This window comes from Streptosporangium sp. DT93 (assembly GCF_049844535.1).
In the GTDB taxonomy this organism is placed as follows: Bacteria; Actinomycetota; Actinomycetes; order Streptosporangiales; family Streptosporangiaceae; genus Streptosporangium.
The window spans coordinates 578,823-636,493 of the sequence record NZ_JBNCLF010000001.1 but is presented as its reverse complement, the minus strand read 5'-3'; the positions used below and the strand labels follow the sequence as shown (position 1 = coordinate 636,493).

47 protein-coding genes, 1 tRNA gene and 2 pseudogenes (2 of these 50 cut by a window edge) are annotated in these 57,671 nt (G+C 67.1%); 17 read left to right on the top strand and 33 right to left on the bottom strand.

The features are described from left to right. Positions 1–496, top strand: the final stretch of a protein-coding gene (locus ACLQ2R_RS02930) for a pyruvate, phosphate dikinase (protein ID WP_425957686.1). Its footprint begins 1,295 nt before the window's first position; the window shows 496 of its 1,791 coding nt (coding positions 1,296–1,791); the start codon falls outside the window, past its left edge; the stop codon is at positions 494–496. A gap of 63 nt (positions 497–559) precedes the next feature. Then, entirely contained in the window at positions 560–1,087 is a 528-nt protein-coding gene (locus tag ACLQ2R_RS02925; RefSeq protein WP_425957685.1) for a DinB family protein, read from the top strand. Positions 1,088–1,284: 197 nt separating this feature from the next. Here the strand turns inward: ACLQ2R_RS02925 and ACLQ2R_RS02920 are convergent, their stop codons facing one another. The 3 genes and pseudogenes from ACLQ2R_RS02920 to ACLQ2R_RS02910 all read right to left on the bottom strand — a co-directional run bounded on the left by ACLQ2R_RS02920 (position 1,285) and on the right by ACLQ2R_RS02910 (position 5,030). Beyond that, positions 1,285–1,689 carry a hypothetical protein gene (locus ACLQ2R_RS02920; protein ID WP_425957684.1) on the bottom strand — a complete coding sequence of 135 codons (405 nt, stop codon included), beginning with the start codon at positions 1,687–1,689 and terminating at the stop codon, positions 1,285–1,287. 1,291 nt (positions 1,690–2,980) lie between these two features. Continuing rightward, on the bottom strand, positions 2,981–3,448 hold the full coding sequence (locus tag ACLQ2R_RS02915; protein WP_425957683.1) for a hypothetical protein: 468 nt from the start codon (positions 3,446–3,448) through the stop codon (positions 2,981–2,983). A 376-nt stretch (positions 3,449–3,824) separates the two neighbouring features. Beyond that, positions 3,825–5,030: pseudogene (locus ACLQ2R_RS02910) on the bottom strand (esterase-like activity of phytase family protein). 365 nt (positions 5,031–5,395) lie between these two features. Here ACLQ2R_RS02910 and ACLQ2R_RS02905 point away from each other — a divergent pair. Then, positions 5,396–5,860, top strand: a complete 465-nt coding sequence (locus ACLQ2R_RS02905) for a MaoC family dehydratase (RefSeq protein ID WP_425957682.1) — start codon at positions 5,396–5,398, stop codon at positions 5,858–5,860. Positions 5,861–6,123: 263 nt separating this feature from the next. Here ACLQ2R_RS02905 and ACLQ2R_RS02900 read toward each other — a convergent pair whose 3' ends face one another. Both ACLQ2R_RS02900 and ACLQ2R_RS02895 read right to left on the bottom strand, forming a co-directional pair. Continuing rightward, entirely contained in the window at positions 6,124–6,759 is a 636-nt protein-coding gene (locus ACLQ2R_RS02900) for a response regulator (protein WP_386240145.1), read from the bottom strand. After that, the gene (locus ACLQ2R_RS02895) at positions 6,756–7,886 is read right to left on the bottom strand and encodes a sensor histidine kinase (protein WP_425957681.1); all 1,131 of its coding nucleotides are present in this window, start codon (positions 7,884–7,886) and stop codon (positions 6,756–6,758) included. The genes ACLQ2R_RS02900 and ACLQ2R_RS02895 overlap by 4 nt, the downstream gene beginning before the upstream one ends. Before the next feature lie 369 nt (positions 7,887–8,255). On the opposite strand from ACLQ2R_RS02895, the gene ACLQ2R_RS02890 reads away from it, so the two are divergent. Beyond that, positions 8,256–8,328, top strand: a tRNA-Arg gene (locus ACLQ2R_RS02890). 61 nt (positions 8,329–8,389) lie between these two features. On the opposite strand, the gene ACLQ2R_RS02885 is transcribed toward ACLQ2R_RS02890, so the two are convergent. The 8 genes from ACLQ2R_RS02885 to ACLQ2R_RS02850 form a co-directional block, all read right to left on the bottom strand. Beyond that, positions 8,390–9,601: a tyrosine-type recombinase/integrase gene (locus tag ACLQ2R_RS02885; protein ID WP_425957680.1), complete on the bottom strand. Its 1,212-nt coding sequence runs from the start codon at positions 9,599–9,601 to the stop codon at positions 8,390–8,392. Beyond that, positions 9,598–9,792: a helix-turn-helix domain-containing protein gene (locus ACLQ2R_RS02880; protein ID WP_425957679.1), complete on the bottom strand. Its 195-nt coding sequence runs from the start codon at positions 9,790–9,792 to the stop codon at positions 9,598–9,600. Before ACLQ2R_RS02880 ends, ACLQ2R_RS02885 begins: the two co-directional genes overlap by 4 nt. Then, the gene (locus tag ACLQ2R_RS02875) at positions 9,789–11,453 is read right to left on the bottom strand and encodes a replication initiator (RefSeq protein WP_425957678.1); all 1,665 of its coding nucleotides are present in this window, start codon (positions 11,451–11,453) and stop codon (positions 9,789–9,791) included. Before ACLQ2R_RS02875 ends, ACLQ2R_RS02880 begins: the two co-directional genes overlap by 4 nt. Next, the gene (locus tag ACLQ2R_RS02870; RefSeq protein WP_389921938.1) at positions 11,450–11,602 is read right to left on the bottom strand and encodes a hypothetical protein; all 153 of its coding nucleotides are present in this window, start codon (positions 11,600–11,602) and stop codon (positions 11,450–11,452) included. Before ACLQ2R_RS02870 ends, ACLQ2R_RS02875 begins: the two co-directional genes overlap by 4 nt. Continuing rightward, positions 11,595–11,798: a hypothetical protein gene (locus ACLQ2R_RS02865; protein WP_425957677.1), complete on the bottom strand. Its 204-nt coding sequence runs from the start codon at positions 11,796–11,798 to the stop codon at positions 11,595–11,597. Before ACLQ2R_RS02865 ends, ACLQ2R_RS02870 begins: the two co-directional genes overlap by 8 nt. Beyond that, positions 11,795–13,207 carry an FtsK/SpoIIIE domain-containing protein gene (locus ACLQ2R_RS02860; RefSeq protein ID WP_425957676.1) on the bottom strand — a complete coding sequence of 471 codons (1,413 nt, stop codon included), beginning with the start codon at positions 13,205–13,207 and terminating at the stop codon, positions 11,795–11,797. The genes ACLQ2R_RS02865 and ACLQ2R_RS02860 overlap by 4 nt, the downstream gene beginning before the upstream one ends. Positions 13,208–13,294: 87 nt before the next feature. Then, a complete protein-coding gene (locus ACLQ2R_RS02855) occupies positions 13,295–13,621 on the bottom strand; it encodes a hypothetical protein (RefSeq protein WP_425957675.1) in 327 nt (108 codons plus the stop codon). Next, a complete protein-coding gene (locus tag ACLQ2R_RS02850; protein WP_425957674.1) occupies positions 13,618–14,067 on the bottom strand; it encodes a plasmid replication, integration and excision activator in 450 nt (149 codons plus the stop codon). The genes ACLQ2R_RS02855 and ACLQ2R_RS02850 overlap by 4 nt, the downstream gene beginning before the upstream one ends. Before the next feature lie 188 nt (positions 14,068–14,255). Between ACLQ2R_RS02850 and ACLQ2R_RS02845 the strand changes: the two genes are divergently transcribed. After that, positions 14,256–14,768 carry a DUF4265 domain-containing protein gene (locus ACLQ2R_RS02845; protein WP_425957673.1) on the top strand — a complete coding sequence of 171 codons (513 nt, stop codon included), beginning with the start codon at positions 14,256–14,258 and terminating at the stop codon, positions 14,766–14,768. Here ACLQ2R_RS02845 and ACLQ2R_RS02840 read toward each other — a convergent pair whose 3' ends face one another. Both ACLQ2R_RS02840 and ACLQ2R_RS02835 read right to left on the bottom strand, forming a co-directional pair. Further along, a complete protein-coding gene (locus ACLQ2R_RS02840) occupies positions 14,769–15,485 on the bottom strand; it encodes a GntR family transcriptional regulator (RefSeq protein ID WP_425957672.1) in 717 nt (238 codons plus the stop codon). It lies immediately after the preceding gene. 389 nt (positions 15,486–15,874) lie between these two features. Then, positions 15,875–16,132: a hypothetical protein gene (locus ACLQ2R_RS02835; protein WP_425957671.1), complete on the bottom strand. Its 258-nt coding sequence runs from the start codon at positions 16,130–16,132 to the stop codon at positions 15,875–15,877. 405 nt (positions 16,133–16,537) lie between these two features. Here ACLQ2R_RS02835 and ACLQ2R_RS02830 point away from each other — a divergent pair, with 405 nt between their 5' ends. Further along, on the top strand, positions 16,538–17,620 hold the full coding sequence (locus tag ACLQ2R_RS02830) for an XRE family transcriptional regulator (RefSeq protein ID WP_425957670.1): 1,083 nt from the start codon (positions 16,538–16,540) through the stop codon (positions 17,618–17,620). On the opposite strand, the gene ACLQ2R_RS02825 is transcribed toward ACLQ2R_RS02830, so the two are convergent. From ACLQ2R_RS02825 to ACLQ2R_RS02805, 5 genes are all read right to left on the bottom strand, one after another. Next, complete coding sequence (locus ACLQ2R_RS02825) at positions 17,601–18,161, bottom strand: NUDIX hydrolase (RefSeq protein ID WP_425957669.1); 561 nt, start codon at positions 18,159–18,161, stop codon at positions 17,601–17,603. The two genes, ACLQ2R_RS02830 and ACLQ2R_RS02825, sit on opposite strands and share 20 nt — an antisense overlap. A 1,220-nt stretch (positions 18,162–19,381) precedes the next feature. Then, positions 19,382–20,200, bottom strand: a complete 819-nt coding sequence (locus ACLQ2R_RS02820; RefSeq protein WP_425957668.1) for a phospholipase D-like domain-containing protein — start codon at positions 20,198–20,200, stop codon at positions 19,382–19,384. Continuing rightward, complete coding sequence (locus ACLQ2R_RS02815) at positions 20,176–22,032, bottom strand: hypothetical protein (protein ID WP_425957667.1); 1,857 nt, start codon at positions 22,030–22,032, stop codon at positions 20,176–20,178. Before ACLQ2R_RS02815 ends, ACLQ2R_RS02820 begins: the two co-directional genes overlap by 25 nt. 59 nt (positions 22,033–22,091) lie before the next feature. Next, positions 22,092–25,388, bottom strand: a complete 3,297-nt coding sequence (locus tag ACLQ2R_RS02810) for a hypothetical protein (protein ID WP_425957666.1) — start codon at positions 25,386–25,388, stop codon at positions 22,092–22,094. A gap of 525 nt (positions 25,389–25,913) precedes the next feature. Next, entirely contained in the window at positions 25,914–26,651 is a 738-nt protein-coding gene (locus tag ACLQ2R_RS02805; protein WP_425957665.1) for a hypothetical protein, read from the bottom strand. A gap of 334 nt (positions 26,652–26,985) precedes the next feature. Here ACLQ2R_RS02805 and ACLQ2R_RS02800 point away from each other — a divergent pair, with 334 nt between their 5' ends. The 3 genes and pseudogenes from ACLQ2R_RS02800 to ACLQ2R_RS02790 all read left to right on the top strand — a co-directional run bounded on the left by ACLQ2R_RS02800 (position 26,986) and on the right by ACLQ2R_RS02790 (position 30,175). Then, positions 26,986–28,257 carry a DNA cytosine methyltransferase gene (locus ACLQ2R_RS02800; protein WP_425957664.1) on the top strand — a complete coding sequence of 424 codons (1,272 nt, stop codon included), beginning with the start codon at positions 26,986–26,988 and terminating at the stop codon, positions 28,255–28,257. Then, complete coding sequence (locus ACLQ2R_RS02795) at positions 28,254–29,075, top strand: very short patch repair endonuclease (RefSeq protein WP_425957663.1); 822 nt, start codon at positions 28,254–28,256, stop codon at positions 29,073–29,075. Before ACLQ2R_RS02800 ends, ACLQ2R_RS02795 begins: the two co-directional genes overlap by 4 nt. Positions 29,076–29,945: 870 nt before the next feature. After that, a pseudogene (locus tag ACLQ2R_RS02790) lies at positions 29,946–30,175 on the top strand (helix-turn-helix domain-containing protein). On the opposite strand, the gene ACLQ2R_RS02785 reads toward ACLQ2R_RS02790, so the two are convergent. The 4 genes from ACLQ2R_RS02785 to ACLQ2R_RS02770 all read right to left on the bottom strand — a co-directional run bounded on the left by ACLQ2R_RS02785 (position 30,150) and on the right by ACLQ2R_RS02770 (position 34,710). Next, positions 30,150–30,632, bottom strand: coding sequence for a hypothetical protein (locus tag ACLQ2R_RS02785; RefSeq protein WP_425957662.1), 483 nt, complete (start codon positions 30,630–30,632; stop codon positions 30,150–30,152). The pseudogene ACLQ2R_RS02790 and the gene ACLQ2R_RS02785 sit on opposite strands and share 26 nt — an antisense overlap. Positions 30,633–31,482: 850 nt before the next feature. Then, a complete protein-coding gene (locus ACLQ2R_RS02780) occupies positions 31,483–31,695 on the bottom strand; it encodes a transposase (protein ID WP_425958158.1) in 213 nt (70 codons plus the stop codon). Positions 31,696–31,792: 97 nt separating this feature from the next. Next, positions 31,793–34,135 carry an aminotransferase class I/II-fold pyridoxal phosphate-dependent enzyme gene (locus ACLQ2R_RS02775; protein WP_425957661.1) on the bottom strand — a complete coding sequence of 781 codons (2,343 nt, stop codon included), beginning with the start codon at positions 34,133–34,135 and terminating at the stop codon, positions 31,793–31,795. Positions 34,136–34,311: 176 nt separating this feature from the next. After that, complete coding sequence (locus ACLQ2R_RS02770; RefSeq protein ID WP_425957660.1) at positions 34,312–34,710, bottom strand: hypothetical protein; 399 nt, start codon at positions 34,708–34,710, stop codon at positions 34,312–34,314. A gap of 351 nt (positions 34,711–35,061) precedes the next feature. On the opposite strand from ACLQ2R_RS02770, the gene ACLQ2R_RS02765 reads away from it, so the two are divergent. After that, positions 35,062–36,942 (top strand): LicD family protein, encoded by a 1,881-nt coding sequence (locus ACLQ2R_RS02765; protein ID WP_425957659.1) that lies wholly within the window; start codon positions 35,062–35,064, stop codon positions 36,940–36,942. A 740-nt stretch (positions 36,943–37,682) separates the two neighbouring features. Here ACLQ2R_RS02765 and ACLQ2R_RS02760 read toward each other — a convergent pair. From ACLQ2R_RS02760 to ACLQ2R_RS02740, 5 genes are all read right to left on the bottom strand, one after another. Beyond that, positions 37,683–39,533 carry an RICIN domain-containing protein gene (locus tag ACLQ2R_RS02760; RefSeq protein WP_425957658.1) on the bottom strand — a complete coding sequence of 617 codons (1,851 nt, stop codon included), beginning with the start codon at positions 39,531–39,533 and terminating at the stop codon, positions 37,683–37,685. 533 nt (positions 39,534–40,066) lie between these two features. Beyond that, on the bottom strand, positions 40,067–40,663 hold the full coding sequence (locus tag ACLQ2R_RS02755) for a hypothetical protein (protein WP_425957657.1): 597 nt from the start codon (positions 40,661–40,663) through the stop codon (positions 40,067–40,069). A gap of 492 nt (positions 40,664–41,155) precedes the next feature. Further along, a complete protein-coding gene (locus ACLQ2R_RS02750; RefSeq protein ID WP_425957656.1) occupies positions 41,156–42,352 on the bottom strand; it encodes a hypothetical protein in 1,197 nt (398 codons plus the stop codon). 225 nt (positions 42,353–42,577) lie between these two features. Beyond that, the gene (locus ACLQ2R_RS02745) at positions 42,578–43,804 is read right to left on the bottom strand and encodes a hypothetical protein (RefSeq protein WP_425957655.1); all 1,227 of its coding nucleotides are present in this window, start codon (positions 43,802–43,804) and stop codon (positions 42,578–42,580) included. A 1,053-nt stretch (positions 43,805–44,857) separates the two neighbouring features. Then, the gene (locus ACLQ2R_RS02740; protein WP_425957654.1) at positions 44,858–45,691 is read right to left on the bottom strand and encodes a permease-like cell division protein FtsX; all 834 of its coding nucleotides are present in this window, start codon (positions 45,689–45,691) and stop codon (positions 44,858–44,860) included. A gap of 529 nt (positions 45,692–46,220) precedes the next feature. On the opposite strand from ACLQ2R_RS02740, the gene ACLQ2R_RS02735 reads away from it, so the two are divergent. The 3 genes from ACLQ2R_RS02735 to ACLQ2R_RS02725 all read left to right on the top strand — a co-directional run bounded on the left by ACLQ2R_RS02735 (position 46,221) and on the right by ACLQ2R_RS02725 (position 49,165). Beyond that, complete coding sequence (locus tag ACLQ2R_RS02735) at positions 46,221–46,346, top strand: hypothetical protein (protein ID WP_425957653.1); 126 nt, start codon at positions 46,221–46,223, stop codon at positions 46,344–46,346. 1,070 nt (positions 46,347–47,416) lie between these two features. Then, complete coding sequence (locus ACLQ2R_RS02730; RefSeq protein WP_425957652.1) at positions 47,417–48,157, top strand: SDR family oxidoreductase; 741 nt, start codon at positions 47,417–47,419, stop codon at positions 48,155–48,157. A gap of 45 nt (positions 48,158–48,202) precedes the next feature. After that, entirely contained in the window at positions 48,203–49,165 is a 963-nt protein-coding gene (locus ACLQ2R_RS02725) for a sigma-70 family RNA polymerase sigma factor (protein ID WP_425957651.1), read from the top strand. A 188-nt stretch (positions 49,166–49,353) separates the two neighbouring features. On the opposite strand, the gene ACLQ2R_RS02720 is transcribed toward ACLQ2R_RS02725, so the two are convergent. Next, on the bottom strand, positions 49,354–50,289 hold the full coding sequence (locus ACLQ2R_RS02720; protein WP_425957650.1) for an isopenicillin N synthase family dioxygenase: 936 nt from the start codon (positions 50,287–50,289) through the stop codon (positions 49,354–49,356). A 146-nt stretch (positions 50,290–50,435) separates the two neighbouring features. Between ACLQ2R_RS02720 and ACLQ2R_RS02715 the strand changes: the two genes are divergently transcribed. After that, positions 50,436–50,939, top strand: a complete 504-nt coding sequence (locus tag ACLQ2R_RS02715) for a hypothetical protein (protein WP_425957649.1) — start codon at positions 50,436–50,438, stop codon at positions 50,937–50,939. Positions 50,940–51,169: 230 nt separating this feature from the next. On the opposite strand, the gene ACLQ2R_RS02710 is transcribed toward ACLQ2R_RS02715, so the two are convergent. Further along, positions 51,170–53,263 (bottom strand): MMPL family transporter, encoded by a 2,094-nt coding sequence (locus ACLQ2R_RS02710; RefSeq protein ID WP_425957648.1) that lies wholly within the window; start codon positions 53,261–53,263, stop codon positions 51,170–51,172. Positions 53,264–53,338: 75 nt separating this feature from the next. On the opposite strand from ACLQ2R_RS02710, the gene ACLQ2R_RS02705 reads away from it, so the two are divergent. From ACLQ2R_RS02705 to ACLQ2R_RS02695, 3 genes are all read left to right on the top strand, one after another. Beyond that, on the top strand, positions 53,339–54,007 hold the full coding sequence (locus ACLQ2R_RS02705) for a response regulator transcription factor (protein WP_425957647.1): 669 nt from the start codon (positions 53,339–53,341) through the stop codon (positions 54,005–54,007). Then, a complete protein-coding gene (locus ACLQ2R_RS02700) occupies positions 54,004–55,455 on the top strand; it encodes a sensor histidine kinase (protein WP_425957646.1) in 1,452 nt (483 codons plus the stop codon). Before ACLQ2R_RS02705 ends, ACLQ2R_RS02700 begins: the two co-directional genes overlap by 4 nt. Positions 55,456–55,633: 178 nt before the next feature. Beyond that, complete coding sequence (locus ACLQ2R_RS02695; protein WP_425957645.1) at positions 55,634–56,344, top strand: alpha/beta fold hydrolase; 711 nt, start codon at positions 55,634–55,636, stop codon at positions 56,342–56,344. Positions 56,345–56,850: 506 nt separating this feature from the next. Here ACLQ2R_RS02695 and ACLQ2R_RS02690 read toward each other — a convergent pair. Together ACLQ2R_RS02690 and ACLQ2R_RS02685 are read right to left on the bottom strand one after the other, a co-directional pair. Further along, a complete protein-coding gene (locus ACLQ2R_RS02690) occupies positions 56,851–57,432 on the bottom strand; it encodes a dihydrofolate reductase family protein (RefSeq protein ID WP_425957644.1) in 582 nt (193 codons plus the stop codon). A gap of 65 nt (positions 57,433–57,497) precedes the next feature. Beyond that, positions 57,498–57,671 carry the final stretch of a helix-turn-helix domain-containing protein gene (locus tag ACLQ2R_RS02685; RefSeq protein ID WP_425957643.1) on the bottom strand. Its footprint extends 666 nt past the window's final position, so 174 of the gene's 840 nt are visible here — the last part of the coding sequence; its start codon lies beyond the right edge, outside the window; it ends in the stop codon at positions 57,498–57,500.

The window sequence follows — 57,671 nt, the reverse complement described above, 5'->3', positions numbered from 1 at the left end:
CCCGGTCATCCTGGTACGTCCGTACACCTCCCCGCTCGACATGCACGGCCTGGCCGCGGCGGCGGGGGTCGTCACCGCCGTGGGCGGTCCGGCCAGTCACGCCGCCGTCGTCGCGCGGGCGATGGGGAAACCCGCCGTCGTGGGGGCCGCGGGCCTCACGGTCGACGTCGCCGCGGGCTGCGTGCGAGCCGGTGGGCGTACCGTCCCGGAGGGCACGATCGTCACCATCGACGGGACCGGCGGGGAGGTCGTCGTCGGCAGCCCTCGCGTCGTGACGGCCGCGACCGACCCTCACCTGCGCCGCCTGCTGGAGTGGGCCGACGAGGTGTCGGGCGAGGGGGCGGACGACGGCTCCGACGGCGCACCGCGCGGTGGTCCCGACGGCGGCCCGTACGGCGGTTCGGGTGGCGCGCCGACCGGTGGTTCCGACGGCGGTTCGGAGGGCGACGAGGTGGAACGTCTCACGGCGGCCCAGGCGGCCCTCCGCCGCGCCTGACCGTCGGCGATCCGGCCGAAAACCGGTTGCCGGGGTGGAGGGGACCTGTGGCAGGGTCACCCGATGCCTGTTTCTCGCCGTGACCTGTCGCGCTGGCAGTTCGATCTGACCTGGTCGCTGTTCGAGTTCCATCTGGAACGACTGACCGCGGACGATTTCCTCTGGGAGCCCGCCCCCCTCTGCTGGACGGTGCGCCGGGGCACCGACGGGGTGTGGCGGCCGGACTGGGAGGAGACCGAACCCGACCCCGTTCCCGTCCCCACGATCGGCTGGGTCTTCTGGCATGCCGGCTGGTGGTGGTCGGTGGCCATCGACCATGCCCGCGGGCGGTCACCGCGCCGGAGGGAGGAGATCGGATGGCCCGGTGACGGGCAGGCGGCGATCGAATGGTTGCGCGGTCTCCGTACGGAGTGGTCGGCGGTGCTGGACGGGTTCACCGACGCCGACCTGGACGCCACCGCGCCGTTCCCGTGGCAGGACGCCCCCGAGCTGACCGTCGCGCACATGCTCGCCTGGGTGAACGCCGAACTGATGAAGAACGTCGCCGAGATCGGCCAGCTCCGGCTGGTCCGCGCCGCCTCGGCGGCGTGAGAGGGGCGGACCACGAACCTCTTCCGACTCCGGCCGGAGCGCCGTGCCCGGTGCTCACCGGGCACGGCACTCCCTCTCGCTCGGATCCGGCGTGATCCGCCGGCGGTGAACCGATCCACCGCCGTACGGACCCCGGCGGGTCGTCCCCGCTACGGGCCGCCGGACGGCCGGCCCGGTTGCACGGTGCCCGTCCGGATCTACCGAACGCACATGATCGACGACTGCGCCGTGTCGGCGGGAGCGGTCGTCAGTACGGTCTCGGGAAGGCAGACGGCCCCGGAGAGGCCGAGGACCCCGGCGAGACCGCCGGAACCGACGGAGCACAGGCCTTCGGCACGGTCGGCGACTCCGAAGGAGCAGGACGATCCGACGTGGCCGTCGTGACCGGCGGGTACGGCAAGATCGATCATGCCGATCGGTCCGGCCGGGCCGGTCAGGTCGATCGAGCCGATCGGTCCGGCCGGGCCGGTCAGGTCGATCGAGCCGATCGCGTCGGCAACGCCGATGGAGCCCATCGAACCGATGGCGCCGAGGGCGCCGACCGAGCAGACGGGGCTCGGCGAGGCCAGGTAGTACCCGGAGATCACGGGGACGGTGGACATGCTCGTACACCCGGTCGCCTGCGTCGGCCTCGAGGAGACTGCCGGTCCTCTGGGACCCACGGGGCCCCTCGGTCCCGCCGGCCCTCTCGGACCCGGGGTGCTCACGGTTCTCGTCGTGTTCAGGACGGTGACGCGCCCCGCCGGTCCTGCGGGTCCCGCAGGTCCGACGGCTCCCGCCGGCCCTGCCGGTCCGACCGCTCCCGCGGGTCCCACCGTTCCGGCCGGTCCTGCCGGGCCCGCGACTCCTGCGCGTCCGGCCGGTCCTACCGCTCCCGCAGGTCCGACCGTTCCTGCCGGCCCTGCGGGTCCGATCGTTCCCGCCGGTCCTGCCGGGCCCGCGACTCCTGCGCGTCCGGCCGGTCCTACGGCTCCCGCAGGTCCGACCGTTCCCACGGGTCCCGCGGGCCCTGCGGGTCCTGCCGGTCCCGCGGGACCCGCTGGGCCGGCCGGCCCAGCGGGTCCTGCCGGACCCGCGATTCCCGCTGCTCCCGCGGGCCCGAGAGTGGATGAGGTGGAGGAGGTGGCGGTGTTCGTGGTCCCCGTCGCGGCCGGGCCCCGTACGGTTCCCGGGATCGGCGCGGGGCCGGTGAGACCGATGACGCCGGCGGGCCCTGCAGGTCCGGCGGGTCCGGGAGGTCCGGGAGGTCCTGGCAGCCCGCGCGGACCACGTTCTCCCCTCCAGCCGTGATGCCGGCCGGAGCACCCGCAGTGGCGATGCGCTCTTCGGCACCCGCAGGGTCGGTGCCGATGAAGGATGGGCTTTTCGTCCTGGTGTATGGATCGATGAAGAAGGCCGGTCTTCCCGTTGTCGCTGTGGGGCGCGGACGTGAGAGCCCCTGCGGGTTCGATCGCGGCGTTCGCCGGTATCTGGTTCGACGACATCGCGAGGACGCCTGCCATCGTCGCGACGGCCATGGCGCCGATGCGCTTGCTGGAGAGGAGGGATGGCACCCACCTGCTACTACGAGGAAGCAATTGATTTCCCCATGTCATTGCTAATTCCGAAAAATCCGGATCCGTCACGCGGTCACGGAAGTGACAGCGAACAGGAGATACCCGGGCCTTATAGGGACAACGCGCCTACATAGTTCAGGAAGAGCAAATTAACGGTGCGCCGATGGAAAAGCTACTCTCGTCCGTGTTTTAGTGGTATTTGATGTGATTATCCGGTCATAGAGGAGGTGGAGGTTCTCGTGATCCTGGAATCGAAGGCTCGCCCCCTCCCTCTGGAAGTGGCCGGGGCCGGGCCGGGGCTGACGCCTCGACCGGGCGCCACGGCCACCCGTGATCCCTACTGCTCGCGAATGATGATCTCGGGGAACGACGGGTCGTTCTGGAGATCCCGCAGCAGCCTCTCGGACCGTGTGAGGCGATCGCGCGCCGGCCGTCCGTTCTCGGCGTAACCGCCGCGCCCCGGCCGTCCGTTCTCGGCGTAACCGCTCCCGCCCCTGCGGCCCCGGTAGCGGTCGACGGGGCGTTCCTGCCGGCTCTGCGACCGTCCGCGCCACCTGTCCGTGGGCCTCGCGGGACGGTCGCGGTACTGCCGCCGGGAGGGGTCGGGGTAGGGGTCGGACAGGCCGCCCGGAGCGCCCTGCGCGCCCGGCTGTGAGACCGAGCCGGACGGCCGTTCCCGGGCCGTGGCGGCATTGACCGGCTGGACCGACGTCATGAGGATTCCGGCGAACGCCGCGACGGCGAGAACGCCCACCCGCCTGCCGGAGACCGGCTGCGATATCCCTCTGCTCTTTCGAGGAAGCACGTTATTTCCCCATCCGTTTCTGATTCCGAAAACACCTGATATACCTCGCTACCTCATAAGTGGTAGTAGCCAGGAGATACCCCTCGGACGGTCCGATAGGCCATTGAAACGGTTGAGGCAGAGCAAATAAATGACACCGAGAAGAGTAATCGCGGTTTATCTATTGTTATTTACGGCTTTATCCCCCTCGTTCGTGTCACCCGGAGGGGGGCCGGTTCCAGGCCCCGACGAAGAGGGGGCCGTTCCCTGCCAGGACCCACGTCGATCCAGCCCCTCCGGCGGCCCACCCCCTCTCTCGTCCCCGCCCGGCCGGACCCGCTCCCCCCGCGACCCTCCTGCCGTCCGCCGGGGCGCGGTCGTCCGGTCTCACGGGACGTCATCGACGCGCGCGAGGGTCCGACAGGAGCGGGCGGGACAGGCGCACGGTGATGAACTCGTTGTCGTCGGGCCTGCCGGGGGTGCGGCCGGACGAGAACGGGAAGTTGTTGTCGTCGAGCACGCCCAGCGTGCGGTCGTCGAGGATCACCACGTCCTCGATGGTCTGGAACGGGAAGCGGAAGGTCTCGCCGAAGCCGCCCAGCCGGCGCGGGTCGGCCAGGTCGAGCAGGTCGGCGACGAGGGTCTTGCGCAGATCCGCGTATCGGGTGTCCACCAGGTAGACGCGCTTGACGCGGGCCTGGTCCCCCTGCAGGTTGTCGCGCTCGATGACCAGGAACCGGCTACGGTCGACCGCGATCATGTCCCCGATCGCGTTGTCGGGGCTCTCCAGCCGGTATGTTCACGTCCTGCCCGTGTAGGCCTTCCCGCGCAGGCTGAACTCGTTCATCCGCAGCGTCCCGGCGGCGTCGCCGGTCACCGTGCCCTCCAGCAGCGGGTACAGCGTCCTGCCGTCGACCGAGCGCGCCATGCCCTCGAAACCCTTGCTGCGACCGAGGGTGGGCTGCTCGCCGTCGAGGGTCGGGTTCTCCGGCGCCTTCACGCCGGGCAGCGGGAACGGTGCCTCCAGCAGCGTGCCGGAACGGGAGAAGTGCAGCAGGAACGGGCCGAACTCGTCCCCGATCCAGTAGGTGCCGTCGGAGGTCCGGGCGATCGACTCCACGTCGAGGTCGGCACCGGTCAGTTTCCGGTCCGGCCGGGTCAGCGGCCAGGTGACGTGCCCGTGGGGGTCGCTCAGGTCGAAGCCGCCGAGCAGCCCCACCGTGCCGCGCCGGAAGTCCGGCTTGATCCGGTGTACCCGCAGCAGGAAGTCGGCGCTGTTGGACCGGGAGCCGTACCCGTTGTCCGACAGCACGTCGAACGTGCCCCCGGAGCGCTTCACGATGCCGCTGAACCCCTGCACCGGCTGGCCGGCGAACGGCGGGGTCACCCCGTTGCTCGGTGTGCCGCCGAGCTGTGCCCCGGAAGGCTCGCTGCCGGGTACGAAGGTCAGCGCGGGCAGGACGGCGAATCCGGTCAGCGTCGCGCGGCCGAACCCGTGACCGCCGGAGCCGTGCCGCCCCGCGTCGTTCCGCTCCGTGTCTTTCCGCTCCGCGTCGCCCTGCCGGGCGGGCTCCGGTTCGGCGACGGAAGGGACGAAGGCCATGGAAGGGGTGAAGGCGGTGCGCCCGGGGGCGGCGACCGCCGGTGCGGACATCGCCAGGGCCAGCGCGGCCGCGCCGATGGTGATCGTCAAGCGTCGTCTCATGGCGGCACGCTAGGCAGCCGTCGTGAACGGCCGGTGTTACGTCGCGGGCCGTACGACGAAAACAAGATACTGACTGTACGGAAAAGGGGAGAGGGCCATCCGTAACTGGCGCGAGCGCCGGATGCGAGCACCCGGACGAGAGCAGCCGGATGTGAGCACCCGGACGCTTTCACCGGGACGCGAGCGTCGGGACGCGTCCGTCGGGCGGGAGTCCGCACCCCGGGATCTTCTCGCCACCCCCGCAACGGAATAAAGTTCCGTACATGAGGATTTTCGCCACCATCACCGAGCTCAAGGCCGCCGTCGGGGAACACCTGGGCCACACCGACTGGCACGAGGTCACCCAGGAGCAGGTCAACCTGTTCGCCGACGCGACCGGCGACCACCAGTGGATCCACGTGGACGTCGAGAAGGCCGCGCAGGGACCCTTCGGGACCACCATCGCCCACGGGTACCTGAGCCTGTCGCTGCTGCCCTTCTTCATGGTGCGGCTGTTCCGGGTGGACGGCCTGGCCATGGGGATCAACTACGGCCTGAACAAGGTCCGTTTCCCGTCACCGATCCCGGTCGGCTCCCGGATCCGCGCCGGTGCCGAACTCGTCGACCTCAAGGGCACCCCGTCGGGCTACCTGTCGAACATGCGGCTGACCGTGGAGATCGAGGGCCGGGACAAGCCCGCCTGCGTCGCGGAGACCCTCTCCCTCTACGTCCCGGCCGCGACCCCCTGACCCTCGAAAGACCCGCTATGTCCCGGCCGCGACCCCCTGACCTTCGAAAGACCCGCTACGTCCCGGCCGCGACCCCCTGCCCCTCGAAAGACCCGCCGGGAACGCCCCGGCGCCGGCTCCCCTCGCCGTTGCACGCAGAAACTCACCCGGGGCCGAGTGGTGCGGGCCGGGTGGGCCGCATCCCTCGCCGTCGCGCCCGGAAGCTCACCCGGAGCCCAGTGCCACGAGTCGGGTGAGCCGCTCCTGCCGTCGCGTCCGGGAGTTCACCTCCCCGTGGAGAGCTCCTGGGCCAGGATCGCGGCCTGGACGCGGCTGCGCAGCCCCAGCTTGTTCAGCAACCGGCTGACGTGGGTCTTCGTCGTCGCCTCGGCCATGTCCAGCTCAGCGGAGATCTCCGCGTTCGACAGCCCCCGCCCGATGCAGGCCAGCACCTCACGCTCGCGCGGCGTGAGGACGCCGATCTCGTACGACGTGCGCTGCGGGACCGAGGCGCCGAAGGCGGAGATCAGCCGCCGGGTGACCGCCGGCGCGATGAGCCCCTCGCCCCCGGCCACCACCCGCACCGCCTGAACCAGCGCGTCGGCGTCGGTGTTCTTCAACAGGAACCCGGCGGCCCCGGCGCGGAGCGCGCCGAAGACGTACTCGTCGATGTCGAACGTGGTGAGGATCAGCACATCGGTGATCCCGCTCAGCTCGCGCGTCGCGGAGATGCCGTCGAGCCGGGGCATCCGGATGTCCATCAGCACCACGTCGGGACGGAGGTCGCGGGCCATCGCGACGGCCTGCTCCCCGTCGGCCGCCTGGCCGACGACCTCGATGTCCCGGTGACCGTCGAGAATGAGGACGATTCCGGCGCGGACCGCGGCGTGGTCGTCGGCGACGAGGACTCGGATGCTCATGCGTTCTCCCGGGTGGGCAACTCGGCGCGGACACGCCAGCCGTCGTCGTACGGACCGGCCTCGAAGACGCCGCCCACCAGGGCCGTACGCTCCCGCATGCCGACGATCCCCGCACCCGCGCCGGGGAGTCCCCGTCCCCCGTCGCCGAGCGGGTTGTCCACGACCAGGGTGATCAGCCCCGGCAGGTAGCCGATCACCACGTCCGCCGCCTTGCCGCCGTGCTTGAGCGCGTTGGTGAGCGATTCCTGGACGATCCGGTACCCGGCCAGGTCCACCGAGGCGGGCAGGTCCCTGGGAGTGCCGTCCACCCGCAGGCGCGCGTCGAGCCCCGCCTCGCGGGCCCGCTCGACCAGTTCCCCGGCCTCGGCCACCCGCCTCCGGGTCGCCTCCGGCTCCTCGCCGTCCTGGCGGAGCAGCCCGATCATGGAACGCATCTCCGCCATGCCCTCGACACTGTTCTCCCTGATCGACTCCAGCACCTCGCGTACCCTCCGCGCGTCGAGATCCCTGCGGGAGAGGACGGCGGTGGACTGGATGGCGATCGCGCTGAAGTGGTTGGCGATCATGTCGTGCAGTTCCCGCGCCATCCGGGTCCGCTCGGCCTGCACCGCCGCCGCCCGGTCCAGCTCCGCCAGCCGCGCCACCTGCTCGGCCCTGGCGCGTTCGGCCACCGCCTGCTCCTCCAGCTGCCTCACGAGCATCGCGGTGAAGACGGGGGTCACCCCGACCAGGCCCGCCTGCACCAGGAAGATGGTGGCGACCGCCCACTGCCTGAGGAGGGCCCAGCCCAGCACCCCCGCCAGGACGGCGAGCACCGAGGTGACGATGAGCATCCGCCGCCCCAGGGACCGGGGGCCGTACCTGACCCCGGAGTACAGGTTGTCGGTGATGATCAGAACCGTGCCCAGGGACGGGCCCATGGCGAAGTCCCCGACGAAGGCCACGACCCCCAGCCCGAGCGAGAGCAACGGCCTGGTCCGCCGTACCGCCACCCCCGCGCACGTGATCACCAGCGGCCCGAGGAACAGGTACGCCGGGGCCCACCGGTGCTCGTAGGCCCCCGCGGCGAGAAGGACGACGGCCGAGACGAAACACGCCACGGCCCACAGCGCGTCGTCTCGTCTCATGCCCCCATCTCATCACCCCGACCGCCCGGACGGATCGGGCGCGGGACGGGGCTCTCGTACACACAAGGATGTAGCCCGTCCCATCCACACCGCCACCACTCCGCCGTGACCCTCCGCCACCATCCCGCCGTGACCCCCACCACCTTGCCGTGACCCTCCGCCGGCACCGTGCCGTGATCCCCTGTCGGCCAGGTCCCCACAGGCTCGCCTCTCCGACCGGCACCACGACCCGGAGATCACCCCGGTCGGCAGGCACCCCTTCCACCTCCGGAGGAGCCGGAGGATCCGGCCCTCGCACCCCGAACACGGGCGGATCGGTAACCGGTTCGAGGCATCGCCCAAAACCCGCTATGCTTGCTTACGCAGCGAGCGGCCGTAGCTCAATGGATAGAGCATCTGACTACGGATCAGAAGGTTGGGGTTTCGAGTACCTCCGGCCGCACATATGCAGGAAGGCCCCTGAACAGGCATTACGCCGTCAGGGGCCTTTTTCGTTGTGCCGCTCAACCGGTCTCTTCGGTGTCGGTGGGAGCCAACCTGGGAGCCAAAGGCGCGGACCTGCCCAGCAGAGCCCCGGAGATCGCCGCAGACGCCGCTCGCTTGTCCCCCTCCATCAGATGCCCGTAGACATCCTTGGTGATCGCGATGCTGGCGTGCCCGAGGACGTCGGAGACGACGTGCAGCGGTGTGCCCTGGGCGAGCATGAGCGAGGCCCCGGAGTGCCGCAGCTCGTGCGGGTGCCAGTGACCGAGGCCGGCCTTCTGCGCCAGCTTCGAGAACAGGTGGGAGAAGGTGTCGGGGTCGGACGGGTTGCCGAGCATCGAAGGGAAGATCAGCCCGTGCTCGGCCCACTCCTCTCCGGCCTGGAGACGTTCCGCGTTGTGCACGGCCCGATGCCGCTTGAGCGCGTCGACCAACTCGGGCGTCAGGCAGAGCGTACGGCGTGACTTCCTGGTCTTGAGTTCGGTGATCACAAGCTTGGTCTTGCGTTCCGCGCCGGGGGTGCGGTTCTTGATCCGTTTCACCGCGTGCGCCACACGCAGGGTTCTGGCCTCCGGGTCGAAGCCGCTCCACATCAGCCCGAGAGCCTCACCGCGGCGAAGGCCGAAGACGAGCGCCAGGAGGACGAGCGCCCCCATTCGATGCTCCGCGACCTCGTCGAGAAGCTTGTGCGACTGGTCGATCGTGAGCGTACGGCCCTCGTCGGTGTTGAGCCGGGGAGGCATCGACAGCGCCGCGACGTTCCGCGCCACCAGGCCCTCACGCTCAGCCTGCCCGAGTGCCTTGCGCAGGACGGCCCGCATGATCCGGACACTGTTGGGCTTGTACTTCGCCCGCTTGGCCTGCCACAGGGCATCGACGTGGGCGACGGTCAGCGCGGTGAGCTTGTGCCGCCCGAGCCCCGGCTTGAGGTGGAGTCGCACCGTGTCCTCGTAGTCGTCCAAGGTCGAATCCGCGATGTGACCGGGGAGTGTCGACAACCATCGGTCGAGGAAAGCACCAACGGTGATCTTGTCGTCGGGGACCGGCAGACCCTTGGCGATGCCCTCACGGATCTTCCGAATCTTCTCGACGACCTCGGGTCGGGTCTTGCCGGAGACCTTCTTGCGGAGACGTTTCCCGTCTGGTCCGTATCCGATGGAGATCGCCCCGCGCCACCGGTCGCCGTCCTTGTAGATCGAGTCCTCGTTGTGGCCACGCTTCTTGGTGCTCATGCTGCTTGCTCCTCTTCCAGATGCGCGACGAACTCGGCGAGCGCGGTCGGGGGAATCCTGCGAAGGGTGCCGACACGGACTGAGCGGAGAGCGCCCGACCGCATCAGCGCGTAGACCGTGGTCCGGCCGATGCTGAGAAGCTCCGCCGCCCTCTCCGGTCGGAGAAGCAGGTGATCGAGGTCATCCGTCATGCCGCCTCCCTCGTTGCCGAACAGTCGGGTGTGAGTTGGCCGGTGGCTTTCACCTGGAGAGCGACCAGGCTTGCTCGCCAGCGCTGGCGTTCGGCGACCATGCGCAGCAGTCGCAGGGCCAGGGAGGGGATGTTGCCGTCGCCGGCCGGGACGGGCTTCCAGACGTAGCGGTGCGGGTCGACGGGCTCGTCGGCCAGGCCGAGCGCTTCCATGACCCAGGTGCGCCGGTCGCGTCTGTGCTCGGACAGGGTCTTGTTCGACCACTTGCGCGAGACCAGGACGCGGCGGCCCGCGTAGCCGAGGTGTTCGGGCTTGTGCGCTTTGCTTCGGCACCGGCCCGGCGTCATGCCCGTCTTGGAGTTCTTGGGCTGGACTCCGTAGCGCAGCCAGTTCGGGCAGGCCGGGGAGCAGGGTTCGTAGCGGAGCGCCTCGACCATGCGGGCCGCGTGGTCACGCTGGGCTGGATTGTCGGCGTCGAGGGTGTCGCCGAGGCTCTTGGTCAGGTACTTGCTCAGGTAGCGGATGCACTGGTCGGCATCCGGAGTGCCGCCGAGGACACCCTGAACATCGACCTGGTCACCGAAGCGGACCACGTGCAGCGGTTCGGCCTCCTCGTCGGCGTCGAGCCGGTCGAGCGCTTCGCGCCAGGTGGGCAGCACTTCGCCAGTGACCGGATCGAGGTAGTCACCGTCTTGTCCATCCGGGTAGGGGGTGCCGTCTTCCGGTGCGGGACGTTCGACCCACACCGGCAGGTGATCGCCCTCGAAGCGCACCTCGTCAACCGATGGCCACCACACCTGGTGGTAGGTGGCCGCCGCGATCGCCTTGACCTCGGCGCGCGGCATGGTGCCGCGGATGGCCATGTGCAGATGTGGCGCGAGTCGCTTCTGTGGCTCGACCGAGGAGAAGTACTGCAGGTCATAGCCCGCGACGCGGCGCAGGTTCTGCACGAAGCGGTCGACGAGCTTGGAGAAGTGCAGCGCGTCCCGGACCGCCCGCCGGTAGTTGTAGGTATCCGGGTCGATGGGCACGCCGTTGCGCACCTTGCCGTAGGAGGGGAGCGTGAGCGTGACGAACAGCGACGGCCGGTAGACCATCCCGTCGGAGCTGGTGAACGTCCGTCCCAGGGTGGTGTTCTGCCGGACCTTCCTGGGTAGGTCGGGGGCGTCCTGGCGTCGCCGGGTCGAGCGGTTGCGCTTGGCGGCGGTACGGCCGAGCAGGGTGCCGCGCATCCCGGCCGCGGTGATCTCGGCATCCAGCCCGGCGAGGATCGCGTCCAGATCGGCGGTGTCGTCGCCGGCCTTTTCCGCGGCATCGCGCTGAGCCTGCATGTCCGCGCGGAACTCCACCAACCAGAGCTGTTCCTCGTTGGGCTCATCCGGGGTGATCGAGGGTTCGGCCTCCAGATGCCAGCCTTCCCGGCACTGGGCCATCCGCAGGTAGCGGTTACGCCGGGCGCATGACGAGCATTTGGCGTCCATGGTGGCCCCGCAGGGCACGTTGACGTCCTCGGTGAGCCCGGTGCGGGTGTCCAGCCGACGCAGGACCACCGGCCGGATGCACACCCCGTTGTGTTTGGCGATCTCCACCGCCACATCCAGCGCGAGCGGCATCGTCTGACGCTCGGCGCGTGACAGGCTGCGGTCGTTGGGGTTGCTCACGCGTCCGCCTCCTGCTCGTGGTCGAGGAGTGCGCCCTGTCCGCATTCGCGGCACTCGACCAGGCCGCGGATCAGGTCCAGCCACAACGTGTTGACCGCGTGGCAGGCCGCGCAGCGCAGGCCGTCGAGGATGTAGGCCAGCTCAGTCACGGTCGTCCCTCTCCCGTACTTCGGACAGGTCGGCCACCAGCCGGAACATGGTCTGGTACGGGTCGGCGGTGACGCGGACGTTGAACAGCTCGAAGGCCAGGACGGGCTGAGTGTGGTGCGGTCCCAGGGCGGCGAGGATGGGCCGCTCGCAGAGGCGGGTGATCTCCTCGTCGGTGCCGTAGAAGCTGACCCTCACGCGGTCACCTCCATGGCCATCGCGCGGATGTCGCTGTCGGAGACGTAGGCGGCACGGACCCGGATCGGGTCGGGTGAGGTCTCCAGGCGGACGTAGCCGATACCGGCGCCCTGCTGGGGGATGGGGGAGATGTGATCGGCCAGTGCCCCGCGGTCGCGTGCGCCGTCGCCGAGCACCATGTCGACCTGCTCGGACTCATCCAGGCGGAGGGCGATCTTGTCAGGGAACAGGTTGCGGATGTTCATGACCTCTTTGCGCGGGTCCTGGAGAGCGGCCAGGACACCGAAGCCGACCGCGCGGCCCTGCGTGGTGAGCGTCGCCAGGGCAGCGGAGATACGGAGCTTGAGGCCCTTGTCTGACTGGTAGGCGGTCAGGAACGCCACCTCGTCGACGACCACCAGGACGAACGGGTCATCGACGGTGGGGGTGTGGGAGCGCTGGAGTCCGGCGTAGCGGTCGGCCCGCTCCTGCATGATCTTTACTGCTGCTTCGAGGAGATCGGCGCAGTCGGCCGGGCTCGCGGCGTAGCGGTCGCCGAACAGGTCACGTCCATAGGACAACTCCATCCGCTTGGGATCCAGCGCCCACACCTGTGCCAGACCCGCACGCGTGGCGGGCAGTAGGCCGCGGATCGCTGACCAGATGACCGAGCCCTTGCCCGCCCCGGTGGCCCCGGCGACCAGGACGTGAGTGCCGTGGACCTTCAGGAGCCAGGGCTTGCCGTCTTCACACTTGCCGACCTCCACCGGCCCCACCGATGCCTCATCTGGGACCGGTACGGCCGGGAGCGGTGTGGCGAGGGGATCACGGCGGGGGAAGACGAGCAGCAGTCGGCCGGAGCGCGCGATGGAGACCCGGCAGGAGCGAGCGCCGAACCCGTGGGCGAGGTGCTCGGTGCGGTCGGCCCAGTCCTTGACCGCCTGTCCGGTGAGCATCCGCACCGTGACCACGTCGGCCCACGAGGTGCAGGTGACGCGGACGACGCGAGGCAGGTAATCCCGGCCGCGTAAGTGTCGTCCGAGCCCGGAGATGATCATTACCGGTTGCCAGTGCCGCCGGTAGACCCACACCAGCCTCCACCAGGCCAACAGACGCCAGCCCAGCAAGCGAAGGAACGAGGGACGAGCGAGGAAGAACCAGGTGGTGAGGCTGAGAGGGGTCACGGTGACGAGGCCGAGGCCCCAACGCCAGCCGCAGACGTAGGTGACCGCGCCTGGGGTGAGCGCGACGGCCGAGGCGATGGGGTGGCGCCACAGCAGCCGCAGGGCACTGGCCAGCAGTCGCCACGCGAAGATCACAATGGTGACGATCGCCGGGGTGCGAAGAACGGCCGGGCGGAAGACGACGGCGGTATCGGGGGTGGTGGAGACGAGGTTCTGCGCCTCGTCGCCGGACAGTTTCTTGAACATTAGGCTGGGGGCCTTCCTTGAATTCGCGTGAGAGGGAGAACCGAGGGGCCGCCGGAAGTTGGCGCTTCTGGCGGCCCCGCTTACATGTCAGGCCGCGACCTCACCGGCCGGTGTGGTCTGGTCGGTGGGGTTGGTCGGCTGTTCCGCGTGGAGGCGCTCGCAGTTGGCCAGGTAGCGCGCAGAAGCGGTGAAGATCTCCCGCGCGAGGGTCACGTCCTGCTCGGTGACCGGCCCGCCGCCCGTGGTGGTGACCGTCATGTGTGCCTCAGTGCTGGACAGGGCCAGGAACGGTCGCTCACCGTCGCCCCCGAACGCCTTGGCCGACATCTCCGAGGTGCAAAACGAGACATCGAATCGGGTGACGCCCTCGTGAATCGACGCGGTGACGTAGGTGTAGGGCTTGTGTTCGCTCACGCCGCCACGTCCTTACCGGCCGTCTCCTTGACCGGCGCCGGAGCGCTCTGCCGAGCGGGAGTCGCGGCGGAGCGGGGAGGACGCATCGACGTTGCTCGGATGGACCAGGCCAGACGGCCGGTGTTCTGGTTGACGTAGGCGGTGGCGGTCATGCCGTCGAACTCCACCGGCACGAACGGCAGGCCCGGCAGCGCGGCCGGAACGACGGGCTGGATGGGGGAGAGGATCTTGACCGAGACCGTCTTCTGGCCGGCCTTCACGGTCGGGTCGGCGTCCATGACGGCGACCTGCCACACCAGCTCTCCGGTGTTCTTGTCCTTGGCGTAGACGGTGCGGCCCTTGGACGAGGCGTCGAAGTCCTTGACCTGCTCGACCTCGCCGACGATGAAGCAGCCGTGCGGGAAGACCTGTCCGAAGTGGACTGGGATGGGGCCTTGGATGGCCATGTCGGGTGTTCCTTTCACTTGGACGATCGATGTTCGGTCGTCCACTTGTCCGATTAAGTTGAGAGTAGCTTACAGCAACTTGTCCGCACAAGTGAATGAGTGGATCGGCGGAGAAGGGATGGCCATGTGTGCGGGCCTGCCTCTCGGGCGTCCTAACGGCGCTCGGTGCTCAAGGAGGATGCGCGATCATGTCGGTCATGGCCTCCATGACTTCGCCGGAGCACAACACCGTCGAGAACAACCGGATCAAGGTCTGGTTCCGGTTCGTGCCGCGAGAAGGTTGGCTTCCCTATGACACCGAGGGGCTTTGGGCCACGCGGATCAGCGAGGACACCGCGCGCCTGGAGAATGTCCCCTTCCTGCAGGACGGGGTGGCCGAGGGAGATGTCGTGCGGTTTCTTACCAATGCCGACGGCCTCCACTGGTCCACGGAGCGCGTAGAAGCGTCGGGAAACTGCACCGTTCGGGTCCTGCCCGTTCCCAGCGGTTCACTTGGGGCAAGCGCTGAGGCCGTGCACGAGCGGTTGGCGCCGTTCGGCCTGGGGGGAGAGGTTTTCAGTAAGGAACTGCCGCTGGTCGCCTTCAACGTGCCGGCCCGCGCAGAACTCGGCAGGATAAAGGCGCTACTGACGCGTGGCGAGGAAGACGGTTGGTGGCACTTCGAGGCTTCCTGCGTCACAGATGCCTGGCGCAACGCCTAGTTAGCTCACCGGGTAGACGTCCTGAAGTTCGTGAAGGTCACCGGGAAGCGCCACACTCATCACCAGGAGCACAGCCCCGGCGGCATCATGCACGCTGGCCAGCACACCCATGACGGGCTTCGAAGAGCCGAGCAACTCGGCCTCTTCCTTGGTGGGGTTGCGCGCGGTCAACCGCTCGGTGACGTGATCGAAGCGCAGATGCTTGACCGCCTGGAGATGATGACGCACCCCGCGCGCCAGCGGTTCGGGCTTGTCGACATCGGTACCCAACGCGATCTCCAACGGGAACCACAGGGTCTCCACCGCCGACAGCCGCCCCCCCTGCCTGGCTACCCGCCGACGCGAGATCACCGGGGTCTTGTCCTCAACGCCGAGAAGACGGGCGATGTGGCGAGGAGCCGGAACACGGGCGACATCGGTGACCATGTCACCACTCTCGGCCTGCTCAGCAACCGCCAGCCCCGGCCGGATGCGATCGACGGCACTCTCGGGACGGCCCTTCACGAACGAACCGCGGCCGTGCTCACGCTCGATCCAGCCTTGCATGGCCAGTGTCTGAAGCGCCCGCACCACTGTCGTGCGACCTACACCGAACTCTCTGACGAGCTGCGTCTCCGAGGGCAGCATGTCACCGGCCGCGTACTGCCCGGCCTCGATGCGCTCCTGAATCGTGCCCATCACCTGGGCATACTTCGGAGGGGCGAAATCCTTGCTCATCTTAACCGCCCGATCACTCTTCCACTTGTCTGCACAAGTACAGTACCGGCTAAGAGCAGCCCTGTCAGGACCCGCGACAGCGGGAAACAACTACCTGGCCAACCCTGCCAGAACTCTGATCCACACCACCCGTGCCTGAGCAGGCGACCACGCATCGCTGTGAAAAACGGTCACCTTCCCTTTGTCCTGAACCGTCTTACGAACGAACGACAACCCGCCCGCATCGCACAACTCGTAAAACGTCACCCGATGCTCATGGCAGGTCCAGGCCACTACCCGAACCCGCCCGAAACGCCGCGACCTATGCCAGGCCAAAGGCACGCATCCCGGAGCAGCCGGAACGAGATGCTCGGACAGGCATGACGCTCCTCGTCGAGAGAAATCCTCGCTCACGATTCCCGCCGCTCGAAACGCACCGAACCGGCCAGGTCCACGGTGGCGTGAAAGATCACCTGGCGTGACCAGTCGCCCGGCGCCATGCCGAAGTCGTAGACCCGCCGCGTGATCCGCCCCCACAGCGCCGGTTGCGGCTCCAGCCTGCGCAGCGCCTTGCGCAGCTCGTCCATCGAGGTCGCCTGCCCCGAGCTGGTGCCGCACGGCCCGAGCCGGTCGACGCCCTCGGAGGTGAAGACCTCCCACTCGAACATCTCGACAATGGGCTCGGGACCGTCGCAGTACAGGCAGTCCTCCTGAGAGGAAACCGCACCTCCCAGAAACGAGGTAGCGACATGTCCCCGCCGCGTAACGATCTTCCAGCCGCGCCCATCACATTCATCGCACTTAACCGGTGTTGTCATACCGGAAAGGATCGATGGAAGAACTTCTCAGCCCTATCCCACGCGTATATTCCACCAAGGCATATAGGGTCTCGACATGTAGCGACGCACCACCTCGGGAACCGACAGCCGGAGGGCGGAATGAACGGGAGTGCTTTTGAGCCGATCAAGATCCCAGTCGAAGTATGGGACCGCGAAGACAGCAGGGAAATCCTCAAAAATCGCGACGTAGCAGGACTTTTCAAACTCGCCGCGAAGTACGCAGGCGCCAGCCAAGTGGACATCGGCGCGGCAACCGGCCTGTCCCAGGGACGCGTCAGCCGGATCAGCCGAAACCAGTCCCACATCACCGAGCTGGACGTCTACGAGCGCATCGCCACCGGTCTCGGCCTGCCCGACCACGCCCGCATGCTCTTCGGCCTGGCCCCGCTCGACACCGCATCCCCCACCGGGAACTACGGCGACCACCACCAGGAGCAGAGCGAGGAACTGACCGCCCGGATCGAAGCAGCCGCCGCTATCGACCCCACCATGGTCATGATCCTCACCACCGACACCAACAATCTGCGCCTCATGGACCGCCGTGTTGGCGGCATCGCCATCGCCGACAAGATGCGCGCTCAGATTTCCCACGTTGAACACGCCCACCGCCACGCCGTACGCCCCGGCATCCGCGCCCAGCTCGCCCACGTCCTGGCCGAGACCGCCTCACTGGCCGGATGGCAGGCCATCCACACCGGAGCCCTCAACGACGCCTGGAACCACTACGAGCACGCCAAAGCCGCCGCCCGCGAAGCCGACGACCCCGCCCTCATCGCCTACGTCTCCGGCGAACAGGCATACGTCCTGATGGAACTCGGACGCCCCGCCGAAGGCACCGAACTCCTCCAGTACATCCACGCCACCTACCGCGACCGCATCCCCGCCAGGCTCCGCACCTGGATGTCCGCGGCCGAAGCCGAAGGCGCCGCGATCCTCGGCGACGAGACGACCTGCCGTACCGCTCTGGAACAGGCCGCCGCATTTCTACCCGAGGGCGACGCCGACCCCGACATGCCTTACCTGTCGGTCAACGCCCACCACCTGGCCCGCTGGCGGGGGAGTTGCCTGGTGCGCTTCGGCGATCCGGGAACCGTCGAGGACCTGCGCTCAGCACTGGCCGGGATGGACGGCACCTACAACCGCGCCGAATCCGGCGTCCGCTGCGACCTGGGCCATGCTCTTCTCGCCCGTGGAGAGCCCGACGCCGCCCAACCTCACATCCAGCGCGCTCAGCACCTCGCTACGATGACCGGCTCCAGCCGGCAACGCCGACGCGTCGAGGAACTCGCCCGAGCCGTCAGCCGTTCGTTGCGCTGAGCCGATCCCGCGCCGCGAACAGACCGATCAACGTCCCCGACGTCCAGATGTCACCGCGAGCGATCATCGCCGGGATCTCCGCCATTGGCACCCACTCGATGAGATCCGCCTCGATCTCCCCGGTCGGACTCCCGACCAGATCGGCACCCCGCACCAGGAACAGACTGTGCTCGGAGTCGACCATGCCCGCCATCGGCTGGTAGGTGATCAAAGGCTCGATCTCCTTGGGCCGATACCCCGTCTCCTCCTCCACCTCACGAGCAGCCGTCGTGATCGCCTCCTCGCCGGCGTCGACCAGACCGCCGGGAAGCTCCCAGCCCCACCGGTCGAACAGGAACCGGTGCCGCCACATCATCAGCACTCTGTTCTGCTCGTCGACCACCACGGCGATCGCCGCCCGATCCAGATGCACCGCATGATGCTCGAACCGCTCCCCGTCCGGGATCGCCACGTCAACGAGCCCCAGCCGGATCCACCGGTTGTCATAGACCAGCCGTTCCCCGTGCACGATCCACCGCGACCGCTCTTCGTTGGTAGCCACACAGCGAAGTTACAGGCCAACATCCCCGACGTACACGGGCATGAGCAGAGCCATCACGCTGCCGCAGAGCATTGCCGAATTAATCTTGTATGGATCAAGGGCGGCGGCGCGCCGCGCCGCCGCACGGCCCTCCACCCGCCCGCCGTTCGGGCGTGCGGCGTGGGCGCCGGTCCCGAACGGCGGCGAGAATCGGCCCGCCCGCCGCACCGCCCGCGCGCCGCACTCGCCCATCGCCCGCCGCAGTGGGGCCGCACCGCCGCCCAGGGGCGAGAGCTTCGACTGACCGGCCCAACCTCTTCGAGGCCCTTCGGGTGCTTCGCATTGCGCCGGCTGCTCGCTCTCTCAGATCTGGAATCTCGCCCGGCATCAACCGAATGCCTCCGGCGGGGGCACTCAGCTCCGGGATGATCGACGTTCCAGCACAAAGACCATAGGTGGTTGAGGTGGAAGCCGGATCTTCCCGTCTGCCACGTCCCAGGCAAGCCCAACATCTCGACTCCTCCGGATCAAGGCCGTCTGTGACCGTTGGCATCTCATGGCGGAGGAACGTCTACCGGTTGACGTACACGCGAAGACGGCCTTGCTCCTCCGTCCCCGAGCTGTTGCCCCTCCGGGGTGGGACGAGGCAGACGGGAAGATCCGGCGGGGGAAGTGTGCGCGTTCGTGCATGATCCGGAGCGTGATCACGTGCCACGGGCGTGTCAGATCTCAAGGGAAATAGCGGGGAATCACGGGGAATCGTAGATCAGAAATGAAAAAGCCTCCGCACCGCGTTTGCGCTGGTGAGAGGGCTTTTTCTGCTGGTGTGGCAGGTGCAGGACTTAAATCCGCGTAGGCTGAGCTGACGGTTTTATGATCTTCGACTTTCGTCATCCCTGTGCAGAGGCGTGCATCGCCGCGATTGCTTCGCCTCCCCCGAGCAGATCAAGATATCGTCCTTGCGATCCCCCACGTATGGCCGACGTTATAAGTGCCTAAACCTATTGGAGCTCGCTAGGGAGAGGACTCCGGCGACCGACTCTCGCCGGTAGATCGAGTTCGCCTTGATCAGAAGATTGTATATTTCCACCATATCGTATGGCATAGGGTGCAGGCGAACCGCTATCCCGATGGGCGTTTTCTTTAAGGAAGGCCATCGGGAACGAATCGTGCCGAGCCCTAGGTGGGAACGTTGAATGAAGAATGCCGGATTCGCCGGGAAACTCGGTTGAGTGTCTCACTCAACGCGGAGTGAGCTGCTGCGCTACAGCTTCAAGCCATCGGGCTAGGTCGCTGACCTTGGTGCCCCGTAGCAGCACGCCCGCCTCGGCATGAGCGGACGTACCCCCCGGAGTTAGGTTCGCCGAACCGATATATGCGATATTGCTGTCGGCCATGACCACCTTGAAGTGGATGCCCAGCCCACTCTCATCCCAGGAACGGACAGACAGTCGTTCGCTAGCGGTGCCGACTGCCTTCCGCAACACGGCGACCGCATCGATATTGAAATTTGAACGAGAAGGTGAAGCGCATGCTAGTCCTCGTGTGATCACGAGAGTAGAGCCGCCTGATTTCAGCAGCGCTTTCACGTAGGGAGCGAGCACTTCGATGAATGACGCGTGTAGATATGGCGCGGCGATTACTAAGCGACTCCGGGCTTGCTCGGCGACAGCGCGTATCGTCGTCCCAGTGTCGAGAGGGAGGCCAGGCCCTCCATGATCACGCGTCATCAATCCAAGAGTCGTTTTGAAGAAGGCGGGCACAGTCAGGACGAGATCCCAGCTCTCCTCCACGGCCATTACGGTCATGGCGTGTGCCTGAGCCAAAAGGAGAGGGGCCGTTGGGGTAACTTGCCCTTTCTGATCTAGAACGCCCGCGTGGATCAGCACAGGTGAGACAAGGCGTCGATCTGTCACTGCGCTACCGATCAGCTCGACAATCCCATCGCCGGTGCCCGCAGCTGCCGCGAAGTTGGTCGCGGCAGCTGCGATATCAACCGACTTCTGGGCCTGAAGGTAGAGAGCGACCAGTGGTCTTAGCGGCTCCAGTATCCGTGCCACCGCTGTACTTCCTCGTGATCGGCATGGACTGAGCCGTCGAGTGGGGGGAGTGTGCCGAATAGGAGATTGCGGTCGAGGACGGTGTTGAACCGAGTGCAAGCAACTTCTGAAATGTGGAGACAGGCGGCACATGCTCCGCCGAAATCTCGACGACAAGGGGGATCGAATACGCATCGCTTTTCTGCGTCTAGCTCACGCAAAGCGTCTTCTAGATCGAAGCGATATACGTGCTCTAGTCCGCCGAGTGTAAATTCACTTCGCGTGTTGGCGTAAATAAGGAAAGCACAGTTGGTGGGGAATAGGAACTCGGCGAGCGAATCGACGTTGAGTCCGCATCTGGAGGCGAGAGCCTTCATAGTACGGTGAGCTATCGAGTGGACGAGCCCTAGAACCGCTTTCGTGATGGGATTCTCGGGAGTACTGAAAGCGTCGGTTACTGGGGCAGCGACTCTATAGAACCATTTCTGGGCGTCCCTCTGTGTGCTGATGACGGGATCGACGATGACACCCGAATCGGTCAACCATTGGATCACCTTGAGCTTGTCCAGTTGGAACAGGAGCCCTTCAGTCTCGGTGCGCACGCCGTACATGGGGAACTTACTATCGTGGCCAGCGGGAAAGAAGCGGAACCGTGCTGTGGTTACGGTGCCGCGACGTGTGGTGGACACAGCTCTTCCACTGATTCGCGTATATCCGGCCACGATGTAAGCGATGGGCAGCTCCCGTAGCAGCGTGATATCGGCGAACCCGTAGTGAAGGAAGAGCTCGCGGTATCGCTGGTAGATCGGCTCCAGCGGGGTTCCAGCATCGCCGGCGAGTAGGTTCTGGACCGTAAGCGGGGCGGCGTCCCAGGCCAGACCCAGTTGGCGACACTCTTCGCCGAACGCCTCGATGGTTTCATGATCCTTGCCAAGCGCGTCGATTTCCGCAGCCCAAGCAGGTGTGTCGTCTGTCCGCTGCCTCGCTTTAGCGATGAGTTGTTCGTACAGGTCATCACCTGGCTTGAGTCCCAAGGTAGCCGCAGTTTCCTGTGCCTGCCGCAGAGCGCCGTCGGCAAGGGAGGTTCCGGCAGCTAGGCGTAGCCCTTCCGCGCCACGTGGCAAAATGCCGAGACTCTGTGCTACGGCCGCCGCGTACACCCGCTCATGCGCTAGGGCGGCGTAGCCACTTCGGGTAGGAGGGTTGATCACCGTGATTTGCTGTGGGTAGTAAGCCGAAGTCTGTGGCACGCGCATCACCTGCGGTCGGCCGGTACGGCAAGTGGAGCACCACCGCGTGATTGGTTGTTCGGAGCGTTGCCGACATCGGGTACAGGTCCAGTACCACCGAGATATCTGTAGATCGCGCGTGTTATGCAGACGCATCGGCGCCCGGCAGCCGGAGTCGCAGCGAGGCGCGTTGATCTCTTCTAGATGACCGCACTCATGGACTTCACTCCAGGAGAATTGCTCCATCGGTCCATGCTCCCCAACAGGGCAGGCCGGTATTGGCTCCCCGATACGAACATTCTGAAAGGCCCGGCAATCCCGGCACAGAAAGGTGTTGGGAAAGCGGCTGGCTTTGAGATCCTCAGCCTTGACCAGATTGAACTGACGTCGATCGATAATGTCCAATTCCGCCTTGGCGCCTGGACCAGCGGCGTTGGTAGCGGCGAAGGGGAGGAGCAAACGGCGGAGTTGTGGGGCGACCCACCCCTCGGGGACATCGAGGGGTGTGACCTGGCGCGGAGGTTCCCCGATGACGGACCCTCTTGATGACCAGTTGTAGGGTTGACCCGGCATGTAGCGCCAGAGTGCCCCTATATTGCTGCGATTGAGCTTGTCGAAGGCCATGACGAAGTTCTTCCTCGTAGGCGGAAAATGGCGACGTAGCGAACTAGTTGTCCGTGTGGTTATACGTCGCCGTAAATAGTCAGAGGCTCTTCGATGTCACGAAGAGATCGAGGCACAGACGGACGTAGCAGTTCAGGTATCCGTTTGCCGCTTTCCGCGCGTAACGGGAGGGCGGTGAGCTGGTCCGCGACCCAAGCGTCAATCGCTTCTCGGTGCATCCGGTGGTAGACGCTCGTGTCGCTTATGTAGAAGCCTCGACGTAGCAGTGAGACGAGCATGTCCTGCTTGATCTCACCGCTGTTGACCGCCTCGCGGAACGCTGTCGAGTCGGCGAGGGAGCGGCGCCGACGGCCTCCGGTGATCCATTTTCGATCGAGCACCTGGAGAAGCCAGGCCATGAGCCCACCAGGCAGAACGCGCTTAAGCACGGGTACGGACTGGCGGTTCACCGGTACCTTGTGAACCAATCGGTCGAGGTAACGAACCCATTCCGGGTAATAGCGGTAGACGCTGGCGTCCCTGTCCCGGCTCGGATTGATCACGTTGACTACCAGGCCGGGGTGGCTTCGTCCTACGCGGGCGGAGGCCTGGATGATCTCGGAGGCTTGGGTCGGCGTGCCCATGACGGCCATAACGCCGAGCCTCGCGACATCGAAACCGTGGCCGATGGCCTTCGTGGCTGCGATGATCTTTACTCGGCTGAAGTCGTCTTTGGGCGGAGTAACCAGCCTAGAAACGGCAGAGCGTACGGTCCCCGAATCGGTGTCCCCATTGATAATTACGAGGTTATCCTCGCTGCTGAGAAGTTCTCGGACCGCATGGTCACGGGTGAAGCTGGTCAGATCTTCGTTGCGCAGGCAGTACGCGACGAGCACCTCGTACAGGTCTTCACCCGCGACCCGAGCAGTTTCGACGACGTCGCCATCATTGGCGTCGAGCCCAGCCTCTCTGACCACGGCCCTAGGGTGGTCACGAAGGTCCTGCGCCCAACGCGCATGAACAACCGCTACCTCCCGGGTGGCGGTGACCATGGTGCTCGCCCGCGAGCGTACGCCGAGATAGCGACGCAAGGGATCACCGACTCTGGTCGTCGACCAGAAGGTCTCACCGGGTTCTGGGCCGTTTACAGGAAAGCGGTGCGCTTCCCGCTCGTAGAGATGGCGTACCTGATCGTGGTATCCCTCGATTGTTGCGGTCGCGCCGACGATCTGGAAGGGCTCATTCTTGAGATGCTCGCTGATCGTTTGTAGGAGAGATTCATACATGCCGTCGAGCGCGCCGAGGCTTTCATCGAGCAAGTGGAGTTCATCTGCGATCTCCAAGCGTATGTGCCCAAAACCTCTTGGTACGGGATGCCGTTCTTCCTTGCAGCCGAACACTGAACACCAGGTGGGGTTGGCCGAATAGCCGTGCCTGGGACAGCGGGAATGTGCGCGCCCGAGGAGAATTTGGAACGCCTGGTTTTGTCCGAGTTGGGCCAACTTGTCTACGGTACCTACCAGTACGGACGGGGCACGTCGGTAGATGTCGTCATCGACGCCCCAAACTGGTAATACTCCAGCCAGACGACAGGATGAGTTTTTGCATATGTGTCGCATAGTGTGGCTTGAGTCATCCCACCTCACTTCGATGGAATTGCCGCACAGCGGGCAGTCGTTCAGGACTCGGCACGCTTCCGCTGTTTCCGGTGCTCTTGGGTCAGGGCCGCTGAAATTTCCACCAGGCTTGTAAAGCTTGTTGGGAGTGTTGCCTCCCCCAACGAAGTATCCAATGCCGAAAGCGGCTGTTCCGGAGATACGAGGGTCGTCTTGACGGACCAGTTCGGCGTTGAAAACCATCTTCGCGAAGCGTTCGGTCTGCTGCATGGCGAGCAGCCGCAGCGGGAACCGGGCCCATACCTGTGCGCCGGCGGTAACTCCTGTGTAACGCCCGTAGAAGAGCGTAACCAGCATGAGCCCGAGATAGGCCTCTGATTTCCCGCCACCGGTCTGGAACCAAACGATGTTGACCTTGGGATACTTCCTGGGGGCAACCATCCCGGGAAGGCAACCGACGATCCAGGCGATCTGGAACGGCCGCCAGGCTGAGTATTCGTCCTGTGCGGCGGCTTTGATCACTTTGTTTGCCGCGATGAAGGCGTCACGGACGTGCGGATCGGAGCGCAGTGCATCCAGACCAGTTCGCACCCATTCGACTTCCTCCCGCGCGGCTCGCGCGTCCTGTTCGGCTTCCTCCCGCGCCTGGGCATCCCAACCTCTGGCGGCCTGCAATACATCGAGGGCGGCTTCCCCCCAGTGATCGTTGACCCAGATTTCGAGCATCCCTACAAGTTTGGAGATGGTGCCTACAGGATCCATGATGAGCGAGTCGAAGGTCGTGTCGATCGGAGCTTCTCGACCGTGCTGACCCTTGGAGGCCTCACGAGGATAAGCGCGCCATGTCGGTTCTTCGGCGGCGAACTCAGTCCTCAGTATGGTCTGTCCCGCTTTGACGTGGCAGGTAACGGGAGATGCATGGCCGAACGCGGGAACGATGCGCTCATAACGGTGGGACTGGGCAACCTGCTCCAGCTCATAGGGCTCGATATTGGTATCAGCCCACGCTGTCAGCACCACCTCACAGAGACGAGTATCCAGGTATGCCTCGTCATAGGGGCGGATCCCGTCGATTAGCTGATTCGTAGGAGCAGGAGTGGTATTCACTACCGCGACGAATACCTCAAAGAAACCGTCGATTGGCGTAACGTCGATTTCGATAGCCGCTCGATGGTCGGGCGGTGTTATGTCTGTCGGGTGAACGAGACTGCGCACACTGTACGCGGCCCAGGTTCGTTCGTCGATGAGGTCGCGGTCGTGGGGCAGCCCTCCATCAGGGACGCCGGGACGGCGCTGTCGGAAAAATAGGCCGGCGTGGGGCGCTGCGGCAGAGTGCAGCGCGGCCGTGATCTCAGCTTCACCAACGCGTATTGACCTCGCCCCATCCGAAGAAAGCGGGACCGTGATCTGAACGGGCTCCATCGCGATCTTTGTCCAGATTCGAGCTATCTTGTAGCCGTTCGTTTGCCCGTTTCTAGGTGCCCTGCCACTGGTCTGTGCGTTCCCGGCGGAAGGCGTTGGTCGTAGTTCATCCTTGACGCCCGCGCCCTCGGAGCCCGAGCTGAAGTCCGCGTCCACCGCTTCGCGCTGTTCGGCGAGGGTCGGATGCAGAGCCAGATAGACCGCCGCGCTGACCTGGACAGTCAAGCTGTCGGGCAAGCGTCGCACGCGGAACGAAAAGCCCTGGGCGGGAGGAGTTATCTGGAGCCCGCGGAAGCCCGCGTTGGTTTCGGCGATCAGCTTGGGTTCGCTGGCAAGCATGCCAAGCCACAGCCGCTTGTGTGGCTGGTCCAGCAGACGAGTGCCTGTTGGAATAGAGAGCCCAACGGCTTGATCGACGATACGCCGAGAGAGACAGCCGAGCAGGGCATCATAACACCGAGCACGCGTCATAGCCACTATGGCGCCATGAGGAGATACAGACACACCAAAGCTCCTGGTTGAAGAGACAAGGCGTGACGCCGGTGGGCACGTCCGGAACATCCCTCGCGTGACCTGCTGAAATAAGTGAAGGTGAGAGCTATGTGCTTACTGTGCGTCTTGGGTTACCTCACACGGTAGCTCGTTCATGGCCAGTTCGTCCCCTGCTTTCGTGGAATCTCCTAGGCAACAGGGACAAACTGCAGGTGGTGCTGGTGGTCAGTCTCCTTCGAGACGCGTGTCGCTCCGCTCGGTTAGACCGGAAGGCGACTTGGCACCCTGCGGAGGGAGATCCCAATGGCGTCGTGCTGGAGGAGGCTGCTGCCAGACGGACTGTTGATACGCCCTATCTACGGATCAATCGTGCTACTGGTAGGTCTTGCGCGCGCTGGGGTAGGGGCCAGGCTTCGGGTACATGATGGCGTAGCCTGGGAGCGCGACGATCTGCCACTGGGGTTGAGCTTGAGCGATCGTCTGACCCAGGAGCATAAATAGCTCGTCAGCGGTAGGCGCATCGCTTGGAACCACTACATGAAGATCCTTTTGAAAGTCGGCCGCCTGATACCGAAAGACGTACGGAAGTGCGGATTTAACGTGTTTGAGTAGATCGGACATTATGTAGGGGCCTGCTGTGATGTCGTCACAGATCCAGTTAAGGTTGGCTGGATACTGGGAGTCGAAGTGGTCGGCCTCGAAGATCGTGGTGTCGCGATTCTGCCCAGGATCATTACTTCCAAATCCGTTGAAGTTCCACGGGGCCTCGCCGTCGGTCTTGTAGTAGTGGATCAGCAAGCGCTCTGGCGCAACCGCATGGAGATCCTCGTCGACAAATAGGCAGACATAGCCAACGTCGCGAATGTCGATGTTCAGGCGGCTGGAGAGCTTGCGGTGGTGCTTGCTAAGTCGCTTTGGGAGGGACGGGTCGGCTTTGCCGACATACACCATGTCCCCGTTCACGTACAACTGGTAGACGCCAGCACGATTTGGCAGTGCGGCGATCGTCTGAATGGTGAGCGGCTCGGGATCGAGAGAGGCAAGTGAGGAAACGAGCTGGTCCGCCAGTGCTCGTGTGATGCTCAGCCGGAACTCGGCGCTCGCAACCATCGGCAACTCCTTGCTCCAGTGATCTTCGTCTGGAGCAGACTAGCAATTCGGGTAGGTCGTGATACTGGGTACATCGTTGCCGGTTCATCGCGGGATGATCACAGTTTTGGAGCGTTGCAAAGCTTCTGGACCTTGTGCCGCTAGGCCGTCGCGCTAGCGGTCGACCGTATTTGCAGCTGGCTCGTTAGAGCTGCGGGACAGGAGCAAGCGGGTGTGAGGGGCGCTGTACTGGCGACTGGGGGTCGTAGCAGGGGCTCTCTGGACTAGACGAACACTTCGAAAGAGTTTTCGTAGATGAGCTTGAAGATCGTTTATTCCGCGGTACACTTCCGTCATGCCTGATCAGCGAGAAGAGTCGGTTCGTGGTCGTACCAGCGTTGAGTTGTTCGCTGGTGGAGGTGGTCTGGCCATGGCGGTTCACCGCGCAGGCTTCCGGCCTCTCCTGTTCAACGAACACGCCAAACGGGCTTGTGAGACGTTGGTCGCTAATGGCGCTGAAGTTATCGAAGAGGGGCGACCACTCCCTATTCCGGCCCCTGGTGAGCCATGGCCGCTCAGAGCTGGTGACGTCCAGAAAGTCGATTTCGAGTACCTGGAAGGGAAGGTGGACGTCCTAGCAGGCGGCCCTCCGTGTCAGCCCTTCAGCCTCGGCGGGGTAGCCAAGGGGGATGAGGACGAGCGCAACATGTTCCCCCAGATGTTCCGCGCGATCCGAGAGATGAAGCCGAAGGCGGTCATCTGCGAGAACGTCCGAGGACTGCTACGTCCGTCGTTCAAGCCTTACTTCGACTACATCCTGCGCGAGCTGGAGTTGCCCTTCGAGGAGCGGAAGGAGGGCGCTACCTGGCAGGAGCACGATGCGGTGCTGAGACAGCGAATCGGGGAGGAAACCGAAGGCCCAACCCGGCGGTACACAGTCATCATGACGCCGGTCAACGCGGCGGACTACGGCGTCCCCCAGATCAGGAACCGGATCATCATTGTGGCCTTTCGCGCCGACCTCAAGGTTGATGTGCAGAGGTTCAAGGAGTTGGTGAAGCCGGGCTTCTCGGAGGCCGCGCTTTTCCACTCCATGGTCAGTGGCGAATACTGGAAGTCCCACAGGGTTCCAGACGCCGTGAGGGAGAGCGTGATGGCACGTGTGCCGAAGGTCATCCCCGACCCGGGTGACACCAAGCCGTGGCGGACCCTTCGCGACGCGATCGCGGGAATCGACGGTAACAAGCCGCTGCCCCGAATCCCTACCGAGTTCCTGGACCGCAGGGAGCACCTACTTGGTGGCTTTACCGATCACATCGGTTGGCCGGATGCGCGGATCTACCCTGGTCACACCCCGAATGAACTCGACCGCCCCGCCAAGACCGTCAAGGCCGGCGTCCATGGGGTGCCCGGCGGGGAGTCAGTAATGCTCCTTGATGATGGGACTCATCGGTATATGACCGTACGCGAGACCGCTCGTGTCATGACCTTCCCTGACGACTGGAAGCTGCAAGGTCCCCGCGGAGAGAAGATGCGGCAACTCGGCAACGCCGTACCAGTCCTCTTGGGCGAGGTCTTCGCCAAGGCGGTCGCCGGGATACTCAGGGAAGTTGAAGATCGGGTATGACCGCCGACCAGGGAACTGAAGCGGGGCGGTGGAGGGACAAGCCGCCGCCCCTTCGAGCGTGGAAAGGGAAAGCGCGAACACGGGAAACCCGAGCCGCAGAACAGGATCGCGCCGCCGGAGGACGGCATCAGCGCATAGTGGACCTTGGCAATGGGCGCTTGGCCTGCGCGTCCATCGAGCTCAAGGTTTATCCTAAGACTCGGCGTATCCGTGCCTATCTCCGCTGGTCGGACAAGGGACGGTCTCCTGCTGTTTACGTCGGAGAAGTCGACCATGAAACTCGCGCGAGAAACCTGGCCGAAGCGTGGGAAACAGCCATCAGCTTGGGCCTGCTCACACCTCAGAGTCCTTCCCCGATTGAGCAGTCGTGGGCGTCGTCTCCCGCCGTACGCGTCGTCATGCAGGGCAATCGGAGCCGCGACACGCGCCCCGAGCGTGTGCTGCGGTCGGCTGTGCACGCCCTCGGTCTCCGATACCGAGTTGCCTCTCGCCCAGTGCCGGACCTTCGCCGCACCGCTGACCTGGTGTTCACGAAGGCGAAAGTCGCCGTCTTTCTCGACGGCTGCTACTGGCACGGCTGTCCCGAGCACTATCGACCATCGCAAAAGAACTCGGACTTCTGGCAGAAGAAGCTGGCGTCGAACCAAGCACGCGATCGCCAGACCGACGAGCTCCTTAGAGACGCTGGCTGGGAGGTTGTCCGGGTGTGGGAACACGAAGACGCCCAGGCAGCGGCAGACCGCGTCGCTCGGACGGTACGCGATAGGCAGTCACGCGTCCCAGCCCAAAGATCAGCGGAATGCCAAAAATCCGTTTGATCTCCAGGAAGTCGGCCCGATGGAGTTGATCGCGAGTCGACTGGAGACAGGGCCGGTAAGAACTCAGATTGATCGCTGGCTGGACCTTCGAGTCCATCTGCCGTGACGTGCAATATGCGCGCAATGATCATGAGTGTGAGAGCGGTGCAGAGGTGACGCGCCGCAGGTCACGGACGGTGTCACGCTGAGAACGGTCACGTCCTGTAAAACCATCGACGCTCCAATCCTGGGAGCCAACTTGGGAGCCAACGGGCTGTACGACCCCGAACCGAGCTGAACTGATGTGAACAGGCGGCTCGTGCGCGACCTGCGCAGTGAACGCGCCTGAACGCCCCCGGACATCGTTTGGGGATCTACGGATCAGAAGGTTGGGGTTTCGAGTACCTCCGGCCGCACAGCGCGAAGGCCCAGGCCATCATCGCGATGACCTGGGCTTTTTCGTGTTCTGGATCAGGTGCCGGTGTCCGGCCGTGTCCGGCTGTCGGCGGCTGTCTCCGGCTGATCTTTCCCAATGGGTTCCCGCGGTCCGGGGCGCAGAACGTCACTGATCCGCCGCATGGCGGTCTTGTCGTGACCCACGAGGCACTCCTCGTAGGTGCGGTGCAGGACCTCCACGCTGTTGCCTGCCCACTCGGCCACCTGCTTCGGCGAGACCCCCGCGTTCAGCCAGATGGACAGGCATGCGTGCCGAAGGTCAGAGAGTCGCTTGGCCAGCGGTGAGGCGTACTCTTCCTTGCTCAGCGCGTCCCGCCGGGCTCTGTCTTACACTCGCTGAATGGTGCTCGTGGCCAGCACACGCCCCGCACACCGTGACCCTGACGCCAGAGGGCCGGGTTGCCTTACCGGATTGGCCGGCGGCGGCAGCGTGAAATGAGACAGGCAGGGGTTGGGAAGTATCAGCGGGTGTCCGGTGCTGAGCGCGAGACGCTGAAGGCGGACTTGAAGCGCTGGTACCTGGACGCGAGTCGATCCGGGCGCTGTCGATCTCGACGGGCCGGAGTTACGGGTTCGTTCACCGGTTGCGGGAGGAGGCGGGTGCGCCGCGGCCCCGCAGTGCGGCAACCAGAGGCTGGCTCAATGTGAGGGATCATAGATCGTGAGCCAAGGGCTCATGTGGTTCTTCCCGGTCGCCAGTTTCGCGCCCAGTCGAATGCGGGCTTTGCCGTCCACCAACCGGATGCTCTTCGGCAACGCGCGGACGGGCACCTCCCAGGTGGCTTCATGAAATCCTTCAAGCACCTGGGGCAACCGATCTCCCATATCAAGGGGCAGGACGAGAGGGCGGTTCTCTAGGAACACCCCGATGACTTGTACGCGGGCCATGCCGCGATTCCGAAGGGTGACGTCAATGACGCGGTGCCGGACTTCTGTACCACTCGCCGTGGTCGATTGAACGCGCATGTCCTCCTGTGCAGTCACCGAAATGCGAGCGCCTGCCCGTCGGTAGGTGTGCCACGAGATGAAGAGGCTAAGGAGAGCAATAGCTGCCGCAGCCACTCCGATGTACCGGGCGAAGACATCTGGTTCGGCGGCGACGGCTAAGTAAGGTATGGGCACGATGCCATCGTCTCCCTAAGGTTCGCGGTGTGCACGTGGTTGGCCGTGAGCGGTTCTTCCGCCGATGTTTCGCCGCTTGCCCATACGCCCTTACGGACCTGGGGGACGCCTTCTTCCGCCAGCCAACGCCGTGCTTCCTCTGCCGCCTCGTTGTCCACAGTGCAAAGTGTCGGCCATCGCGCACCGGTATGGCGATCAGCGATACCAGATGACGAGGGCGTACGAAGGTCCGCTATGCAATTGAGGTATAACGGACGTTCCCTTGCGGCTTGGACCCGTCTGCCATCGGGTTCTCGGGGCGAACGTCGCAGCGGTGCTGTACAGCAACCGATACAGCAACGCCGCCTCACACGATCACACGACACCGCCCCGTATCCACGGCCGAAGCAGGGAAGCGTGTCGTCTACGTTGTGCATGCCCTTCCCTACGGATCAGAAGGTTGGGGTTTCGAGTACCTCCGGCCGCACAGCAGCAAGAAGGCCCTTGAACAGGCATTACGCCATCAGGGGCCTTCTTGGTTCCTAGATCGTTCGGCCTTCTTGGCAACACCCTTGCCAACAGGGTCTCTTTCCTACTCGCCGACGGCGTCCGCGAAGACATCAGTCGCGGAGGCCTCCGCCGCCCGGATCACATGGGCGTAGACCCGCAGCGTGATGGACGGGTCGGCATGGCCAACAGCCCCAACGGAAGAGGGGCTTACCACCGAACGGCTACGGTCGAAGGTGACAGCAGCGCTGACAGCAACGTCCCCGCACACGGACTCACTTCGGCTACCGTCCACCACCCTCTGACCACGGTCTCCGCTACCCGACCAGGGTGGTTGGTCCGCCTGAAAAACGGACGGTCACGTTCACCCAACCCATTGACGGACAGCACGGCTCCGAAAACCATGCGGTCCTTCTGAACGGAGGTTCCCGTTCGACGCCGCCTTGTCCATCGTGGTCGCGCTGGCTCCGTCTTCACCGTGGGCCTGCGCGGCATGCACCCAGACTCGCAGCGTCTCGCGGCTGACCCCCAGATCCCGCGCGATCGACGTGATCGTCCGATCCGGCCTCGACAACACCAACGCGTCAGCTTGAACTCGGGCAGGTAATTCTTCATCACTGTCAACGACATCCCTTCTTCTGGACCTCAAGATCCAGTCTCCGAGGTGTCCGCATTCAAGGGGGAATGTCAGCACTGAAGTCTCCCGAAGTTCGCATCCAGATCATCCAGTGTCCGGATTCGGCTGGGGTGCGGGGGGCGCGGTGTTCGGTGCGGTCGAGGCGGTAGCCCAGGCGTCGGGGGATGGCGGCGCTCGATGCGTTGGCCGCGTCGCAGTGGATCTCGACGCGGTCGACGTCGTCGAGGAGGAGAGCGGCCTCGGTGAGCGCTGCGGCGGCGCGGGTGATGATGCCTCGGCGGGTGTGGTGGGCGTGGACCCAGTAGGCGACTTCCAGGGCGCCGGTGCCGATTCGGGCGTGGAGGGCGACCGCGCCGAGGAGCGTGCCGTCGGTTTCGTCGAAGACACCGTAGGAGAAGGCCCGGGCCGAGTGCCATGCCTCATCGGACTGCCGCTGGAAGGCTCGCAGAGCTTCGTGGTCGAGGGGGGCGGTGGCCCAGGGCAGCCAACGACGCAGGTGGTCGCGGGAAGCGGTGATCGCGGCGTGCCGGGCGGGGATGTCGGTGTCACGCCAGCGCCGAATCAGGAGACCGTCGGCTCTGACGGTCTCCGGCGGGCGCTCGGCCCGGTTCAGGACGTCGCGGAGGGCGGAGACCAGGCGGCGGTTCTCGGCGTCGGTGCGGCTGGAGATGCGGACGTATCGTTCTGCCGAGTCGAGCGACTTGCCGGAGCAGTCCTTCACGAGGATTCCGTGCCGGCGGAAGAGTTCGGCGGCGACGTCGGAGGCGAGTGCCGGGGCCGCCAGCCGGACCAGGACGAAGTTGGCGTCGGGCCGGTGGACGTGGTCAAGGGCAGCGATCGCCAAGAGCCGCTCGTACAGCGCGTCCGTGCTCTGCCTGACCAGGCTCAGGCTCAGGGCGAACGCCTGCTGGTACCTCGGCAGCAGCCGGAGGAAGGATTCGGCGATCCCGTTGACGTTCCAGATCGGCATCTCGGCGGCCACACGGGCGAGGAGTCCGGTGTCGGCGGTGGCCAGATAGCCCAGGCGTAGACCGGCGACACCGTAGGCCTTGCTCATGCTCTTGACGATCACCAGGTTCGGATGGTCGGCGAGCCGTCCCTCCAGGCTGTAGCGGACCGCGCAGAAGTCCGTGAAGGACTCGTCCACGATCAACCGGGTCCCGGTCTTGGCGAGCAGCTTGCACAGCCGCAGGAGTTCCTCGGGCGGGATCGCGGACGAGGTCGGGTTGTTGGGCGAGTCGAGGATCAGAGCATCGCTACCGGCCGCCGCCCGATGGAGGCTCTCGGCGTCCACGGTGAGCTCCGGCGGCAGGAGGGCGACCTTGCGCGCGTTGGGGAAGACCGACTCGTACTCGTTGAACCCGGGGACCACGAGTACGACGTCCTTCAATACCCGTGGCAGGACCTTGATGAGCTCGCTGGCACCGTTGGCCACGATCAGCCGTTCGGCGGGGACGTCGATCGCCGAGGACAGCAGGTCGCGCAGCCGGTCGTGCCCGACCGGGTAGTGGATCAGGGCTTGGCGGAACTCGGCCGTGAGCGCGTCGATCAGATCGTCGGTGGGGAAATAGGGGTTGTAGAGCAGGTCGTGGTCGACGGCCTCGTGCCGCCAGTAACCGCCGTGCTGACCGTTCAGCAGCGCGCGCCGCTGGTCGGGGGTACCGAAGCGGTAGTCGGCGAGTTCCAGATCGGTGGCGTCGTCGACCTCCTGGTTCGCCAGGTCCGCGCAGTCCACCGCCCGGATCGGGAAGCGGGTGGAACGGGCGAGCACCGCCTCATAGAACTCCTGCTCGCCGCCGTCCGCGATCAAGGTGTCCAGCAGCGGTACGAACTCCTCACGCAGGTATCGCGCGCGCAGCAGGTGCACGTTGAGTGTCTTGTGGACAAGGTCGAGGGGCGGCCGGTCGGCTCCCGACAGATGGACCCGGCGGACGAGGCCGTCATCGGCCACGTCGAGCACCGTGCCGTTGAGGCCGCGCCGCCAGGGAAAGACCGCCGAGACCGCTTCGCCGGGGGTGTCGGCCAGCCGGGTGAGCAGGTCGGGGGCGAACACGACGTCGCCGTCCAGAAGGTACAGGTCGGTGTCGAGGTGCTCGCGGGCGAGCCACAGCGAGTAGGCGTTGTTGGTGTCGGCGTACCTGGGCGAGAGGACGAAGCGGAGTGTCATCCCCGCGAAAGTCTCGCCGGCCGACTCGGTGATCTCTTCCGCGCGGTGGCCGGTCACGATGATCGTCTCGCGGACGCCCACAGACGCCAAAGCAGCCAGCGCGCGATGCAATATCGGCACTCCGGCGACCGGAGTGAGTGGTTTAAGGCGACCCAAACGCGTTCCCAGTCCCGCCGCAAGAATAATTGCACGAATGGGACGAGGTGTCAGCACGGAAGATCCCTTCTCCAAGGGAAGAAAAGTATGCCTGTCAATATATGGTATGGAAGGTTACTATCCGACGAAAGTCAAGAAGCTTCCCGGGAGACCACTATGACCGTGACACCCGAAAAACTCGTCCTCACCGTCCCGGTCCCCGAAAATGGCGGCGCACTCGCCTGGTTACCGTCCTATCCTCGCGACGGCGGCATCCAATCCGAAATCACGACCTCCAGCACGACGACCACGACTTCGACGACCACGGAGTTCTTCGAACCGGTACCGGACCTGGATCCCGTCACCTTGCCCACCACGACGACGACCACGACGACCACGACGACGGTCGAGTTCTTCGAGCCTGTTCCCGAGCCGGTCCCGACGACCACGACCACGACGACCACGACGACGGTCGAGTTCTTCGAGCCTGTTCCCGAGCCGGTCCCGACGACGACGACCACGACGACCACGACGACGGTCGAGTTCTTCGAGCCTGTTCCCGAGCCGGTCCCGACGACCACCACCACGACGACCACGACCGTCGAATTCATCGAGCCGGAGCCGGTACCGGTGCCGACCACGACCACGACCACGACGCCGGAGTTCGTCGACGTGCCCCCGACGCCCGTCCCGGAACCGGACGACCAGCGCGGCCGGGGGCACGACGAGGGTCACGGACGTGGCCACGACGAGGGTCACGGACGTGGCCATGACGAGGGTCACGGACGTGGCCACGACGAGGGTCACGGACGGGGTAATGACGAGGGTCACGGACGGGGCCACGACGAGGGCCACGGACGGGGTAATGACGCCGACCATGACGACCGTGGACGCCACCTCGGACAGCCCGGCCGCGACTCTGGCGGCCACGACGACCGCGGCCAGCACAAGGGACGTTCCTGATCCTGATCCGGCTTCTGAAGATCTTGGAGTGTTCCGAGTAGATGGCACGAATGACGATAGGGATGGCGGTGTACGACGATTATGACGGCGTCTACTTCACCATCCAGGCGACCCGGCTGCTACAGGCGGCCGACATCGACGACATCGCTTTTCTGATTCTCGACAACAACCCGGGAGGACCGATCTCCGCGGCCCTGGAAACGTTGGCGAAACGTGTTCCCCGATGTAAATATGTCCCTTTTGCGGCATATGCGAGCACCGGTGCACGGGACATCATCTTCCGAGAGGCGACGACCGAATATGTCATGTGCGTCGACTCGCACGTCCTTCTGGAAAGCGGATCCGTCCGGGCTCTGCTCGACTATTTCGACACCAGCCCCGGCTGCCTGGACATCGTCCAGGGTCCGCTGCTCCAGGACAGCATGGCGGGCAACGTCGCCACCCATCTGAAGGACGAGTGGGGAGCCGGCATGTGGGGTCGCTGGGCCTGTGACCCACGCGGCCAGGACCCGTCGGGAGAACCGTTCGAGATCCCCATGCAGGGGCTGGGAGTGTTCGCCTGCCGCCGTCTTGCCTGGCCCGGCTTCAACCCGCGCATGCGCGGCCATGGCGGGGAGGAGGGCTACATCCACGAGAAGTTCCGGCGGGCGGGCGGGCGCGCGATCTGCCTGCCCTCCCTCCGCTGGGTGCACCGCGGCTTCCGTGCCGGCGGGACCCGATACCCCGCGTTCTGGCGCGACCGCGCCCGCAACTACGTGCTGCTGTACGAGGAGCTCGGCTGGGACCTCGACGGGTTCGAGAAGCATCTCCACGAGCTCTTCGAGGCGGAGGGCTCCGCTCAGGCCGCGGCCACCCTCGCCCTGGCACGCAGGGAGGCGGCCAACCCCTACGCCCGGTTCGACGCGGTGTTCTGCCTGCACCGCGACGCCGTCCAACGACGTTGGCAGCGCGGCAGACGGGAGCTGGCCGCGCTCGGCATCGACTGGTTCGTCGAACCGGTCCACGCGCCCAGCCGGGCCGAGGCACTGCGCTCGATCGTCGCCACGGCACGCGGCCGCGCGCTGGAGTCCATCCTCATCCTCGAGGACGATCTGCTGCCCGGCGCGGAGTGGGCCGCCCGGCTCCGGTCCTTCGTCACCGGCGACGGCCCCTGGACGTCCTGGCGACCGGACGACGGGGAGGCTCACGCCCTGGCCCTCCACCACACGGCCTACGACGAGGTCCTGTCCGGCGGTGCCGATCCCGTCGTCGCCTCCTGGCTGGAGCAGGAGATCCCCGACACGCTCGCCCCGCTCGTCCCGCCACCCGCCGACTGGAGCTTCCCGCGCAATCCGCAGTGGGCCGTCGACGGCATCTACCGCTGTCTGAGTACCGCGCACGAGGTGCTCGGCAAGCTCGGCGTCCCCTACACGATGATCGCGGGAACGCTCCTGGGCGCGATCCGCCACCACGGCATGATCCCGTGGGACGACGACGCAGACCTCGCCTTCCGTGAGCAGGACCTCGCGGCCGTCCTGGACGCTCGCCCGTTGTTCCTCGACCTCGGCTGCGACATCAAGGAGACCGAAGTCGGCCTGAAGGTCTTCCCGGCCGACCGGCGACTGCCGCACGTGGACCTGTTCCCGCTGCGCCGGCAGGACGACGGTCTGTGGGGCTACGCGAACGACCGCCCGCGCCTTACCTGGCCCCGGCCCGATCTCACCGACCAGGACCTCCATGATCTCCGCCCGTTGCCCTTCGGCCCTCTCTCCCTCCAGTGCGTCCCGCCGTCCACCGCTCACACCTATCTCACCCGCGCCTACGGACCCCGCTGGCCGACGTCCGTCCGGCTCAAGCGCGACTCCCCGAGCCGGGCCGCCGCCGAAAACCACACCCTGCGGCCGGAAGACCTGGCCCCGGCCCTTCCCTCCACCTGGCCATGATCCCAAAGCATCACCGTGGACAGTCAGGAAGTTGTGCCCCGCCGATCTGTCCTGTCGGTTGCGTTCACGGAGGTGGTGTACGCGACGTGGCGATCACGGTGGACGATCCGCATCATGCTCCTCAGCTTGAACGCTGATGCTGTCACCTCATGCGGATGGCACCCAGAAAATGTGATCTTGCTAGCGGAAGTGCTAACACCGTCCCTGGACGGGCGTGGACTTCCATGGAAGGTGATCAAGCGGGAGGCGCCTCCGCGCAGGTCTTTCTGTCAGCGGTGGACGTCGGCGGACGTTCTCGAACTGGCTACGGATCAGAAGGTCGGGGTTTCGAGTACCTCCGGCCGCACAGTGCAAAGGCCCAGGCCATCATCACGATGACCTGGGCTTTTTCGTGTTCTGGATCAGACTCCCCGCTGCGGCTCTTCGGCCGGTCGCGGCCCGCGCCACCTGCGCGCTTTCGATCACCAGACGGCAGACCACGATGGACAAGGAAGCTCTTTATCGGTGTCGTCGCGGTGGCGGCCGTGACGATCGCTCACTTCGGCGATGGCCGTAACCGGTCGGGGCGATGGGCTGCCGCGGCCTTCGTTCCTCAGGTCCTGCCACTGGGCAAGTGCGTACGGCTGCCGGCGATATCCGCCACAGCCTCACGTCAGGCAGCGTCGACACTCTCCATCCTCATTCCCAGTAGGTAGGCAGGGTACGGCCCGGCCGCCATGGCCGGGCCGTACCCGGTGATCTCAGGCCGGGACCAACTGCCACTGCTGGTTGGCGCCGCCGTTGGCCGTCCACTGCTGCAGTTGCAGCCCGGCCGTGCTGCTGCCGGCGTTGACGTCGAGCATCTTTCCACTCGGGACGTACTTGAGGGTGTAGGAGCCGTCGGAGGTCGTGGCGATGGTCCAGGTGGCGGTGCCGCTCTGCTGGACCACCTTGGCACCGTCCGCGGTGGAGTTGCCCGCGACAGCGATCGGCTTGCCGCTGTTGCGGTTGACGATGCGGTAGTTGCCCGGCGCGGGTCCGCTTGCGCCGAGGTTGAAGTACTCCACCGCGTCGCCGAACGTCGTGGCGCCCGACTTGGTGGTTGTCAGTACCAGGTACACCCGTGAGCCGCTCGCCGGTGTGGTGAAGGTGACCGGCTGGGTGACCCGCGAGCCGAGCGGGACGGTCAGGGTCGTGCTTCCGGACGCGACGACCGCGCCGGTCGGGCTGTCGAGCCGCGCCGTCCAGGTGAAGCCCACCGAGGTGTCGGCGAAGTCGTCGTTGAAGACGGTGATGGTGCGGGTGACCGAGGCGTTCCGGGCGTAGGTGGGCACGGCCTGCGGCAGCGGGAAGGTGCCGTTCGCGTCCGAGTTGCCGGAGGCCGACCAGTACGGCAGGTCCACCGCTGCCACCGGGTTGAACGCCGCCTGCACGCGCTGGAACTGCGGGTTGCTCCAGGGGTCCGAGAGGTTGTCCGCGCCGTAGACAGGGCGACCGCCCTCCTCCGGGACGAAGTCGGTGGTCCGCACTCCGGGCCCGACGCTGGCCCAGGCGGACAGCAGCGTGTACGGACGCAGGTCGGAGGCGTCCTTGCCGCGCTTGGCCAGGGTTGCCGTGGCGAACCACTCGAAGCCCTGCTTGGTGTTGCATGCCGGCCAGATGTACTCGCCCTCGCCGTCGGGCCGCCCGTTCACGGTGATCAGGCGCTCCCCGTACTTGGCGAAGCCGTCGACGTAGTGCGGGATCACCGCGAAGTTGGCGTACGTCATCCCGGGATAGCCGTTGACGTTCCCGTTGACGCCCACCTCGGTGATGATCGGCCGGGTGCCGTCGGCGCCGTTCATCGCCGCGTACAGGTCCTTCTCGAACTGTTCGGAATCCTGGCCGCTCTGGTTCGGCTCGTTGGACTGACTCCAGCGGATGACCGCGGGGTGGTTGCGGTCGCGCAGGACCAGCGCACGGGCGTGGTTGACCATGTTGTCGTGCCCGGCGATCCAGTCCTGCTTGTCGGAGGAGCCGCGAATCGCGGTCTCGCCGATGATCATCAGGCCCATCTCGTCGGCGACGTCCAACATGTAGGGGCTGGCCGGCTCCTGGTGGATGCGCACCACGTTGAAGTTCAGCCGCTGGTAGTTGTCCACGGCCTGCGGCCAGCCGCCGTTGCCCGGCGAGGGCGGAAGGAATCCGGGCAGCGTGTCGAAGGCGTCGCCCTTGCCGCCGTCGTTGACCCGGTCGTAGTCGGCACCCTGGAGGTTGTCGCCGCGGAAGTTCACGCGCACGCCGTTGAGGTAGTAGTACTCACCGTTCTGGGTGGCCTCCCGGAACCCGAACCGGTACGCGGCGTCGCTGGTGTGCCCGTCATCGGTGGCGGCACGCACCGCCAGCCGGTGCAGCTGCGCCCGGTACCCCGATCGGTACGGCACGTTGGGCCACCAGTACGAGGTGCTGTCGAGGTTCCACGCGACCGGCCCGACGGTCACGGTCGCGGTCGAGCGGGCCGCCACGGTGACCGTACGGCTGGGCAGTTGCGGGTAGCTGAAAGCCGTTCCGTTGTCGGACGACAGCGACCCGGTCAACGTCACCGACCGGGAACTGCCCGAGGTGTTACGCACCGACACCATGCTGCGTTGGATGCCTCGAACACGGTTCCAAAATCGAATCGGCATGCTCGGAACCATCCGGACCTGTGTCGAATCTTCACCGTTGAACGGACCGATTCGATGCTGTCGGGCGCCTGGTGGAGGAATGGGCCCACCTGCGGCCCTATGCCGGCAATGACGAACGCACCGATGCCCTCGGAGACTTTCTGCACCGCTACAACAGCGGCGACAGCGGTTGCGTCTTCACCGCCGAACTCGGGCGACCTGTTGCGTCCACAACACGTCGGCGACCGGTTTTCCTGCTCGCCTGCCAGCGTCGAAGCGCCAGCCGTAGACGCCAGGGCCAGCAGGGACGAGACCCCGCCACTCGCGATCCGCCTTAGGGAATCTCCTCTGGAGGGCCGTGCGGGGCAGGTCGGTCGGTTGAGAAGTGCTCCGGAATCCGGCACGGACAGGACCTTCGACAAGCCCTGCCCTTCTGGTCGGGAGAGGGCTTTTCCCATGTGAACGATCAAATTCTCCGCCGTCCAGGTGGAAGCCCGAGGCTAGGTCGGGGTCGTCGTGGGGAGAAGGAGGGTGGGGGAGGCTTCGATGAATCGCAGGGGGACGGGGCCGTAGCGTTCGGGGAGTTCGGCGGTTGCCTTTCGGAGGTCGGTGGTGCCTATCTCCACGGCGGCGCCGTCGAAGCGGGCGGCCACCGTGGTGATGGGGACACCCTTGCGGGTCCAGTGGTCGATGTCGTCGGTGATGCGCTGGGCCAGGGCCTCCAGGCGGCGAGCGGAGTGGGCGGCGTCCCGGAGTTCGAGGGGGAGGGCGGGGAATCTGCCGCGCAGATCGCTGTCCAGGGTGGAGGACGGGACGCGGTAGACGATCAGCTTGGAGCCGTCGATGGTTGTCCCGGCGTACTGGTCGGGGTAGTTCTGGCGTAGGTACGTGCTGACGCGGTCGGCCAGGAAGGGCGCCTCGGCCTGGCCCGTGGGCGTGGAACTCGCGACGGTGGGTTGGGGAACGGGGGGCGTGGGGCCTTCGGGGGTGGCGGCCGTGTCGCCGCCGGGAGCCGCGCATGCCGCCGTGGTGGCGGCCAGGCAGAGGGCCGCGCCCAGGACGGTGGCCGTGGTACGGATGTGATGCCTGGCATTCATGAGGACGCCTCCGATCATATTGTCCGGTAAACAGGTGGAACGAAAAGCGGACGGGATGCGTTCGAACCGGGCGTGGAAAGATGTCCCCCGTTTTCGAGGAAAGATCGGCTCGTGGCATGAAAAAGGGGTCGTCGCTGAGTGCCGGCCCCTTTCTCGGTCATCGCCTGTCACACCCGGAGTCGTCGATCATCCGGTGACGACGGCCGTTTCAGGGAAGGCCGCGATCACGGTGTTCCACGGGAAGTGGTGGATGCGTCAGGCGCAGGTACGGCCGGCGGTCACATGACCGGTGCTCCGGCCGGGCGTCACCCCATCCCGTTCGTGACCAGAACGATTTCCGTTCGCCGCGACCGGATGACGTGACCGCGAGGTCCATCGGTGAGATCCTCCCCGCGGGAGTCGATGAAACGGAAGCGTTCGCAGGGAATGACAAAGGGGACCGGAGCCTTGGCCCCGGTCCCGATCACTCGACTCGGAAAGGTGTCAGGTGGGTCATCCGGGGATGATGGCGATGCCGGGGAACGCCGTGGTCGCGTTGCTCCACGGGGAGTAGTAGATGCGCCAGGTACAGACCCGGCCGGTGGGCCGGTAGCCGGTGCAGGGGACCTGGGTGCCGAAGTCGGTGGCGGTGATGGTGCCGGCGGCGTAAACCTGGTTGGTGTTGACCGGGTTGGTGACCTCGACCGGGCCGCCGCTGTCGCCGCCGCCGGCCGCGTTGGTGAACGCCTGCTGCTCGGCGCGGACGGTGCCCTGGATCAGCCAGCCCACGTTGATCGTGACGTTGACCGCGGTGACCTTGATGGTGCAGTTGGTGCCGGAGAAGCCGCCGGAGGTGCAGACGAACTGGCCGACGATCGAATTGGTGGCGCCGATCACGCTGCTGCTGAACTCCGTGGCGACGCTGCCGACGGGGTTGTTGAAGACCCGGCCCCCGGCGCTGGTGCCGATGAGGAGCACGTCACGGGCGGAGTTGCCGTGTGTGACAGGGCCGATGACCTGGCCGGTGGGGTCCACGGCGGTCTGGCCGACCGACGCGCAGTGCGCCGAGGTCAGCATCTTGGTGACGCCCTGGTAGGTCACCGCGAAACCGGTCGTGCAGGCGGGTGACGAAGTGCCCCACACCGAACCGCCCCACCACGGCGGGCTGTCGTCCCAGCGGCTGGCCACCTTGGGGCGCACACCGTGCTCAAGGGTGACCGGCACCGCCGCGCCGGAGATCGCCGTGCGGGTCGCGCCGGCCGAGGCGGTGGTGGCCTTCAGGCCCGAGCCGTCCTGAAGGGGCTCGATGGAGGTGATCAGATCGGTGTTCGCCCGGATGAGGCGATTCGCCTCACCCTCCAGCTCACGCGCCGAGTACCGCGCCGGCAGGACGCTGATCGCCACGTCGCGCCGCAACCGGCCCACGAGGTCGTTGATCGCCTTGGCGGGCTTGCCCTTCCAGTACACGCGCAGTTCGCGGCTCTCCGGTGACGCGATGACGCCCGCGTAGCCGTCGCCGTCGTCCGCCAGCGCTGCGGTGATCCGGTCGGCGGCCTTGACCATCTTCTGCTGGTCGAGCAGCAGGTCCTTCCACGAGGCGTAGCCACCCGGCACCGGCCCGGTGTGCTCCACGGATCCCGTGGTCGGGGGCTTGACCGGGTCCGGTGCGCCGGTGGCCTGGGCGGTGCCCATCCCGGCGGTGGCGATCATGACGCCGATCGTCGCGGCGAGGTAACGGAATCGAGCTGACCTACGGGTTCTCGGGGGGTTGTTCACTGTGGAGCCTCCTGGGCGATGACCTCGGCATTTCCGGCAAGCGACGGCCGATCGGTACTTCGTCCACGTCGGCCGGGGCCTGGCCGGCCGCGTGCGGGCGACGATCAGGGACCGGCACCCGCGCACCGGTCCCTGATCGCTCGCATCAGATCTCGTCGATCATCCGAGGGTGATGGCGATGCCGGGGAACGCGGCGGTCGCGTTGCTCCACGGCGAGTAGTACATCCGCCAGGCGCAGATACGGCCGCTGGTCACGTAGCCGGTGCAGGCCACCGAGGTGCTGCCGTCGATCGCGGTGTTGACGCCCGCCGCGTACACCTGGTTGGTGTTGGCCGAATTGATGACCTCCACCGGGCCGCCGCTGTCGCCCTGGCCGACCGCGTTGGTGTGCGCCGACTGCTCGGCCCGCACCGTGCCCGTGATCAGGTAGCCCACGTTGATCGTGACACCGACCTGCTGCACCTGGATGCTGCAGTTGGTGCCCGAGTACGCGCCGGAGGTGCACACCCACAGGCCCACGTAGGAGCTGGAGGTGCCGATGACCGAGTTGCTGAACTCCGGCGAGGTGGAGCCGAGGTTGTTGTTGAAGACCCGGCCCGCGGAGGTGCCGTTGATCAGCAGCACGTCGAGGCTGTTGCTGTCCGGCGAGATCGAGCCGATCACCTGGCCGGTCGGGTCGGTGGCCGTCTGACCGGCGTCGCCGCAGTGACCCGCGGACAGCATCCTGCTCGTCCCGCCGTAGGTGACGGCGAAGCCCGTCGAGCAGCCGCCGCCGGTGCTGGCGTTACGCCAGGCCGCGCCGCCCCACCAGGGCGGGGAGTCGTCCCAGCGGGTGGCCAGCGTCGGCTTGACGCCGGCCTCCACGGTGACCGGCACCGCCGAGTCGGCGACCTTCGATCGGGTGATGCCGTAGTCGGCGCCCGACACCGTGAGGCCCGAACCGTCGACGTTCGGCGCGATCGCCGTGATCACGTCGCCGGACGTGCGGACCAGGCGGTTCATCTCCCGCTCCAGCTCGCGGGCCGAGTAGGCGGCGGACAGGACGCTGACGGGCACCTCTTGGCGCACCTGGCCCAACAGGTCGCGGACGGACTTGGGAGTGTTCCCCTTCCAGTAAACGCGCAGCTCATGGTTCTCCGGCGCGGCCACGATGCCGGCGAACCCGGCGCCGCCCCGCGCCTTGACCGCGGCGGTGACGCGGTCCGCGGCCTTGACCAGTTTCTCCTGGGTGGCCAGCAGATCCTTCCAGGAGGCGAAACCGCCCGGAATCGCGCCGGCCGGCTCGATGGGCCGGGTGGTGGTGTCCTTGACGGGGGCGGGGGCGGGGGCCGCGACGGCCTGCCCGACGCCCATCCCGGCAAGGACGAGGGTGGTGCCGAGCGCCACTGCCAGACGACGGAAGGATCGTGAGGATCTTGTGGCAGTTGGGGGGATTTGCACCGGAATACTCCTTTGCGGGACGCCTGCTTGGATGTATCCGGTATTCCATGAATTAAGTTGTTAATCAACGACTTGACCGTAGTTATTGCGGCTGGTAAAGCCTTGTCCACATATTGATACCCCGGCTTCGCGCCCACGGGGAGTGGTGGTGATCGCCGAGACTCGACCTGCGAATACGCGTTTACAGGCCGCCTTAATTCCGGCCGATAGCACATGCCATTAGTTGTCCGCTTCCGGACATGGCGGAAAAACGATGATCATCGATTGACGGCGTCCTTGGGAAGCCCGGCGCAGAAGAAATCCGTTACCGGCGGGTAAACCCGGCGGACTGACGTCCATGTTTCGTGGAGATGTGGGCCGTGTAACGATTACTTTTCGGTCCGCTTTACGGATCCGTGCGATGTGAATCGCCTTGACCGGCCGACCTGCGCTTTTGTGGCGACAGCGTGGTTTCCGCAGGATCCACCGGTTCTTCGGCCGCGCGTCGAACGATTTTCATCCTCCGACGAGGGCCTGCCGGTCGCGGGTCGGCCGCGGGCTCGGTGTTCTGCCTGACGAATGTGGAAAGCTCCTGGCAGGCGGGTTGATCACCACAACCGGACCGTCGGAGCCAGGAGCTTCGAGCGCATTTCTGGCATGCCGCTCACACGCCACACTCCGCGGACCCGGAGAACGGGTGAACGCCCGGCTCGGTGGCCGGCGAATGAAAGTTTCCACCGGGGAGCTCGGGACAGCACCTCTGGATCAGCGGAGACGATCCTGCGTCGTCGGTGGTGTGAGGCGATGCCCGACACCGACCCCGAGGCCGACCAGATCCGTGAGGCCGCCCTGGAGGATGCCTTGCCCGTTGCCACGCCCGATGACGTCCTCGCTCGCCGAGGACGGCAAGGGCTACTCCTTGGGCGAACCCGAAGCGGAGGAATGGCACTCATGTCTTCGTGCCTGACGCTCCTGAGTTCTCCGTGTACGGAGGCTCATGAAACTCGGTTCCTGCGCGGATCAACCGGTGTCGACGGCCTGGGCCCCCTGGACACCGGGCATGTCCTTGACGGCCTTGATCACCCTCCGCGCGTCACCAGGATCCGTGAGCCTGATGTGGTAACTCTCCGGGAACATGGAAGTCCTGAACTTCCCGTTCATCCAGAAGTACTCGAACACCCGTTTGGCGTGCGCGGCATCCTCGACGTAGATCCGTTGAACCTGCCGCATGCCGCTCAGCCGGCCTTCGATCGCGGCCTTCTCCTGCCGGGTGACGGACCCGCGCTTGGCGCAAGGGCCGTCATACGGTTTCTCCCCCCCGCACAGGGTGACGCTGACGTCCGCCTTGCCCTTCCAGAAAGGAAGGCCCTGCACGAAGACGTTGGACACGCCCGGTGTCTTCTTCGCCACGGCCCGGAAGGACGCGACGTCGGCCCGCCGCCGGAGCATGCCGCTGAACGACTCCAGCATGTCGCTGGGCTTCATCGCCGAGATCAAAGTCTTGTCATCGGTGCGCTTTTTGAAATTCGCCCATGCCTGCGTGCGGGACTCGAACCTCACGTCCTTCACCTGCGGCATCGCCTCCAGTCTCGCCCGGAGCGCGCGCCGCTGCTTCGCAGTGATCGCCCGGTCGTGACAGTTGTCGAACGAGCTATCAGACTCGCACAGGAAGAGAGTGAACTCCGCGCCCTGCGGCCAGGGCCCGTCCGGCGGCGGGGACAACTTCTGCCCACCGGCCCGGGGCCCGGTCTGCGGAGACGCTTGAGCAAAAACGCGGTCGGGGTCCTCGTACGCGGCGTCGGCCGCTTCACCCAACGTCACGGAGGCGACGGAGGCGACGACGACCGCGAGCACAATGCCACGGATACCGGCCCGGGATCCGCGTGCCCTGGGTCCAGAAGGTGTCTTTTTCGATTCCACCGCCCAAATATGTCGATCTTTCTTTTCCCTGGCAAGTCCTCCGGGCAGGCCGCCGTGTATTCCCGTCCCTGAACGAAGGACAACGGCGCGGAGAAGACCGGGAGGGGGCAATGCTGATTCAGCCTGTGCGGGATACGCATGGGATGATCTTTAAATTCAAAACCGCGGCAGGACCCGTGCGGACAACTCAGGGTTATGAAGCGCTCTCCTGCTTTCAGCAGCATGACAGAGACGAGATCCGAGCCGCCGGCCACTCTGCTCAGGCGCTGCCGAAGCCCTCCGGTAGACGGCGAACCCGGTCCACAGGGAAGGCTCGTTCAAGTCGCTCCTTGCTGGTCGCCGGCAAATCCCGTTTCACGAAGGGAAGCAGAGCGCCGTTTCTGGCGGCTTTCTGCCTCCGCCGGCTGGCTATACCAGCCTCCACGGACCGAAACGGGTCGGTACCTCCCCGTGGGATGCCCCGATGATCGACGCTGATGACCTCACGTACGAGATGGCCTTCTCTCGTGCGGACAGGGTGATCGACGAGTTCTGCACCAAGCTCGGTGGCCGGCCGACCTGGTCGGAGGAACCTCAGTGGCCGCTCTGACGAGCAGGAGGGTCGCTTCCTGTGGCAGTGCTAGCCACTGTCGGCATCGGAAGGGGACGAGGTCTCCGAACTGGACGCCGTCCGGCCTCTCCGGTGACCGCCTTCCGGCGTTTGTACTCGATGAGGACCGCGCCAAAACCGCTGATCCAGCCCAGGAAAACCATGTAACCGATGACGTTCTGCCACGTGAAGACCGTACCCAGGGGCCAGAGGTCGTTGTCATGGAGCCACAACGCGAGCAGGCCCATCAGAAAACCTCCGGCAGCACCTTGCCCGAGACCGCGAAGGCCTGTTTTCCGCAAGGGAGTTTGCTCATCCTGCATGCTCACCCTTTCTTGTCCTCCGGGAAAATACGGCTCCGCGACGAGAACGCTACCCGAGGTGAGATCGTACGCGACCGGGCAATCACAATTCCCTGAACCGGCACCACTCTCACGAGCGCCTGACGGCGGCCGATATGTGTGGAGGCCGGGGGCGACCGGCGGTCCGTGCCCTCATTCCTCAGCTCACCGGCCATTATCGAATGTCGTTCTTCCGCATGGACCGCACTTTCCGATCTGTGCCCGGTAGTACCCCTTGTGTTTGAGTGACCACCGATCGTAAAACTTGACGGTGCGCGTGTTTCCATGGCTTGATCAAGGTGCTTTTTTGGATTCCTCCCCATCCCGCTCGCGAGCGGAGTGTCTGTGCGCCCGTCCCCCTTCGGACATGTTCGTGTCGCCGAGCCACTGGTCACCCGGCCGGCGCGCCGCCTGGTCGCCCTTGGCGGCATTGTGGCTCGTTGACCTTCAAGGGCTGCGGTACGGGCGTGTGGATCATCAGACCGGGCATGCGAGATGTGAACGGGTCCGGCGCATGTCCCTGTCTCGTCCCCGCCGGGAACGTGAGCATGGTGACCGCTCCCACGTCGTGTTCGCGTCCCCCGGCGTGTCGCCTCGAATGAGCAGCCGGACGAGAAGTCACGCTCCTGTGACCCACATCACTCCACTGATTTCCGAGGCGGCGACGGTTTTTCCTCCGGCGGCTGGTCTTGATGCGGACCGAACCCGACCACCACCCCGGAGTGTCCAATGCTCGACTCCTTCCAGACCGCCGTCGTCACCGGTGCCGGCCGCGGCTTCGGGCGCGCGATCGCCGCCGCGCTCGTCGCCGCCGGCACCGGTGTCATCGGTATCGCCCGCGGTGAGCAGGAACTGCGTGCCGTACGCGACCGACTCGGCGAGGGTTTCACGCCCGTCGCCGCCGATGCCACCGACGAGACGATCGCGCGGGACGTGATCCGCGACCACCGTCCCGGCCTGCTCGTCCTCAACGCCGGGGCCACGCCGCACATGGCGCCCGTGCACGAGCAGACCTGGGAGACCTTCAGCCGCAACTGGCACACCGACACCCGGCACGTCTTCGCCTGGACCCGGGCGGCCCTGCGGGAGCCGCTGGCGCCGGGCAGCGTGGTCGTCGCGATGTCCAGCGGAGCCGTCCTGGGCGGATCCCCGCTCAGCGGCGGATACGCCAGCGCCAAGGCCGCCATTCGGTACATACGCGGGTACGCGGACGACGAGTCGAAGCGGGCCGGGTCGGACATCCGGTTCGTCACCCTGCTTCCGCAGCTGACCCCGGTCACCGGCCTCGGCTCGGCCGGGGTCGCGGGCTACGCCGCGCGCCAGGGGGTCGACCGGGACACCTTCGTCGAAGGCATGCAGCCGATCCTCACCCCGGAACAGGTCGCCAAGGCCGTCGTGGAACTCGCCGGGGACCCCGGCGGCGCTCCGGAGTACCTGGTCAGCGGTACCGGCCTGCGCCCGGTCGGCTGAGCCTGCGCCTGCAGTCGACCTCACCGCCCCCTGGGAGAAACCGTCATGTCGTCGGACGCCGAATTCGCCGCCCTGGCCGAGCCGTTCCGGCCGGAGCTGCTCGCGCACTGCTACCGGATCCTCGGCTCGATCCATGACGCCGAGGACCTGGTGCAGGAGACCTACCTGCGAGCGTGGCGCGCGTTCGGCCGGTTCGAGGGCCGCTCCTCGGTACGGCGGTGGCTGTACAAGATCGCCACTATGGCCTGCCTGACGGCGTTGGAAACCCGCTCCCGGCGGCCGCTCCCGTCGGGACTGGGCGCGCCTTCGGACGACCACCGGGTGGCCGTGGCTCCCGGCGAGCCGTCGGTGGGGTGGCTCCAGCCGGCACCCGACGCGCTGCTCGGCGCGGACGACCCGGCGGCGATCGTGGCCGGGAGGACCGGAGTGCGACTCGCCTTCATCGCCGCACTCCAGTTCCTGCCCGCCCGGCAGCGGGCCGTGCTGACGTTGCGCGACGTGCTGGCGTTCCGGACGGACGAGGTCGCCGAGATGCTGGACACGACGGCCGCGGCCGTCGACAGCGCGCTCCGCCGCGCCCGGACCCACCTGGCCACGGCCGGACCGGTCGAGGACGACCTGGCCGAGCCGGACGGGGAAACCCGGCGGACCCTCCTCGACGGCTACGTCGACGCGTTCACCCGCGCCGACCTCGACGCGCTGGTGAGCCTGCTGCGGGCCGACGTCGAACTGGAGATGCCGCCGATCCCGACCTGGTTCACCGGCCGGCGGGCCGTCGTCGGGTTTCTGGCCGGTCGGGTACTCGGCACGGACCGGTGGTGGACGGTGCCCGCCCGCGCCAACGGCCAGCCCGCCCTCGTCGCCTACGAGCGCACGGGTGACGGCCGGTACGAGGCACACGGCGTTCAGGTCCTGACCCTGACCGGGGACCGGATCACCCGCATCACGGCGTTCAACGACCCGAGCCTGGTGCCGACGTTCGGTCTCGCGCCCACGCTCGTGATCTGAACCCGGCAGCCGGCCGCCGTCCGGCCGGCCCGCCGTGCCGCGAGAACGGGCGTTCCCGGCGGACCGGCGCCTGACGGCAGGATGGCGACGCCGGTCGACGAAGCGGCTTGGCGGTACCGATCGCGAAGCCCGCGGCGGTCCGGCCTGCGGGGTGGAGATCTCGACCGCGTTCCGGGCCGGATCTTCCCTCAGACCTCGGCGGCCAGCTCGGGGAAGACCTTGGCGACCTTGGCCGTCAGGTAGTCGCCGTACGTGCCGGAGAAGGCCCTGAGGTCCTGGCCGTCCCAGCGCGGGCGGTCCTCGCGGCCGGGGACCGACGGAAGGGGCGGGACCTCGTCGTACCAGCCGGGGTCGAAGAAGAACGGGAACGACAGGCGGTCGCGGCCGGAGGCGTTGCGGACGCGGTGCGGCGTGGAGCGGTAGTGGCCCGCGGTCAGCCTGTCGAGCATGTCGCCGATGTTGCACACGAACGTGCCGGGGATCGGCGGGGCGTCGACCCAGCCGTCACGGGTACGGACCTGCAGGCCCGCGTTGTCGTCCTGGAGCAGCAGGGTCAGCAGCCCGTAGTCGGTGTGCTCGCCGACGCCCCACTCCTCGGCGGCACCCGTGCCGGGCGGATAGTGGAAGATCCGGAACAGGATCGTCGGGTCCCTGGTGTACCCGTCGGCGAAGTAGTCCTCGGGCAGGCCGAGGCTCAGCGCGACGCCGCTCATCACCCGCTGCGCCGTCGCGGTCATGACGTCGAGGTACGTCAGGACGGCCGCGCGCAACTCGGGGACGTCGGCGTCGGGGAACAGGTTGCGGCCCCTGAGCGGGGTGCCGTCGGGCTCGGCCTCGGCGCCGAGGTAGAGGCCCTCCTTCAGGTCGGGGCGGCCCGAGGTGAGCTCGCCGCCGACGGGGAAGAAGCCGCGCCAGGCCCGGCCGCCACGCGCCATCGCGATCTGGAGTTTGCGCTCTTCGGGCAGTGCGAAGAAGCGGCGCGCGGCCGCGTCCAGCTCGCCGATCAGGCTCTCGGGGACGCCGTGGCCGCTGACGTAGAAGAAGCCGCTGTCGACGCACGCGGCCTCGATCCGGGCGGGGACGTCGGGACCCGACAGATCGATAACCGGCAGTTCTCTCGTCATACCGGCATTGTGCCGCTTTCGTCGTGTGGGTATTTGGACCGGGATCGGGCGTGGATTTCAGCACAGACCGCGGCGGGGGTGAGGCGCTTTCCTCGGGACATCGGCCCGACGGGGGCCGGGACCACCGAATCGAAGGACTGAATGACATGCGTCGTCATCTCGCCGCTCTCGCCCTCACCGCCGCCGGTATCGCCGGCATGGTGTCGCTGTCGGCTCCGGCCCAGGCGGCCGCGCCGATCACCGTGACCGTGAGCCTCGACGGCCTGTCGGTCACCGGCACCACCGGACACGACCTGATCACCCTCGCCGAGGGTGGCGGCGGCACCATCACGGTGACCGGGGCGGGCGTCACCTCCACCGACAGCGACTGCCAGCCGATCTCGGGCGGGGTCAGCTGCCGCAACGCCATCACGATCATGGTCAACATGCGCCAGGGCGACGACATCGTCAACAACGACACCGTCGGCCGCTTCACCGAGATCTTCGGCTCGGCCGGCCACGACACCCTGTGGGGCGGCAGCGGCCGTGACGTCCTGGTCGGCGGCAGCGGCAACGACTTCCTGCACGGCCGTGGCGGCAACGACACCACCGACGGCAGCGGCGACATCGACACCTGCACCGGCGAGACCGAGGAGAACTGCGAGTTCTGAGCCACCGGCCTGACATAAGGAGGCCGGTGGCGGGCCGGGCATCCGACGGGACGCCCGGCCTTTTCCACGCCCGGCCCCACCGCCGAGCGATCACGACGGGGAGGACCCCGGCCCGGCATCGGTGATCGGGCGTGTCCGGTACCGGTGCGGCACCCTCCGCCTGAGGCAGGGCATGCCGCGCATCACCCGCGCCGTCGGCGCCGAGGAGAAAAGGTCACGGGCCGAGGCCATCAGCGAGCCGGCGGGCTGAACGCACCCCGTCGGCCGGGAAGCCACCAGTTCCACCGGCCCATCACCGCGACGAACGCCGGCAGCAGCAGCGCCCTGACCACGGTCGCGTCCAGCAGCACGCCCAGCCCGAGCCCTGTCGCGAACATCTTGATCTCCGGCTGCGGGGCCGCCGCCAGCGACCCGAACGCCAGGAACAGGATCAGCGCCGCGCTGGTGACCAGCCGTCCGGTCCGCCCCACGCCCTCGACGACCGCCTCCTCGGTGGAGCCGGTCCGGTCGTACGCCTCCCGCATCCTGGCCAGGATGAACACCTCGTAGTCCATCGACAGCCCGTACAGGAACGCGAAGATCATGACCGGGATGAACTCGGCGACGGAACCGGTACCGGCCAGTCCCCAGATCGGCTCGGAGCCGTAGCCGTACTGCCAGACGAGCACCACCGCGCCCAGGGTGGCGCCGAGGGAGAGCAGGTTGAGCACGATCGCCTTGACCGCCAGCAGCGGCGAGCGGAAGGCCCGTACGAGCAGCAGGAACGTCAGGACGGAGATGAGCGCGAGCACGGCGGGGAAGCCGCCGTACACCGCGGTCACGAAGTCGACGCTCTGCGGCCCCTCGCCCGAGACCTGGGCGCCCGCGGGCACGGCAGCGCGGACCCGGGCGATCGTGGCCCGGCCCGCCCGCGTGCCCGTCTCGTCCGACGGGACGACCGTGATCAGCGACGTTCCGCCGCTCCTCCAGGCGTGCGGGGCCACCGCGGTGAGCACGCCGGGCAGCCTCGCCAGGCGCGCCGCCTGCGCGGCGGGATCGACACCGGGGGGAAGGATCACGTCGAGCGGGGTGAGCACCCCCGAGGGGACGCCCGCCCGCCGCAGCTCGGACAGCCCCTCGTAGGCGGGGCCGGTACGGGGCAGGGAGTCGCTCACCGGCTGGCCGAGCTGGAGCGAGAACGCGGCCCAGCCGAGCGCCGCGAGCAGTGCGCCGGACACGGCCAGCGCGGCCCAGCGGAACCGGACCACACCCCGGGCCCAGGCATGCCACCGGCCGGGGCCGGCGGGGAGCCGGCGGCGGGGCCGGTCGAGTCGCGGACCGCCCGTGGCCAGCAGGACCGGCAGCAGGGTCAGTACGGCAGCCACGCTGACGAGCGGCACCATGATGCCGCCGTACCCGACGCTGCGCAGGAACGGCACCGGGATGACCACCATGGCCAGCAGGCCGATGCCCACGGTGACCCCGCTGACCACCACGGAGCGGCCCGCCGTCGCCATGGCGCGCTCGACGGCCACCTCGTTCTCGTACCCGAGCGCGCGCTCCTCCCGCCAGCGGGTGATGAGCAGCAACGAGTAGTCGATGGCCACGCCCAGCCCCACGAGGGAGACGATGAACCGCACGATCGTGTGCACATCCGTCACGGCGGTCAGGCCGTACACCGCCAGGAAGGTGACGGGGATCGACACGGCCGCCACCAGGACGGGCACCAGCGCGAGCACCGAACCGAACACGAGACCGAGCACGACCAGCGCCCCCAGCCCGCCGATGAGCGTCTCGGCGAGCACGTCGAGGCCCTTCGCCCCGGTGTCGGCCAAGGCCTCCATGCCGGTGACGCGCAGTGTCGCGCCCGGCATCAACGCCGGCCGTAACGCCCTTTCCAGCGGCTCGCTCAGGTCGGCGTTCATGCCGCGTGTGGGTTCGGTGAACACCAGCCCGTACGTGGTCCGCCCGTCGTCGCCGACGAATCGCGGGTCGGCCGTGTCGGCGTACGACACGACGCGCACGTCCATGGCCGAGACGGCGGCCGAGAACAGCCTGCCGATCTCCGCGCGATGCCGGGCCGCCGTGCCGCCCGGCGGCAACGTGACGACGGCGACGAGCGGCGGGTCGTCGCCACCGGTCCCGTACAGCCGGTGCACGGCCTGGTTGGCCTCGTACCCGGGTCGCCCGGGCTGGGCGAAGTCCTCCGTCAGGCGGTCGCCCACGGCGACGGTCGCGAACACCCCCGCCACCGTGACCGCCAGCCAGGTCAGCACCACCATCGTCCTGTGCCGCAGCACGAACCGTCCGAGTCGCGCGGTGAACGGGTCATCTGGATGATTCATGCGCCCAGCGCAGCAGTGTGCCCTTCAGTTTCCCTGTGACAGGGTTTCTTGAGAACTCCACGGCAGACTGGCCGGATGAGCGCTCGCATCCTCGTCGTGGACGACGATCCCCATCTGGCCGACCTCGTGGTCATGGCCATGCGGTACGAGGGCTTCGAGGCGGAGGCCGCGGGATCGGGGAGCGAGGCGGTCTCCCGGGTGACCGGGAACGCGCCGGACCTGCTCGTCCTGGACGTCAGGCTGCCCGACGGCTCCGGGCTGGAGACCTGCCGGCGGCTGCGGCGGCTGGGACATCGGTTCCCGATCATCTTCCTGACCGCGATGGGCCGCACCGAGGACAGGATCGCCGGTCTCAGGTCGGGCGGGGACGACTACCTGACCAAGCCGTTCAGCCTGGAGGAGCTGATCGTGCGGACCCGTGTCGTGCTGCGCCGCACCATGCCCGCCGACCGGCTCTCCTACGCGGGCCTGGAGATCGACGACGGCTCCCGGGAGGTACGCCGGGAGGGCCGCCTGATCGAGCTGAGCCCGAAGGAGTACACGCTGCTGCGGTACCTGCTGGCCAACGCCGGGCGGGTGCTCACCAAGCGGCAGATCCTCGACCACGTCTGGGAGTCCGAGAGCGGCGGCAGCGAGGGCCTCGTCCACACGTACGTGAGCTACCTGCGCAGGAGGATCGGCGGCCCGCCGCTCATTCACACCGTCCCGCGCGTCGGCTACACGCTGCGCCTGCCGCGGTCGTGATCCGCCTTCGGTCGCTGCGGGCGCGCCTGACCCTCACCGTGCTCGCCCTGCTGACGACGGGGCTCCTCGGCGTGCCGCTGGTGACGTGGGGCGTCACCAGGGACGCCGGCGCGGAGAGCGCTCGCGACCGGCTCGACCGCTTCGCCACGGCCGTCACCCCGCTCCTCGCCGAAGGCCGCTCACCGGACGAGAGGACGGCCCGGGCGTTCTCCGCCGCGGCCGCCCCGTCCTTCCTCCAGGTGCGGGACGCCCGCGGCGACGTGGTCAGGACCGTTCTCCCCGCCGACGTGCGTCCCGGCGCCACCTGGCCCCGCCGCCCGACCGCCGCCGACCCGGACGGGGCCGTCCACGTGCGCGAGGACGCCTCCCCCGACCTGGGCGGTCCTTTCGCGAGCGAGGACCAGTGGTGGCTGCGCTACTCCCGGCTCCCGGACGGGCGGATCCTGGTCGCCGGGATCCGCACGGCCGAGTACGACGCCGTCACGAAGCGGCTGACCGGCGTTCTCGCGGCCATCACGCTGCTCGCGCTCTGCGTGCTCGCCCTCGTCGCCTTCCGGGCGATCCGCCACGCGCTGCGCCCCCTGGACGACATCGCCGAGACCGCCCAGGCCATCGGCGGCGGCGATCTCACCCGGCGGGTCGAGCCGGCCGGGCCGCACACCGAGGCGGGCAGGCTCGGGCTGGCGCTGAACGCGATGCTCGGCCAGATCGAGGCCGCCTTCGGCGAGCGCACCGCCTCGGAGGAACGGTTGCGCCGCTTCGTCGCCGACGCCTCGCACGAGCTGCGCACGCCCGTGGCCTCCATCCGGGGGTACGCGGAGCTGTTCCGCCGCGGCGCCGCGGACCGCCCCGGTGACCTGGCCACGGTCATGGCCAGGATCGAGGCCGAGGCCGAGCACATGGGCGTCCTCGTGCACGAGCTCCTCCTGCTGGCCGACCTCGACGAGCGGCGCCCGCTCGAACGCGAGCCGGTCGACCTCGCGGATCTCGCCGCCGAGGCCGTCGCCGCCTCCGCGGCCGTGGACCCGGGCCGTCCCGTGACCCTCCGGCTGGCCGGACCCGTCCTCGTCCTCGGCGACCGCACGCGCCTGCGCCAGGCCCTGGACAACCTGCTGGCCAATGTCCGTACGCACACCCCGGCGGGCACGGCGGCGACGGTGACCGTCCGGGCGGAGGGCGACGACGCGGTCGTCGAGGTGCGCGACGAGGGGCCGGGGCTGAGCGCCGAGCAGGCGGCGCGCGCCTTCGAACGCTTCTACCGCGCCGACCCCACCCGCCGTTCCGGCACCGGCCTGGGGCTCGCCATCGTCGCGGCCGTCGCCGACGCCCACCACGGGCACGCCCGCGCCCTGCCGTCCGGCTCGGGCGCCGCGTTCGAACTCCGGCTTCCGCGCGGGGCGTTGCTCACCGCGGCCGAAGGAACGGTGGCAGGACATCCTCTCCCATGAGGGCGGCTCGGTGGACGTCCGCCCGCGTGGAGGAGGACTGCGCGGCGGACGGACCGTGAGCGCGGCACCGGGCGCCGGTTTCGGGAACGGACGGGAGAGGACGCCGAGATCGGACGGGTCGCGCCGCCGCCGGAACAGGGCTGTCTTCGGACGTGAGGCTCCGCGTACGCTCTCGGTCGTGATCCTCAACACGCGTGAGTGGGGTGACGGTGACCGTACGGCGGTCCTTGTCCACGGCATGATGGGAGACTCGCGCTCCTGGGGGGAGATCGGTCCGGCTCTCGCGGAGCGAGGTTACCGTGTGGTCGCCGTGGACCTTCCCGGGCACGGGAGGTCCGGCCCCGATCCCGAGGGCGACATCGAACGGTTCGCCGCCTCGGTCCTGGGGTCGGTCCCGGCGCGTCCCGCCCTCGCGATGGGGCACTCGCTGGGCGGCTCGGTGCTGGCCGCCGCCGTCTCCGGGCTGCGACCGGAGCGCGTCGTCTACGTGGAGACGCCGTTCGGCCCCGGCCGCCCCCATCTCGACGTCGCCGTATTCGCCTCCGAGCTGGAGGAGGCCAAGGCCACCCGGACCGCGGAGAACCTGCGACGGGAACGGCCGTGGTGGAGCGAGCGTGACATCGCGGCCGAGGTGGAGGCGGCCAGGCTGTTCGACGTCGCCACGGCCGTGAGCCTGCATGCCGGGCGGGTGGGGGGTCCGGACAACACCCCTCCCCTCGTGGCTCCCTCGCTCGTGATCCGCGCCGAGCCCAGCCGGTACATCTCCGGCGAGGACGCCGACCGGCTGCGTACCTGCGGGTTCGAGGTGCGCTCCGTCGAGGGGGCCGGCCACAGCGTGTGGTACGGCCGGCATGAGGAGTTCATGGCGGCCCTCGAAGGATGGGTGTGAGGCCGCGGCCGCCCACTCCCGAACCGCCGCCCCACGACAGCACTCACGGCCGACCGCCGTTCGGAGCCGGGGCCGGCCGAAGAGCCGAGAACTCGTTCCCGGTGACGGCGCGGACGCGTGCCCCGGTCGCGGATCAGGCCCGACGCCACGATCTCGGAGGTGGTCGCAAGGGCATGCGGTCCTTCGTGCTCGATCCGGACGGGTGGAGTTTCACCGCGGCCGGGTCGAGCCGGTGTTCACCGCAGTCGAAGGAACGGCGGCAGGACATCCTCGCCCACGAGGGTGGCCCGGTGGGCGTCCGCTTGCGTGGAGGATGCCTGCGCAGCGGACGGGGACAGGAGTGCGGCAACGGCGGCGAGGACAGCGCCACCAAGAGCGATTCGAGAGAACATGCGGCGAATCTAGGGACATCTCCTTACACCGAGGTTGATGATCGCTTGCAGAGCGCCCACGGCGTCCGTCCGGCCGAGCATGGTCGGGGCCGTTCGCGGACCCGCCCGGATCGGTCAACGGCGCACCCGATAGCGCAGGTGAAGCACCCGGTTGCCCTGGACGACCACGTCGGGATCCTCCAGCAGGTGCTGCGCGTCGACCGACCCGAAGTAGCGCTTGCCGGACCCGAACACGACGGGTACGACGTCCATGCGCACCTCGTCGACCAGGCCCGCGGCGAGCATCTGGCCGCCGACGTCGCCGGCGGCGACCTCGACGATGCGGTCACCCGCGAGCTCCTGCGCCCTGGCCACGGCCGCCTCGACGCCGTCGACGAAGTGGAACGGCGCCTCGGGGTCCCAGCCCTCGGGTGCCGGCCGGTGCGTCACGACGACCACGTGGTCGATGCCGCCCGGAGGCTTCCCGTCCCAGCCGTCCGTCAGGTCGAAGACGTGGCGGCCGGCGATCGTCACCCCGATCCGGTCCCAGTACGCCCGGGTGTGGTCGTAGGAGGCCTGCGACACCTTCAGCGCGCCGCTCTCGTCCAGCGGGACGTCACCGCCGGTCAACCAGTCGAACAGCGGTCCGGGCTGGTCGTTCTCGTCCGCGACGAAGCCGTCCACCGACACCGAGCTGTACATGACCACCTTGCCCACGGGGCTCTCCTCTGCTTCGGGGTGCCCCAAATTAGCGTGTCGTGAGCTGTCGCTCTTGTACGAAATCAATCGGCCGGCAGCGGCCAGCTGTCCAGCACGTGGCCGGGATGTTCGCGCAGGAACCGCCGCCGGACCTCGATGTACCGGGTCGGTGTGAGCCCGGTGAACGCCCGGAAGTCGTGCCCGAAGTGGGCCTGGTCGAAGTAGCCCGCGCCGGCGGCGAGGTCGCCCCAGTCGAT

Bases quoted from the DNA above. Each gene is read 5' to 3' on its own strand.
- ACLQ2R_RS02925 (WP_425957685.1), top strand. From the start codon at position 560: ATGCCTGTTTCTCGCCGTGACCTGTCGCGCTGGCAGTTCGATCTGACC.
- ACLQ2R_RS02920 (WP_425957684.1), bottom strand. From the start codon at position 1,689: ATGTCCACCGTCCCCGTGATCTCCGGGTACTACCTGGCCTCGCCGAGC.
- ACLQ2R_RS02905 (WP_425957682.1), top strand. From the start codon at position 5,396: ATGAGGATTTTCGCCACCATCACCGAGCTCAAGGCCGCCGTCGGGGAA.
- ACLQ2R_RS02900 (WP_386240145.1), bottom strand. From the start codon at position 6,759: ATGAGCATCCGAGTCCTCGTCGCCGACGACCACGCCGCGGTCCGCGCC.
- ACLQ2R_RS02895 (WP_425957681.1), bottom strand. From the start codon at position 7,886: ATGAGACGAGACGACGCGCTGTGGGCCGTGGCGTGTTTCGTCTCGGCC.
- ACLQ2R_RS02885 (WP_425957680.1), bottom strand. From the start codon at position 9,601: ATGAGCACCAAGAAGCGTGGCCACAACGAGGACTCGATCTACAAGGAC.
- ACLQ2R_RS02880 (WP_425957679.1), bottom strand. From the start codon at position 9,792: ATGACGGATGACCTCGATCACCTGCTTCTCCGACCGGAGAGGGCGGCG.
- ACLQ2R_RS02860 (WP_425957676.1), bottom strand. From the start codon at position 13,207: ATGTTCAAGAAACTGTCCGGCGACGAGGCGCAGAACCTCGTCTCCACC.
- ACLQ2R_RS02850 (WP_425957674.1), bottom strand. From the start codon at position 14,067: ATGGCCATCCAAGGCCCCATCCCAGTCCACTTCGGACAGGTCTTCCCG.
- ACLQ2R_RS02845 (WP_425957673.1), top strand. From the start codon at position 14,256: ATGTCGGTCATGGCCTCCATGACTTCGCCGGAGCACAACACCGTCGAG.
- ACLQ2R_RS02840 (WP_425957672.1), bottom strand. From the start codon at position 15,485: ATGAGCAAGGATTTCGCCCCTCCGAAGTATGCCCAGGTGATGGGCACG.
- ACLQ2R_RS02835 (WP_425957671.1), bottom strand. From the start codon at position 16,132: ATGTTCGAGTGGGAGGTCTTCACCTCCGAGGGCGTCGACCGGCTCGGG.
- ACLQ2R_RS02815 (WP_425957667.1), bottom strand. From the start codon at position 22,032: ATGGCCTTCGACAAGCTCAATCGCAGCAATATAGGGGCACTCTGGCGC.
- ACLQ2R_RS02810 (WP_425957666.1), bottom strand. From the start codon at position 25,388: ATGCTTGCCAGCGAACCCAAGCTGATCGCCGAAACCAACGCGGGCTTC.
- ACLQ2R_RS02805 (WP_425957665.1), bottom strand. From the start codon at position 26,651: ATGGTTGCGAGCGCCGAGTTCCGGCTGAGCATCACACGAGCACTGGCG.
- ACLQ2R_RS02800 (WP_425957664.1), top strand. From the start codon at position 26,986: ATGCCTGATCAGCGAGAAGAGTCGGTTCGTGGTCGTACCAGCGTTGAG.
- ACLQ2R_RS02795 (WP_425957663.1), top strand. From the start codon at position 28,254: ATGACCGCCGACCAGGGAACTGAAGCGGGGCGGTGGAGGGACAAGCCG.
- ACLQ2R_RS02765 (WP_425957659.1), top strand. From the start codon at position 35,062: ATGGCACGAATGACGATAGGGATGGCGGTGTACGACGATTATGACGGC.
- ACLQ2R_RS02755 (WP_425957657.1), bottom strand. From the start codon at position 40,663: ATGAATGCCAGGCATCACATCCGTACCACGGCCACCGTCCTGGGCGCG.
- ACLQ2R_RS02750 (WP_425957656.1), bottom strand. From the start codon at position 42,352: ATGATCGCCACCGCCGGGATGGGCACCGCCCAGGCCACCGGCGCACCG.
- ACLQ2R_RS02735 (WP_425957653.1), top strand. From the start codon at position 46,221: ATGATCGACGCTGATGACCTCACGTACGAGATGGCCTTCTCTCGTGCG.
- ACLQ2R_RS02730 (WP_425957652.1), top strand. From the start codon at position 47,417: ATGCTCGACTCCTTCCAGACCGCCGTCGTCACCGGTGCCGGCCGCGGC.
- ACLQ2R_RS02725 (WP_425957651.1), top strand. From the start codon at position 48,203: ATGTCGTCGGACGCCGAATTCGCCGCCCTGGCCGAGCCGTTCCGGCCG.
- ACLQ2R_RS02720 (WP_425957650.1), bottom strand. From the start codon at position 50,289: ATGACGAGAGAACTGCCGGTTATCGATCTGTCGGGTCCCGACGTCCCC.
- ACLQ2R_RS02715 (WP_425957649.1), top strand. From the start codon at position 50,436: ATGCGTCGTCATCTCGCCGCTCTCGCCCTCACCGCCGCCGGTATCGCC.
- ACLQ2R_RS02710 (WP_425957648.1), bottom strand. From the start codon at position 53,263: ATGAATCATCCAGATGACCCGTTCACCGCGCGACTCGGACGGTTCGTG.
- ACLQ2R_RS02705 (WP_425957647.1), top strand. From the start codon at position 53,339: ATGAGCGCTCGCATCCTCGTCGTGGACGACGATCCCCATCTGGCCGAC.